Here is a 52154-nt window from a genome sequence, read left to right as displayed (position 1 = left end):
TTGTGGTCAGCTTACGGGAGGACTTACACCTCCAAGATTGCGCCCATGCTGGGCGCACAACAAAAAGGGCCACGAAGGCCCTTTTGTTTGGATGGGCACCGCAGTGCCCACGCGTAAGGTCTGCGACCTTGACGTCTTAGAAGTTGTAGTGCGCGCCCACGGTCCAGACGTTCGACTTGGCGCCGATGTCTTTCTCCTTGCCATAACGCTCGTACTCGGCGGTCAGGGCGACTTGCTGGTTCAGCTTGTACTGCACGCCCAGGGCACCGTAGGCACCGGTGTCGGTGTCTTTCACGTTCAGCAGGGCGCTGTTGAACTTGCGCTCGCTGTGCTCGACGCCGAGCTTGCCGTAAGCCGAGAACTGCTCGTTGATCGGCATGGTGGCCTTGGCAGCAACGTAGTAGCCATTGCTCTTGGTGGCGCCGTGGTCGCCCAGGTCGCTGTAACCGGCTTCTGCAGCCCAGGTACGGTTGAATTCATAACCACCGTAGACCTTGCCGCCCAGCTTGTAGTCATCCGACTGGATGTTCTTGGCGGTCGATGCACCCACGCCGACGTAGGCGTGCGGCTGGTCGTTCGAGAAATTCTGGGCTTGAGCAGCGGACATGGCGGCGGCGCCTGCGATCAGTGCAACGATGAGCTTTTTCATATTCGGCATCCTTTACTTTGATTTGACTGATTCGCAATTCAAAGTGAATCGCGATAAGTTCAAGATAACAGTGCCAAATGCTCAAGTCAGTGCGCATTTCGTAAGAACTGTAAGCAGACGTAACTTAAATGACCCATTATTCAGTAATAAAATGACCGATATTCGCGACCAATGTGTAGGACTTAGCCGATGTAACGGAAAGTGAGGTTGAGACGCGAACCAATTGGTTTTGCAGTCTTGTTGATCCCGTGCAGCCAGTTTTCCTGCAGGGAACCTGTCATCAGCAGCAGGTTGCCGTCCGCCAGATCGAGTTTGACGGTGCGTTTGCTGCGTTTGTGACGCAGGATGAAGGTGCGGGTGGCGCCGTAGCTGAGCGAGGCGATGACAGGGTGCGGGCCGAGTTCCGGTTCGTCGTCGCTGTGCATGCCCATGCTGTCCTGACCGTTGCGGTAATGGTTCAGCAGCACGCTATTGTAGCGGTGGCCGGTCGCCGCTTCGACGGCGCCGCGCAGTTGCGCCAGCAGCGGCGTCATCGGCAGCGGTTCGAGGCGCAGTCCCGAATAGGTGTAGCTGGCCTCGCCATACCAGGCTGTCAGGCGCGGCTGCAGGTGGCGCTTGCCGTACACGACCACACTGTCGTGGCGCCAGGCGGTTTCTTGCAGCAGGCGTTCGAACACCTCGGCATTGCTCAGCGGTAGAGGCAGCCGGTGCAGCAGCGCCAGTTCGCCATCCTCGATCGGGATCGCCTGCAGCTGGGCCTCGTCGGAAAACAGATCCATTCGAACAACACGTGAAGGTATGATGGCGGGATGCCATCGACAGGATATTTTCGCATGAACAAACGCCAGTTCCTGGGCGCGGCGGCCGCGGCCGGCGCCTTGCCGCTTGCCGGCCGGGCAGCCTCGCTGCCGGCACTGCCGGACGGCCCTGCCCTCTTGAGCGTCACCGGGAACATCGCCGGTACCAACCGCGGCCCCTTCGATCCGGTACTCGACCAGATGATGCACAAACACGGGGTCAGCTTCCGCAAGGCCTACGTGTTCGACGACGCCGCGTTGCGCGCGCTGCCGGCCCGGACCATCAACCCAACCCTCGAATACGACGGCAAGCCGCACACGCTGCGCGGCCCGCTGCTGGTGGATGTGCTGACGCGCGCCGGCGCCAGGCTCGATAACAAAACGGTGCTGGTGCTGCGTGCGGTGGATGGCTACAACGTCGAGCTGCCGCTGGCGCAGGCCCGTGCGCGGCGCTTTATCCTTGCCACGCATGTGGACGGCAAACCGATGCCTTTGGGAGGATTGGGGCCGCTATGGGCCGTCTACGATGCCGACCGGGTGCCGGAGGCGGCCGCGCAGCCGCTGGCGCAGCGCTTCGCGGCCTGCCCGTGGGCGCTGTATCACATCGAGGTCAAGGCTCAAGCGTAGGCTTCGGCCAGGCTCATCACGCGGGGTGTGACGATCACGCCAAAGTTACCAAACAGCGTATCGAGTGCCGCCAGGTTGCTGGCGCACTCCTCGGTCTTCCAGCCTTTGAAAATATCGGTGCCGTCTTTCTGGAAATGCAGATCCAGCACCTTGCCTTTGTCCTTGTGGACATAGTTCTGCTGGTAGGTGTTGTGGAAGCCGAGTTCCTGCAGGGCAGCCAGCATGGCGTGCGGAGGATGGTCCGGGTCGGTGGCCAGGAACACGCCGAAGGTCTTGCCCGGCGGTTTGGCAGCAATGTCGACTTCGTAAATCCCGGGCGCCTTGGTAGTGCTGGTACTCTTCAAAAACAGCATGCGATCCTCCGTAGTCTGGACTTCCCAGCTTATTGCACTACGGGAACTTTGTCGACGACAGCGCGCTGAAGATTTGCTCTATTGCAACACTTAACGGAACAGCAGACCGATGGCGCTGCCCGCCACCAGGGCGCCGCAAGCCAGCATGCCGATGATAAAACCGGCTTCGCGTTTGGCCGGGTCGCGATAATAGCCCAGCGCGTACAGGATGCGTCCCAGGCACCACAGCAGCCCGCCGCCCGCGGCCCAGGCATCGCCGAGGTAATAGGCGCACAGCCACAGCGGTGCCAGCACCAGCGGCAGCTGCTCCAGGGTATTCGCCTGCACCCGTTGCGCGCTCTGGAAGGGCAGCGGCCCGTCCATGGCGGGCGCCGGCACCTTGTATTTGACCCGCGCCCAGCCGGCCATCACGCCGGTCCAGAAATACACACCAAGGACGGCCAGCGTCGTCCACGCACTCCAGATCATCATGTCTTATTGCTCTCCATGTTTGCGCCGTGCCAGGTCCCAGGTAGCGGTGGCCAGGGCTTCGTACAGGGCGCCGGTGGCCGGGTTCCAGTCGGTGACGGCGGCCTGCTGGCGTGCCACGGTGGCGGTGTCGCCGCGCGCGATCGGGCCGGACAGGGCCGCCTCCGGCCCCAGCCGGAACACGTTCGCCAGGGTCTCGTTGGCCAGGGGCCGCGCCAGTTCGCGCGCGACATCGAACGGAATCCCGGCGGCCTGATAGGCGCGCAGGGCGGCGTCGAGCACCGTGGTCAGGTAGTTCGAGGCGAACACGGAGGCGGCGTGGTAGACCGTCTTGGCGGCGGCGTCGATGGCGACCATGCGCGCGCCGATCGCCTCGAAGGCCGGGTTCAACAGCGCCAGCGCGCCGGCATCGCCTTCGACGCCGCAGAAGGTGCCGGCAAACGCTGCGGCCACCTGTTGCGGATCGGCGAAGCTGCGCACCGGGTGGACGCTGGCAACGGAGGCGCCGGCGGCGCGCATCGGCGCCAGTTCGGCGGACGCCTTGGCGCCGCTGCAGTGGAACACCACCGCATCCCGCAGCGTGCAGCTTGCCGCCAGCTGATGCGCCAGCTCGCCGATGCGGTCGTCGGAGACGGCCAGCATCCACACCGCCGCCGGACGCATGGCCGCCATGTCGGCGAGCGCGCGGCCGGCGCCGATGAAGGCCGCCGCCGCCTGCGCGCTGGCTTCGGAACGGGTCAGCACATCCTGCACGGCGAACACGCCGTGCGCGTGAAACAGGCGGCCCAGCGCACGGCCGACGTGGCCGGCGCCGACGATGTTCAGGACCGGCGCCATCAGAAGCGCGAGCCGGGCTGGCGCAGGAATTCGATCTCTTCCTGGGTCGAGGCGCGGCCGAGAATCTCGTTACGGTGCGGGAAGCGGCCGAAGCGCGCGATCACGCCGCGGTGGCGGTGCGCATAGTCCAGCATCTCGTCGAAGCCGGGGTGCTCGGCGGCCAGCACCGTGAACAGCTCGACGGCGCGCTCCTGCATGAAGGCGTCTTCGGCGTGCTCGAAGGGCATGTAGACGAAGGCGCGCTGCAGCGGCGGCAGCGCGGCGTGGGCGCCGCTGTCGACCAGCTGGCGCGCGGCCGTCAAGGCCAGTGCGTCGCCGGCAAACGACTGCGGCGTGTTGCGCCAGGCGTTGCGGGTGAACTGGTCGAGCACGAGGATGCGCGCGAGCGTTCCCTGCGCTCCCTCGGCGTCCCATTCGCGCAAGCCGCCGGCGATGGCGATCGCGATCGTGGCGCCGAAGCGCTGCCGGATCTGCTCGTCGAAGGCGTCGTTCTTGACGAACCATTCGCGGTGCGGCTGGCCGGCGGATTCGCTGCCGGGCGCGCCGAACCAGAAGTCGCGTACTTCCTGGGGGTGCATGCTGTTGTTCCTCTCAGTTGCGGGCGTGCGAGAGCAGGAAGCCATCCACGCCTTCGAAATTCGAGAGCTCGGTCGCCAGCGAGGACAGCGGCGCACCCGCGTGATTCGCCAGCGCCAGCGCCACGAAGCGCCATTCCTGGCAGCCTTTGTCGCTGCCGATGGTGAGCGAGCCGCCGGCGATCTCGTAGCCACGCTCGAGTGCCTGCTTGCGCAGTATTTCTTCCTGCGGCCGCACGCCGGGTTTGAAACGCAGCGTCACCGCCACCGCCTGGCGCGAAGGCAGCAGGCTGACGGCGCGGTTCAGGTAGATCATGATCATCGCCGAGAAGAAGGCCAGGCCCATCGCCGCCATGTAGAAGCCGACGCCGACCATGATGCCGATCACCGACGAGGCCCAGATCGAGGCCGCCGTGGTGAGACCGCTGATGTTGAAACCCGAGCGCATGATGACGCCGGCGCCGAGGAAGCCGATGCCGGTCACCACGCCCTGGATCACGCGGGTCGGATCGACCAGCGCCACCGCCGCACCATGACCGCCGTACCAGGAGTTCGGGTAGCCGGCGATGATGGTCAACGCACAGGATGCCATGCAGACCAGGCCATAGGTGCGCATGCCGGCCGCGCGCCCGTGGTAGGAGCGCTCGTAGCCGACCATCAGCCCGAGCAGCAGCGCGCCGATCAGGTGCAGCAGCACCAGGGCGTTCGTCTGCAGCTCGGCTTGCGACCAGTAGAGGTGAAGCAGGTCTGGAACAGTCAGGATGCCGCTGTGCGGTGTCGCCGGATTCAAGGCTGCTTCTTCCGCACCAGTTGTTTTTCGAAAGCGGCATCGTTCTTGGTGATGCGCTTTTCCGGTTGCGGCCCGAGGCCGTCGACGAACTTCACGAAATCATCCAGCTCCATCGGTGGACACAGCGGCGGCGCGCCGGCCTTCTCGGACAGGAAGAAGTGGCCGGCGCCGGTGCGCGCCATTGAATAGGTGGTGATGCCGGTGCGGCGCTTGAGCCGGTCGACGGCGGCGCTGGCACGGGTGGAACGGATGCCGGTGGCCATTCAGATCTCCCGGGTACGCAGTTCGAGCCAGTCGCGGGCGGCGCCGTCGACCAGCGGCAGCAGGCGCGCGCGCACGCTGCGGTGGTAGTCGTTCAGCCAGGCCACCTCGTCGCCGCGCATCAGGCTCAGGTCGATGCAGCGGGTATCGATCGGGCACAGGGTCAGCGTCTCGAAGCCGAGGAATTCGCCGAATTCCGTGGTCTCGACCACCTGCGCCAGCACCAGGTTCTCGATGCGGATGCCCCAGTGGCCCGGACGGTAGATGCCCGGCTCGTTGGAGGTGATCATGCCCGGCTCGATCGCCGTGTGCGGCTCCGGCATGGCGGTCGGCGAGATCACCTGCGGGCCTTCGTGCACGTTCATGAAGTAGCCGACGCCGTGGCCGGTGCCGTGGCCATAGTCGATGCCGGCGGCCCAGATCGGGGCACGCGCCAGCGCGTCCAGCATCGGCCCTTTGGTACCGCGCGGGAAGCGCGCCACCGACAGATTGATCATCCCTTTCAGTACCAGCGTGAAGTCGCGCTTTTGCGCGGCCGTGGGCTCGCCGACCGGGACCACGCGGGTGATGTCGGTGGTGCCGCCCAGGTACTGGCCGCCGGAGTCGATCAGCAGCAGGCCGTCGCCTTCGATCAGGGCGTGGTTTTCCGGTGTGGCGCGGTAGTGCATGATCGCGCCGTTGGCATTGAAGCCGGCGATGGTACCGAAGCTGGGGCTGACGAAATGCGGACGGCGGGCACGGGCGGCGGTGATCTCTTCGTCGATCGTGACTTCGGTCAGCGGCTCGCGCTGCGGGAAGGCGAGCAAGGGCTCGAGCCAGGCGAAGAATTCGCACAGCGCGGCGCCGTCCTGTTCCATGGCGTCGCGCACGTGGTCCAGCTCGGCCGGCAGCTTGCGCGACTTGGCGAAGGTGGTCGGGTTGATCGCTTCGACCACGCGCACGCCGGCCGGCACGGCATTGCGCATGCCGGCGGTGACGCGGCGCGGATCGATCAGCAGGCTGCTGTCGGGCGGCAGCGCCTGCAGCGCCTGGGCCGCCTGCTCGTAAGGGGCGACCTTCACGCCGTCCTGTTCCAGGCGCTCGCGCAGTTCGGCCGATACTTTGCCTTCGGCCACGAAAATGGTGGCGCGCGAGGATTCGACCAGCGCGTGGGCCACGAACACCGGGTTGTAGCTGACGTCGGCGCCGCGCAGGTTGAACAGGTAGGCGATGTCGTCCAGGGTCGAGATGAAATGGCGCTCGGCGCCCAGCTTGGCCATCGCGTTGCGGGTGGCGTGCAGCTTGTCGGCACGCGTGATCGTCGCGAACGGTGCCGCGTGCTCGTACACCGCATCCGGCGGCAGGCCGGGACGGTCGTGCCAGATGTCGTCGAGGAGGTCGAGGTCGGTACGCAGCCGGATGCCGCGCGCCTTGAGGGCGTCTTCCAGCAAACGCGCCACGGCCAGGCCCAGCACGCGCGCATCGACGGCGACGGTCTGGCCCGGCTGCATGGTGTCGGCCAGCCAGTCGATGTGCAGCAGGCTGGCGCCCGACGGGATCTTCATCAGGCGGATCTCGGTGCCCGCCAGTTCCTGCTCGGCCTGGGTGTAGTAGCGGCCGTCGGTCCAGACCCCGGCAAAGTCGGCGGTGGCGATGAAGGTGCCGACCGAGCCCGTGAAGCCCGACAGCCATTCGCGGCCCTTCCAGCGTCCGGGCAGGTACTCGGACAGATGCGGATCGGCGGACGGGACGATGAAGGCGTCGACCCCTTGTCTCGCCATTGCGGCGCGCAGTTGGGCAAGGCGCTCGGCGCGCAGGCTGGTGGTCTCGGTGGCTGGCGCAGTGGCTGGCATGTTTGCTGGCATATCGGGCGTGCTGACGTGTTGTGGTTTCTCCAAGCCGCTTATCATACGCGCCTCTGTCCGGATGTGGCGCAGACACCCCCTTGCGCTGGAACATTGATGGGGCAATCTGACGGAACCGTCGCTGAGCCAAGAGGAACGCGGTCGCGCGGAATCTGACGGATAATCGGGCCTGGGTTCTTTTTCTCACAATAAATCATGCAAGAACAGGATTTCCACTACACCCGCGCGCGTGCGCTGCTGGCCCGCGCCGAAGAACTCGTCAGCGCCGACACCGTGCAAGCCGCGGTGCGCAACGTCGCCGAGGTGTTGAACAGCCGCTTCGACAGCGACGCCACCGGCGAATTCCCGCTGGTGCTGGGCGTGATGGGCGGCGCGGTGGTCTTCACCGGCCACCTGCTGCCGCAATTGAGCTTCCCGCTCGAATTCGACTACATCCACGTCACGCGCTACGGCGACCAGGACCGCGGCGGCGAAGTCGTGTGGAAGGTGATCCCGCGCCAGAACGTTGCCGGCCGCACCATCATCGTGGTCGACGACATCCTCGACGAAGGCGAGACCCTGGCCCATGTGAAGCAGCGCCTGCTCGACATGGGCGCGGCCGAGGTGATCCTGGCGGTGTTCGCAGACAAGGAACTCGGCAAGCGCAAGCCGGTGCAGGCCGATATCGTCGGTTTGACCATCCCGAACAAGTTCGTGGTCGGCTTCGGGATGGATGCGCACGGTTACTGGCGCAACCTGCCGGGGCTGTGGGTGATCAGGGACGACGACAAGCAGGTGGATGAGGCGCCGCCTGCTGCCTGAACCCCGTCGTATCCACACGCGATTTCGTCATTCCCGCACTCGATTTCGTCGTTCCCGCGAAGGCGGGAACCCATACTGAAGCACCGAAGTCGCAGCTTCGGATACCCAGCTGACTGCTGGATGTGACGACTCCCGATGCTCAGCATGGATCCCCGCCTGCGCGGGGATGACGTTTCCTACATTAGCGGGCCAGATTCAGCCGCTCTTTGGCCGCCTGGTACTGCTGCGCCAGGCGCGCCACCATCTCCGCCACGGTCGGCACATCGTCCATCAGTCCCACGCCCTGCCCCGCGCCCCAGATGTCGCGCCAGGCCTTGGCGCTGCCCGACCCGAAACTCATCTTGCTCTTGTCCGACACCGGCAGGTTGTCCGGATCCAGCCCGGCCGCCAAGATCGATTTCTTGAGGTAGTTGCCGTGCACGCCGGTGAACAGGTTGGTGTACACGATGTCCGACGCTGCCGACTCCACGATCGCATCGCGGTAGGCATCGCTGACGTTCGATTCCTTCGTCGCCAGCCAACGCGAGCCGATGTAGGCGAAGTCGGCGCCCATCGCCTGCGCGGCCAGGATCGCATCGCCGGTGGCGATCGAGCCGGACAGCGCAATCGGGCCGTCGAAGAATTTGCGGACCTCGCCCACCAGCGCGAACGGCGACAGGGCACCCGCATGGCCGCCGGCGCCGGCCGCGACCAGGATCAGGCCGTCGACGCCGGCTTCCAGCGCCTTTTCGGCGTGGCGGATCGAGACCACGTCGTGCAGCACGATGCCGCCATAGGCGTGCACCGCGTCCAGCATCGCCTGCGGCGGCGCGCGCAGCGAGGAGATGATGATCGGCACCTGGTGCTTCACGCAGACCTCGACGTCATGCGCCAGGCGGTCGTTCGACTGGTGCACGATCTGGTTGACGGCGATCGGGCCGACCTTCTTGTCCGGATGCGCGGCCTGGTAATCCGCCAGTTCCTGCTGCAGATCGGTCAGCCAGACGTCCAGCTGCTCGGCCGGCCGCGCGTTCAGGGCAGGGAAAGAGCCGACGATGCCGGCCTTGCACTGCGCGGCGACCAGCGCGGGGCCGCTGGCAATGAACATCGGCGATGCGATGACGGGTAAGGACAGGTTTTGCAGGACGGTGGGCAGCGCCATGGAGTCTCTCGCGTATAGGTTGATCGGACCAGCTTGCCGATTATAGGGGCAAAAAAGCACGGTCGTGCTAGATTTTTGGTTCTAATCCTGCGGCTCAGGCATCGACCAGCATCCCGTCCTGCACGCGCGCCGCGCCGGCTTTCTCCAGCGCCCGCACCGCCCACTGCGCCAGTTCGGCGGCAGAACCGGGCAGGAAGCGCTCGCGCGCCAGCACCAGCAGCGGCACGGTCTCGAACAGAATCGCCACCTCGGCCAGCGGGATCGCGCGGCGCTCGAGCAGCAGGAATTTCAGTAATACTTTCACGGCGTTCTCGGCGTTGCGGGCCGGGTCGGCGGACAGGTAGGCGAGCCGCGAAGTCGCGCGCTGCAGGGACGCCTCGACGTCAATGAAAGGCGCGCCATGGCCGGGAATCACCAGACGCGGCCGCAAGGAGGCGATCAGGTCCAGCGTGGCGCGCACCTCGTCGAAACCGGGCTCGCCGGCCAGTTCGGGAAAGACTACCCCAAAACCGTTCTGCCACAGGGCGTCGCCGGCGATCAGGATGCCCTCTGTCTCGCACCAGAACAGCAGCGCGTGCGGATCGTGGCCGGGCGCGCTCAAAGCCTGCCAGGCCAGGTCGCCCATCGTGAGCATGTCGCCGGGCGCGATGCTGTCGTCGAAGCGGAAACGCGCGCACTGCTGGCCGGTGGCGCGATAACTCAGCGCGTCCTCGTCCCAGGTCCGGACTTTATCGGCTTCGAAGGCGGGAATCGCGATGCGGCACCCGAACGCCTGCTGCAGGGCCGCGTTGCCGCCGCAGTGATCGGAATGCAGGTGGGTGTTGACGATGCGCTCCAGCGGCCGCTCGCCGAGCGCGTGTCGGACCAGCGCCAGCGTCTGCGGCGCGTGCGTCACGTAGCCGGTATCGACCAGCGTGGTGGTGCCGCTGCCGGTGAACAGGATGTTGTTGGCGGACAGCCAGCCGCGCTCGAACACCTGCATCCCCGGCGGCAGCGGCATCATGGGTTCACTCGAACAGCTGCGCTTCGCGGCGCCGGATCTCGGCCCACACGGCGCGTTTGTAGTCGTCGTCGGCGCGGCCCCAGGCGACGATCTCGTCGATGGTGCGCATGCAGCCTTCGCACAAGCCGGTCGCGGGGACCATCCGGCAGATATTGATGCAGGGCGATGGGACGGGGGTTTGCTGTTCCGGATTCATGGTGCCGCTTTCGCTATCTTGGCTGCCAGTTTGGCGTTGAAACGCGCGGGATCAATCACGTAGCGCTCGTGGATGCCCTCGCAGATGCGCTCGACGTCGTCCCAGACCTCGACCTTGAAGCGCACACGGCGGCCGTCGACTTCGATGACCTCGCCTTTCACGTGCAAGCTCATGCCGGGCGGCGTCGGCGCGATGTGTTGAAAGCTGACCATGGTGCCCAGGCTCTGTTCGTTCGGCCAGTCCATATAGGGCATCATCCCATGCACGCAGGCAAGCTCCATCATCCCGACCATGTAGCCGGTAGCGAGCACATCCGGCATGTCGAGACAAAAAGGCGTATCGTGGTAGAGCTGCGGCACGGTGGCACGCTCGGGTACCGTGTAATGCCACTCGAAGCAGATGCCGGGCTGAAATTCTGGACGCATGCCGCGCAGATTAACGCATCCGGACGAATCGCGCTTGTGTTGCATTGTCAGGTTGACGCAAGCTGGCAAGCCAAGACTGAAGCATGGTCTACGCAAAGGAGTGCTGATGTCCCTGAGTAATAAATTGCTGGCGCAAATGCGCGCCGCTACCCGTTCCCTGATGCGCCGCGGCCCCTCGGTCGCGCGCACGGTCATGCGGGAATCGATCAAGACCGCCTCGAGCATGCATCCGGCTGCGCAACAAAAAACAGCCTCGAACCAGGCGAACTTCGATCCGGTCTCCGACATGCTGGCCGACCTCAGCCGGATCGGGCAGTCGGTCAATCCCTTCAATGTACCGCCGCTGTCGACCGGCGCCGCGGCGATCGGCATGCCCGGCCATTTCATCGACGGCGCCTACACCAACGACGCCGGTACCCGCAGCTATAAACTGTACGTTCCGAGCAGCTACAGCGGCCAGCCCTCGCCGCTGCTGGTGATGCTGCACGGCTGCACCCAGAACCCGGACGACTTCGCGCTCGGCACCGGCATGAATGCGCTGGCCGAGGAGAACGCTTGCCTGGTCCTGTATCCGGCCCAGTCGCAGCAGGCCAACGCGCACCGCTGCTGGAACTGGTTCAACGCGGTCGACCAGAAGCGCGACCAGGGCGAACCGGCCATCATCGCCGGCATGACGCGCGACATCATGGCGCGCTATGTGATCGATCCGCAACAGGTGTACGTGGCGGGCCTGTCGGCCGGCGGCGCGATGTCGGCCATCCTCGGCACGCTCTACCCAGACCTGTACGCGGCGGTGGGCGTGCACTCCGGCCTGCCCTTTGCCGCCGCCCACGATCTGCCGACGGCGATGGCGGCGATGAAGGGCGACTTCCGCCGCCCCAAGGGCCACAAGGTGCGCGAACTGCCGATCATCGTGTTCCACGGCGACCAGGACACCACCGTGCACCCGGCCAATGGCGAAGAACTGATCCGGCGCCGGCGCCGCCACCCGGGCGAGCAGGTCGCGGTCGAACCGGGCCAGGTGCCCGGCGGCCACGCCTGGACGCGCACCGTGCACCGCCAGCCGGACGGGACCATTCACGCGGAACACTGGCTGGTGCACGGCTTCGGCCACGCCTGGTCGGGCGGCGATGCGCGCGGCACCTACACCGACGGCAAAGGGCCGAACGCGAGCCGCGAAATGATGCGTTTCTTCCGGACGCAGCGCTAGGCGCTCGGCGTGACGGACGACGCTTCAGCCTGAAGCGCGATATGCTGGCGCAGGCAGGCCGGGCACCAGCAGCCGGGCGCAGGCTGCTGCGCACCAGGTGGCGCCGGGATCGGTACCGGCACCACCGGCGGCAAGGTGGTACACCAGCAGGGGGCATCGCTGCCATCGATCATGGCGCAGCCGAAGCTGGCGCCGCAACGGGTACAAGTGCTCATGGCCCCACCTTAGCCGGGCGGACCGGAAATTACAACGGGCTGCCTTTATAATGCGCACTGCGACGGGCCATTGCCTGTAAAATCTCGCAAATTCTTTTTGGACCCCCAATGACCGCTACACTGACTCCGCTGACGGGCGACGACCAGAATAACGACCTGACTGCGGTCTCGCCGCAGATCAAGGCGCAGATCCTGGCCGAAGCACTTCCCTATATCCGTAATTTCCACGGAAAAACCATCGTCATCAAATACGGCGGCAACGCGATGACCGACGAACGCCTGAAGCACGGCTTCGCGCGCGACGTCATCCTGCTCAAGCTGGTCGGCATGAACCCGGTGGTCGTGCACGGCGGCGGTCCCCAGATCGACAACGCCCTGAAAAAGATCGGCAAGCAAGGCACCTTCGTGCAAGGCATGCGCATCACCGACGAAGAGACCATGGAAGTGGTCGAGTGGGTGCTGGGCGGCGAAGTCCAGCAGGACATCGTCATGCTGATCAACCACTACGGCGGCCAGGCAGTCGGCCTGACCGGCAAGGACGGCGGCCTGATCCGTGCACGCAAGATGGCGATGCCGGACAAGGACAAGCCGGGCGAATTCCTCGACATCGGCTTTGTCGGCGAAATCGAAGCGATCAATCCGGCGGTGGTGAAAGCCCTGCAGGACGACGCCTTCATCCCGATCATCTCGCCGATCGGCTTCGGCCAGGACGGCCAGGCCTACAACATCAACGCCGACGTTGTCGCCGGCAAGATCGCGGAAATCCTGAAAGCTGAGAAGCTGATCATGATGACCAACATCGCCGGCGTGCAGGACAAGCAGGGCAATCTGGTGACCGACCTGTCGGCGCGCGAGATCGACGAGATGTTCGCGGACGGCACGATTTCCGGCGGCATGCTGCCGAAAATCTCGTCGGCGCTGGACGCCGCCAAGTCGGGTGTCAATACGGTGCACATCATCGACGGCCGCATTGAGCACTCTTTATTGCTGGAAGTCTTGACCGAACAGGCCTTTGGCACTATGATCCGGTCTCACTGAAATTTTGCAGCGGTTCAATTCGCTGCAAAACGGAAGTTTGATGCCCTTGTAGCTCAGTGGTAGAGCACTCCCTTGGTAAGGGAGAGGCCACGTGTTCAATCCACGTCAAGGGCACCATCTGGAGCGGTAGTTCAGTTGGTTAGAATACCGGCCTGTCACGCCGGGGGTCGCGGGTTCGAGCCCCGTCCGCTCCGCCAGAATTAAATAAAAAAGGTCCGATTTATCGGGCCTTTTTTATTTTTAGGTACAAGAGGGTCTCCCCTGCGGGAGACCCGGTTTCGGGCTTGAAGGGAATCGCTTGCAAGCGATTCCGCGGCCCGCAGGATGTGGGCGAGCCCCGTCCGCTCCGCCAGAATCAAGGAAAAAAGGTCCGACTTGTTCGGGCCTTTTTTCTTTTCAGCTTTCAGTTTCATCGCTCAATAAATTCGTTCGACCTGCACGCCCTTCTCCTGCAACAGCGCCGGCACACTGCCGCTGCCCAGCAGATGCAGCACGCCGACCGCGGCAAAGGTCCGCGGTTCCCGGCGCAACAGATCCAGCAGGCTGCCGGCCAGGTCCGCATTCCTCTCCTTCAGCAACACCCTGGTCACGAAACTGCCGGACACGCTGGCGTCCAGCTCGCAACGCGCGGCGATCGCGTCGAGGGCCTCGCGGTCGGCACTGCCCCAGGCCTGCACCATGGCGCGCGCTTCCCTGCGCTGGGCACCGGAAGCGATGGTGCCCATCATCTCGTCGAGAAAGCGCCAGCGGTCCGGCTCTGCCAGGCGGTCGAGCAGGGACAGTTGCCGGTCCAGCGATTCGAGTTCGAGCACGCGCGCGCCCTGCGCACGCGCCTGCCTGGCCAGCCAGGCTTCGCTCGACAGCTCGCTTTTAAAACCCTGCCTGGTGTACTCGGCCATCGTCAGCAGGGTGGCCAGCAGCACCGGCTTGAAGCGCAGCGCGCGGCCGGCATCGATCCCGCCCTGCGCGATCAGGCTGTCCAGCAGGGACCGCTGCTGCGCCGCCATGCCCTCGTAGCCGGCACTGCCGGGTTCCAGCATGCCATGCTCGCGTACGGCGCGCTGCAGTTCGCGCTGCGGCTGCAGGGGATCGATCTCGAGCGCCAGCGTGGAGGCCTGACCGAGGGCTTCGGCCAGGCGCGGCTCGAGCGGATAGAACTCGGGCAGGCCTACGTGCAGCGTGCCGAACAGATGCATCTCGTGGCCATCCAGGCTGACCTTGAACAGGGCGCCGCGCTCGGTGGCGAAGGCGGTGGAGGCTGCCGGCACGGCCAGCCAGAACAGGCTGCAGAGGAAGGCAAGGAAGGGATGGCGCATGATATTCGATTATCAAACTGCCCGGCAGCGACCCTCTGCGCATGCGCAGACGCGGGGGTCGATATAATGCAAGGCTGCCTTCCTGACCAACGCAAAGCCTGCCGTGCCTACACCCTCTTCTCCTGTCTGGCTGTTCGACCTCGACAACACCCTGCACGACGCTTCCCACGCGATCTTCCCGGCCATTAGCGCCAACATGAACGTCTACATCGCGCGCGTGCTCGGCGACGGCGTCACCCCGGCCAGCATCGAGGCGGTGAACGCGGCCCGGCTCGGCTACTGGAAACGCTACGGCGCCACCCTGCTCGGCATGATCCGCCACCACCAGGTCGATGCCGCCGATTTCCTGCGCGAGACCCACGACCTGCACGCCCTGCACGAGATGGTGCGTTGGGAGCGCGGCCTCTCTCGCCTGTTGAAACGCCTGCCCGGCCGCAAGATCCTGCTGACGAATGCGCCGACCGCGTATTCGAAGGAAGTCATGCGCCACATCGGCCTGCAGCGCCATTTCTCCCACCACATCGCGATCGAGGACATGCACGTGCACCGCCAGCTGCGCCCGAAGCCCTCGACGCTGATGCTGCGGCGCCTGCTGCGCAAGCACCGCCTGAACCCGCGCCGCTGCGTGCTGGTCGAGGACACCCTGGTCAACCTGAAGCACGCCAAGCGGCTGAAGCTGCGCACGGCCTGGGTCACGCAATACCTGCGCTACAGCGATCCGAGCGGCAAAGCCCCTCTGCCGAAGATGCTAAAACGACCCGCCTACGTCGATGTCAAAGTAAAATCCGTGCTTCAGCTGCCCTCGCACCTGCGCCGGCTGCGCGCCGCGAGCTGAAACCGACTCGACCCATCGACCTGAACACGGAGCACCGCGACAACATGGCAAGCACCAAGCCGGGCCAACGAAAACTGCAGATCCTGCAAGCCCTGGCGGCGATGCTGGAACACCCGAAGGGCGAGAAGATCACCACCGCGGCGCTGGCCGCCAAACTGTCGGTCTCGGAAGCGGCGCTGTACCGCCATTTCGCCAGCAAGGCCCAGATGTTCGAGGGCCTGATCGACTTCATCGAATCGAGCGTGTTCGGCCTGTGCAACCAGATTGTCGAGCGCGAGGAAGACGGCGTGGCCCAGGCCCATGCGATGCTGCAGATGCTGCTGTCCTTCGCCGCCAATAACCCCGGCATGACCCGGGTCCTGATCGGCGATGCTCTGGTCGGCGAGGACGAGCGCCTGCAGCTGCGCATGAACCAGTTCTACGACAAGGTCGAACTGGCGTTCAAGGGCGCGCTGCGGGTGGCCGTCACCCAGGGCCATGGCCGCGAGGAAGACGTGGCCGCGCGCGCCAGCCTGCTGGTGTCCTACGTGACCGGACGCTGGCACCGGTTCGCCAAGAGCGGCTTCCGCCAGCACCCGGCCGACAGCAGCGGCCTGCAGTTGTCGCTGCTGCTGGCCGCCTGAGCCTGCAAACACCCGCCATGAACGACAGCGCCATCTTCGCCCTGCTCGACGACGCCAGTCCCGACGCGAATCCGTCGGCGCGCTCGCGCCTGTACCGCGACTACGCCGGCATGCTGGCCTGCCACACGGTCGCGGAATGGCCGGCGCTGCTGGCGCGGCTGCAGGAAGCGCTGGCGGCCGGCCTGTACGCGGTGCCGGTGCTGGGCTACGAACTGGGCGAGCAGCTGCTCGGCATCGTGCCGCCAAGGGTCAACGACACGCCGCTGGCCCAGGTGCTGCTGTTTCGCGGCTACGATTCGCTCTCCGGCGAGGAGGTGGCGGCCTGGCTGGCGCAGCGTGCTGCCGCCAGCGGTCCGGCCGGCGTCGCCGACGTGCGCAGCAATGTCGACGAAGCCGCTTTTACGCGCGCCATCGGGCGCATCCGCGACTACATCGCGGCCGGCGACACCTATCAGGTCAATTACACCTACCGGCTCCGCTTCGACGCCTTCGGCGATGCCGCCGCGCTGTACGCGCGCCTGCGCGCGCGCCAGCCGGTGCCCTATGGCGCGCTGATTCAGCTGCCGGACGGCCGCACGGTGCTGTCGCTGTCGCCGGAGCTGTTCGTGCGTCACGATGCCGGCCGGCTGCTGGCGCGCCCGATGAAGGGCACGGCGCCGGCCAGCGGCGACGAAAAGCAGGATGCGGTGCGCAGCACGGCGCTGGCAGCCGATCCGAAGAACCGCGCCGAAAACCTGATGATCGTCGACCTGCTGCGCAACGACCTCGGACGGATCGCGCGCACCGGCAGCGTCGGCGTGCCGGCCCTGTTCGAGGTGCGCCGCTACAGCAGCGTGCTGCAGATGACCTCCACCGTGCAGGCCCAGCTGGCGGACGGCAGCAGCCTGGACGACATCTTCGGCGCCTTGTACCCCTGCGGCTCGATCACCGGCGCGCCCAAGCGCCGCACGATGGAAATCATCCACGAACTGGAACCGGCACCGCGCGGCATCTATACCGGGGCGCTGGGCTGGATCGATCCGCCCGCGTCCATGGCCAGGGAGGGCAGCGGGTTCGGCGACTTTTGTTTATCGGTGCCGATCCGCACCCTGGTGCTGCAGCCGCCGCACAACGGTGTGCGCCACGGCGAACTCGGGGTCGGTGCCGGCATCGTGTACGACAGCGATCCTGCCGCCGAGTATGCCGAGTGCCAGCTGAAGGCCAGCTTCCTGACCGGGATGCCGAACGATTTCGAGATCTTCGAGACGATCCACGCGACCCGCGAGGATGGCTGCCGCCACCTCGAGCGCCATCTGGCGCGCCTGCAAGCGTCCGCCGCCTACTTCGGCTATCCGTTCACCGAAGAACTGGCGCGCGCAGGCGCGATCGCCGCCTGCGCGGTGCTGCCGGCGGCAACGCCGCACCGCCTGCGCCTGGCGCTACAGCCGGACGGCGACATCGTCGTGCACACCGCGCCGCTGGCGCCGCTGGACGGGCCGGTCGAGGTGCTGCTGTCGGAACAACCGGTGGACTCCAGCGCCCTGTTCGCGCGCCATAAAACCAGTATCCGCAGCCGCTACGACGCCGCCTGGAAGCAGGCGGAAAGCGTGGGCGCCTTCGACACCCTGTTCTTTAACGAATGCGGCGACCTGGCCGAGGGCGGCCGCAGCAGCGTGTTCGTGCGCGTCGGCGGCCGCTGGTACACGCCGCCGCTGTCCTCGGGCGTGCTGCCCGGCGTGATGCGCGCGCTCTTGCTGGAAGACCCGGCGTGGAACGCGATCGAATGCCCGATCTCGCGCGAAACCCTGGAGCGCGCCCAGGAGATCGTGGTCTGCAATGCGCTGCGCGGCCCCTTGCGCGCGACGATCCGCCGCACATAAGACAAGCGCAAAAAAGCCGGCGCGAGGCCGGCGTAAAACCGGCCAGAACCGGTACGCTTGGAGAAAGCGGTAACTTTTCGATGCGGCTTAGAAGCGGTAGCCGACGCCCAGGCCCAGCAGGACCGGGTCGACCTTCACGCGGCTGGCGCGCGCGCCGGCGATCTCGACGTCGCTGCGGATCTGCACCTTCTTGATGTCCAGGTTGACCGACCAGCGGCTGTCGATCCTGAAGTCGACGCCGGCCTGCAACGCCAGGCCGACACTGTCATGCTCGAGCCGTGCGGCGCCGTTCAGCAGTTCCACCTTGGACAGCAGCGTGTAGTTCAGGCCCGCGCCCACATACGGGTCGATGGCGGTGCCGGGCAGGAAGTGGTACTGCGCGGTGAGCGTCGGCGGCAGGTGCTTGAAGCTGCCGATGCTGGCGCCGTCCAGGGTCACGGTGTGCTTCTGCGGATAGGTCAGGATCAGTTCCGCAGCCCAGTGCGGCGTGAAGAAGTAGGAGATGTCGACTTCGGGAATCCATTTGTCGCTGACGTGCAGGCGGTCGCTGGCGCCGCTGCCGCCGACCGGATCGGACTTGTCGGCCGGATCGATGTGCACGGCACGCGCCCGGACCAGCCAGGGCGACTCCTGCGCCATCGCCGCCGTCGCGGTAAAGCTCAGGACGGCAATCATCATGCTCAGGATCGACTTTTTCATGGTGAAACCTTTCTTCGTGTTGTTGTTTGGCGAAGAAAAGTGTATTTGACGCACCGCAACAGAGTCGTTGATGTGCATCAAATAACCATGATCAGAACCGGGGTATTGCGCCCGGTTCCGGAGGCAGCTGCTCAGCCGCCCAGCGCCTGCTCGATCTTGGCGACCAGCGCCGGATCCTGCGGCGTAACCTTGCTCGGGAAGTAGTCGAGCACCTTGCCGTGACGGTCGATCAGGTATTTGTTGAAATTCCACTTGGGCTGGTTGCCGGTGGCCTTGATCAGGTCGACGTACAGCGGATTCGCCGCCGCGCCCGTGACCGGGGTGGTGGCGAACATCGGGAATTTCACGCCATAGGTGTTGTAGCAGAGGTCGGCGATCTTCTTGGCGTCCTCGGACTCCTGCTTGAAATCGTTCGAGGGGAAGCCCAGCACCACCAGGCCGCGCGCGGCATATTTCGCGTACAGCGCTTCCAGGCCCTCGTACTGCGGGGTGTAGCCGCAGTAGCTGGCCGTGTTCACCACCAGCACCACCTTGCCGCTGTACTGGCACAGGTCCTGCGGCGCCTCGTCCTGCAGGCGCTTGAAGGTGTGCTTCAGCACGGCCGGGCAGGAGGCCGCCGAGGTAGCCGATGCGGCGGTGCTCGATGCGCTCTGGGCCTGGGCCGGCACACTGGCGGCCAGGGTGGAAACGACAGCGGCGCCGAGGGAAAGCAGCAGGACGGAGGTCTTGGACATGGCGGCAGTGGGCAGATTAGGGGTTAATAAAATCCCATTCTATTCCACCTTGAGCTTGTCGAGGTCGGCCTTCGGTGCCGGCCACGACAGCTTCATGCCCCGCATGGTCTCCAGCACCAGGTTGGCGACGATCAGGTTGCGGTGGGTCTTGGAATCGGCGGGCACGATATACCAGGGCGCGTGATCGGCGTTGGTGACGGCGATCGCATCCTCGTAGGCGCGCTGGTAGGCATCCCATTGTGCGCGCACGGTCAAATCGGTGGGGTCGAACTTCCAGTGCTTTTCGGGGTCGTCCAGGCGCTCCTGCAGGCGCTTCTTCTGCTCGTCCTTCGAGATGTGCAAAAACACCTTCATGATCGTGGTGCCGGTCTCGGATAACATGCGCTCGAAGTCGCGGATCTGGGCGTGGCGGCGCTTGGTCTCCTTGCCGTCGATATCGCCCAGCACGCGCGGCACCAGCACGTCTTCGTAATGGCTGCGGTTGAACACGGCGATCATGCCATTGCCCGGTACGTGCGCGTGCACCCGCCACAGGTAATCGTGGGCCCGTTCGCGCTCGCTCGGGGCGGCAAAGCCGGTGGCCCGGATACCCATCGGACTGATCTGCGAGAACAGCACGCGCGTGGTGCCATCCTTGCCGGAGGTGTCCATGCCCTGCAGGATCAGCAGCAGTTTCTGCTTGCGGCTGGCGAACAGCATTTCCTGGAAATGCGCCACCTGGCCGATCAGCTCGGCAGTGAGTGCTCGCTCGCGCTGCTTGGTGCCGCCCTCGCCGTTCTTTTCGCGCAGCGGCGTGAGGCCCGCATCCTCGTCGCGCAATTTGGGGTTCTTCGGCGCCCGGAAGCGCTCGAGGGCATTCATGCCTGTGCGCCGAGCCTGCGGTGCTCGACCAGCATGCAATGGTTCATGACGACGTCCAGGCCGGCGGCGCGCGCCAGGTCGGCCGCGGCCTGGTTCTCGATCCCGAGCTGCATCCACAGCGCGCCGGCGCGCACGTCGATCGCATCCTTGGCCACCGGCGGCACGTCCTCGGCCTTGCGGAACACGTCGACCACGTCGATGCGGCGGCCATCCCTGGCCAGCGCGTCGGCGGCTTCCTGCAGGCTCGCGTAGACGCTGCGGCCGAGGATTTCCTGGCCGGCATAGGCCGGGTTCACCGGCAGGATCTCGTAGCCTTGCGACTGCAGGTATTCCGCCACCTCGTAGCTGGCACGCTCGGGTTTGTTCGACATGCCGACCACGGCCACGGTCTTGGCGGAGTGAAGGATTTGTTCGATGGTTCGCATGCTGGGCTCGCTATGTTATGGTCACGTCTAGCTTATCAGTTTTATACGGCGCTCCGGCGCATGACACCACACATGACTCTTCGCCCTGCTCTCGCCTTCTCCCTGCTGTTATTCAGTGCCTTCCCGGCTTCGGCCCAGACCCTCGCCCAAGTCGAACAGGAGATCGTTCCGGTCGGCGCCTGGGGCGGCACGCCGGCCGACGCCGCCCGGGCCCGCCGCCAGACGATCACCCACATCACCCTGCACCACCAGGGCGAACCGTATAAGGCGGGCACCGATCCGCGCCAATACCTGCGCAACCTGCAGACCTGGTCGCGCAATACCAAGCACTGGCTGGACATCCCCTACCACTACATCATCGACCTCGACGGCCATATCTACGAAGGCCGCAAGATCGAGTACGCCGGCGATACCAATACGGAGTACGACCCGCTCGGACACGCGCTGATCGAAGTGGTCGGGAACTTCGAGGAAGTCGAGCCGAACCAGCAGCAGCTGGATGCCGTGGTGCGGCTGATGGCGATGCTGGCGGATAAATATGGCGTGACGCTGGACCATATCGCCAGCCACCGCGATTTTTCGAACCAGACCGTGTGCCCCGGCGCCAACCTGTACCGCTACGTACAGGAAGGTTATTTCCGGCACAAGGTGGCCTTGCGGCTGGCGCAGGCGCAGGCGCAAGCTGCACCGTCCGCGTCCGCCATCACGGCAGCTTCGCGCCCTTGAGCTCGCGACCGCCCTGGGCCAGCACCAGTTGCCCGGGCTTGGCATCGTCGAAGCGCAGCTCCGCATCCACTGCGTTCGAAAAGAAGGTTTTTTCGTTCAGTGCGAACACCTCGACCTTGCCCTGGCCGCTGGCCTGGGTCCAATAGCGGTCACCGTCGCGGCTAAGCTCGATCACGAAGCCCGGCGTCAGCTGGTAGCGGCCGGCGTAGGCATCGAATCTGGCATGGTCGATCCTGACCGCCACGCGTTGCGGCGGGGCGTCGCCGATGCGCGGGTTGACCTGGTCGGCGGTCGGGTTGTGCACCACCAGCTGGCTCACCCTGCCCTGGGCATCGCGGCTGAACTCGAAGGATTGCAGCGAATCCGGGACGAAGAAGCTGGTCTCGGAATAAGCCTGCAGCGTGACCGGCGGCCGGCCGGCGCGCTGCAGCACCAGGCGCTCGCCGTCGCGGCGCACGGTGCGGGTGTCGCTCCCCTCGGCGCGGTACACGCCGGCATAGGCATCCAGCAGTTTCGGATCGAGCTTGCGCGCCTGGTAGTCCGGGAAGGGCTTGCCAATCGCGATCGCGGCCGCTTTATACGCTGCCTCGCTGGCCGGCGCCATGCCGGAATCGACGTTGCTCAGGACCGCCACATACAGCTTCTCGGCCGGCAGGCGCAGCGCGAAGCTGTTGAAACCGGGGATGCCGCCGCCGTGGCCGATCATCTGCGCGCCGCGCAGCGTGCCGGTCTCCCAGCCGTAGCCGTAACCGGTGCTGCTGCCCGTGCTCAGCGTATAGGGCGTGAAGGCGCGCTGCCAGCTCCCGGCTTGCAACAGCTTGCCGCTGCTGACGGCGGCGTCCCAGCGCGCCAGGTCGTCGACGGTCGACACCAGCGAACCGGCCGCATACGGCTGCGTCATGCTGATCGGCTTGGACGGCTGGAAGCCCTCGGGCGCACGGGTATATCCCTGGGCGCGCGGCGTTTTATCGCGCTCGTGCCCCTCGTAGGCGCTGCGCGTCATCCCCAGCGGCACGAAGATGCGCTCCTCGACGAACTTGTCGTAGGTTTTGCCGGACACCTTCTCGATGATGGCGCCCAGCAGGAAATAGCCGGAGTTGTTGTACTTGTAGCGCGAGCCCGGTGCGAAATCCAGCGGATCGTTCTTGAAGCTGTCGACCATCTGCTGCACCGTCAGGTCCTTCTGCATGGCGAGCGCATAGCCCGGCTTGCCGGTATAGCTGACGATGCCCGAGGTATGGGTCAGCAGGTGCTCGATCGTGATTTTTTTACCCTGGGTCGGATAGTCCGGCAGGTAGACCGTGATGTCGTCGTCCAGGCGGATCCTGCCTTCGTCGACCAGCATCAGGATCGCGGTCGAGGTGAACTGCTTGGTGATCGAGCCGAGACGCATCGGCGTGTCCGCCGCCAGGGGCAGCTTGCGCTCGACGTCGGCCAGGCCGTAAGCCTTGCGCAGCAGGGTCTTGCCGTCCTTGACCACGATGACGGTGGCGCCCGGCGCATCGGCTTTATAAGTCGCGGACAGCACCTGGTCGATGCGCGCCGCCACATCCTCGGCAAGTTCGGGCGCGGCATGGACCAGGGGCGCGGCCAGCAGGACGGCGATGGCGGCGCAGACGGGGGACGGCTTGAACATGACGGCTCCTTCTCTCTCGGTTGTTGTGGTCGAGACAAGATAGAAGCTGTCGGTATCCCCGGCAATGCGTTTACGACGACCGGGACATGGCGCCGATGAGCGGTCGCATCAAGAGGATGAGCGGTGCCGGAGCGCCAGGATTCAGGCGGCGCTTTCGTTGCGCTGAGGCAGGCGCCAATCCTTGCGGATGAAGTGACAGGTATAGCCGTTCGGATGCTTGACCAGGTAATCCTGGTGCTCCGGTTCCGCTTCCCAGAACGGGCCGGCGGGTTTCACTTCGGTCACGACCTTGCCGGGCCAGAGGCCGGAGGCGTCGACGTCCTGGATCGTGGCCAATGCGACTTCTTTCTGTGCCTCGTCCGTATAAAAGATCGCGGAGCGGTAGCTGGCGCCGATATCGTTGCCCTGGCGGTTGGCGGTGCTGGGGTCGTGGATCTGGAAGAAGAACTCGAGCAGGCGCCGGTAGCTGATTCGCTCCGGGTCGAACACGATCTCGATCGCCTCGGCGTGCGTGCCGTGGTTGCGGTAGGTGGCGTTCGGCACATCGCCGCCGGAATAGCCGACCCGGGTCGACAGCACGCCCGGCATCTTGCGGATCAGGTCCTGCATGCCCCAGAAGCAGCCGCCTGCGAGGATTGCGGTTTCTTGTTTCATGGTCCGTCCTTTCAAGCCATTCGTTGTAATCCACGCTAGATGAGGACGAGAGGCCGTATTTCCAGAACGGCAGATAATAAAAAAGGCAGCCCGCAGGCTGCCTTCTTTTTCATCACAAGATGAACGCTGAAATCAGCGGCCCTTGTGACGCAGCTTGGCGATGGCCGCCAGCTGGGCGATCGCCGCCGCCAGTTCGGCTTGCGCCTTGGCGTAGTCGATCTGCGAGTCCTTGTTCAGCATCAGCTCTTCCGCCTTGCGCTTGGCTTCCTGGGCTTTCGCCTCGTCCAGATCGGCGCCGCGGATCGCGGTGTCGGCCAGGACGGTCACGCCTTTCGGCTGGACTTCCAGGATGCCGCCGGCGACGAAGACGAATTCGTCTTCGGTCTGGCCCGGCACTTTGATGCGCACGGCGCCCGGACGGATACGCGTGATCAAGGGGGTGTGCATCGGGTAGATACCCAGCTCACCCGATTCACCCGGCAACGCGACGAACTCGGCTTCGCCCGAGAAGATCTGCTCTTCGGCCGAAACGACGTCTACGTGAAGTGTGTTTGCCATAAGTGTCCTCTGAAGTGGCTAATCAGGCAGCCAGCTTCTTGGCCTTCTCGATCGCTTCTTCGATGGTGCCGACCATGTAGAACGCCTGCTCCGGCAGGTGGTCCAGTTCGCCCGACGCGATCATCTTGAAGCCCTTGATCGTGTCTTTCAGCGAAACGTACTTGCCCGGTGCGCCGGTGAACACTTCAGCGACGTGGAACGGCTGCGACAGGAAACGCTGCATCTTACGTGCACGAGCGACGACCAGCTTGTCTTCCGGTGCCAGTTCGTCCATGCCCAGAATCGCGATGATGTCACGCAGTTCCTTGTAGCGCTGCAGGGTGCCCTGCACGGCGCGCGCGGTGGCGTAGTGCTCTTCACCGACGACCAGCGGGTCCAGCTGGCGCGAGGTCGAGTCCAGCGGATCGACTGCCGGGTAGATACCCAGCGAAGCGATGTCACGCGACAGAACGACGGTCGAGTCCAGGTGGGCGAAGGTGGTTGCCGGCGACGGGTCGGTCAAGTCGTCCGCAGGGACGTACACGGCCTGGATCGAGGTGATCGAACCGGTCTTGGTCGAGGTGATGCGCTCTTGCAGGCGGCCCATTTCTTCGGCCAGGGTCGGCTGGTAGCCCACCGCGGACGGCATACGGCCCAGCAGTGCCGACACTTCGGTACCGGCCAGGGTGTAGCGGTAGATGTTGTCGACGAAGAACAGAACGTCCTTGCCTTCGTCACGGAAGGCTTCCGCCATGGTCAGGCCGGTCAGCGCGACGCGCAGACGGTTGCCCGGCGGTTCGTTCATCTGGCCGTAGACCATCGCGACCTTCGAGTTGCCCAGGTTGTCCAGATCGACGACCTTGGCATCGGCCATTTCGTGGTAGAAGTCGTTACCTTCACGGGTACGCTCACCCACGCCGGCGAACACGGACAGACCCGAGTGTGCCTTGGCGATGTTGTTGATCAGTTCCATCATGTTGACGGTCTTGCCGACGCCGGCGCCGCCGAACAGGCCGACTTTACCGCCCTTGGCGAACGGGCACACCAGGTCGATCACCTTGATGCCGGTTTCCAGCAGGTCTTGCGACGGCGACAGTTCGTCGTACACCGGCGCAGCGCGGTGGATCGATGCGGTGCGCTCGGCGTTGACCGGGCCGCGCTCGTCGATCGGGTTGCCCAGCACGTCCATGATGCGGCCCAGGGTAGCCTGGCCAACCGGCACCATGATCGGGGCGTTGGTGTTTTGAATGGTCATGCCGCGACGCAGGCCTTCCGAGCTGCCCAGCGCGATGGTACGGACGATGCCGTCACCCAGCTGCTGCTGCACTTCCAGGGTCAGTTCGGAGCCTTCCATTTTCAGTGCGTCGTACACCTTCGGCATGGCGTTGCGCGGGAATTCCACGTCAACCACTGCGCCGATACACTGAACGATTTTGCCATCAGCCATGTTCGTTCCTTCAGATATAGTTTTAATGTCGTTACGTGAGTTCGCTTGCCTGGCTTAGCTGCTGATCGCAGCCGCGCCGGAGACGATCTCCGAGAGTTCTTTGGTAATCGCTGCCTGGCGGGTCTTGTTGTAGACCAGCTTCAGCTCGCCGATGACGTTGCCCGCGTTGTCGGTTGCGGCCTTCATTGCCACCATGCGTGCCGACTGCTCGGACGCCAGGTTCTCTGCCACCGACTGGTAGATCAGCGCTTCGACGTAGCGCATCAGGAGCTCGTCGATGACCACTTGCGCGTCCGGCTCGTAGATGTAGTCCCATGCGTGGGCACCGGCATCCGCCTCTAGGCGTCCGGCCGGCAGCGGGAGCAGTTGCTCGACCACCGGTTCCTGGCGCATGGTGTTGATGAACTTGGTGTAGCACAGGTACACCGCGTCCAGCTGACCATCCTGGTAAGCGTCGAGCATGACCTTGATCGGGCCGATCAGCTTGTCCAGGTGCGGGGTGTCGCCGATTTGCGTGACACTCGAGACCACCTTCACGCCGATACGGCCGAGGAAGCCCAGACCCTTGTTGCCGATTGCAACGACTTCAATGCGATTGCCCGCGGCTTCCAGCTCGCGGGTCTTCTGCGTCACCTGGCGCAGCACGTTGGTATTCATGCCGCCGCACAGACCCTTGTCGGTCGTGACGACGATGAAGCCGACGGCTTTCGCTTTCGTGTCCTTGGCATTGGCCATGAACGCGTGGGTGTACTCCGGGTTCGCAGTGGCGAGGTTGGCCGTGATGTTGCGGACCTTCTCGCTGTAGGGACGGGCGGCGCGCATCCGGTCCTGCGCCTTGCGCATCTTGGACGCGGCGACCATTTCCATCGCCTTGGTGATCTTCTTCGTATTTTCTACGCTTTTGATCTTGCCACGTATCTCTTTGCCTGCTGCCATGAGCCCTTACTCCTTATAGGGACCGGGTTGCCCCGGCCCCGCATTCCATCAGATAGCCGCGCTTAGAACGACTTCTTGAAGTCGGCGATGGCGGCGGCCAGCGCTGCTTCGCCGTCCTTGTCCAGGGCTTTGCTGTCGTCGATCTTCGACAGCAGCGCGCCATGGCTGGACTTCAGGAAGTTGTGCAGACCGGCTTCGAAATCCAGCACGCGCTTGACTTCGATATCGTCGAAATAACCCTTGTTGACGGCGAACAGCGATGCAGCCATCAGCGAGATCGGCAGCGGCGAGTACTGCTTCTGCTTCAGCAGTTCGGTCACGCGTGCACCGCGGTCCAGCTGCTTGCGGGTCGACTCGTCCAGGTCCGATGCGAACTGCGCGAACGCAGCCAGCTCACGGTACTGTGCCAGGTCGGTACGGATACCGCCGGACAGGCCCTTGATGACCTTCGTCTGTGCGGCACCACCAACGCGGGAGACCGAGATACCGGCGTTGATCGCAGGACGGATACCGGCGTTGAACAGCGAGGTCTCCAGGAAGATCTGGCCGTCGGTAATCGAGATCACGTTGGTCGGCACGAATGCCGAGACGTCGCCAGCCTGGGTTTCGATGATCGGCAGTGCGGTCAGCGAACCGGTCTTGCCGGTCACGGCGCCGTTGGTGAAGGCGGACACGTAGTCGGCGTTCACGCGAGCGGCACGCTCCAGCAGGCGGCTGTGCAGGTAGAACACGTCGCCCGGGTAAGCTTCGCGGCCCGGCGGACGGCGCAGCAGCAGCGAGATCTGACGGTATGCGACAGCCTGCTTCGACAGGTCGTCGTACACGATCAGCGCGTCTTCGCCGCGGTCGCGGAAGTATTCGCCCATCGCGCAGCCCGAGTAGGCCGAGATGTACTGCATCGCTGCCGATTCCGAAGCGGAAGCGGCAACAACGATGGTGTACTCCATCGCGCCATGCTCTTCCAGCGAGCGCACGATGTTCTTGATGGTCGAGGCCTTCTGGCCGATCGCCACGTACACGCAGGTCATGTTCTGACCCTTCTGGTTGATGATCGCATCGACCGCGACAGCCGACTTACCGGTCTGGCGGTCGCCGATGATCAGCTCACGCTGGCCACGGCCGATCGGCACCATCGCGTCGATCGACTTGATGCCGGTCTGCATCGGCTGCGAGACGGATTCACGCGCGATCACGCCCGGGGCGATCTTTTCGATCGGGGCGGTCAGGGCGGTCACGACCGGACCTTTGCCGTCGATCGGCTGGCCCAGGGCGTTGACGACGCGGCCACGCAGTTCCGGACCGACCGGGACTTCCAGGATGCGGCCGGTGGTCTTGACGGTGTCGCCTTCGGAGATGTGCTCGTAAGCACCCAGGATCACGGCGCCGACCGAGTCGCGCTCGAGGTTCATCGCCAGACCGAAGGTGTTACCCGGGAATTCCAGCATCTCGCCCTGCATCACGTCCGACAGACCATGGATGCGGCAGATACCGTCGGCGACGGAGATCACCGTGCCTTGGTTACGAACATCAGCCGAACCTTCGAGGCCCTGGATGCGGCTCTTGATCAGTTCGCTGATTTCAGACGAATTAAGTTGCATGAGTGCTAACTCCTAATAGTTTCTTGATGCGTAGGGCAAGGGCTTGGACGCGGTAGACGGTGCAAAGATCCTCAGGCCACCAGCGCGTTGTGCATCTGCTGCAGCTTCGCGCGGACCGAGGTATCGAGCACTTCGTCACCGACGACCACGCGCACACCACCGATCAGCGACGGGTCGACTTCGACCGTGGGGTTCAGCTTGCGGCCAAATTTCTTTTCCAGCGTGGCGACCAGCGCATTGACCTGGTCTGCCGACATCTCGTACGCGCTGTAGACGGTGGCGTCGGCAGCGCCGGCCGAGGCGTTCTTCAGTGCGGTGAACTGCGCGGCGATTTCCGGCAGCAGCGCCACGCGGCCGTTTTCGGCCAGCATGGCGATGAAGTTCTGGGCCTCGGCGTTCAGCGGCGACTTGACCAGCGACGCAATCGTCTCGGCCAGCTGAGCCGCCGTGACGTTCGGGTTGCTGGCGAAAGCCTGCACGTCCGGATTGGCGCCGATTTGCGCCAGTTCCGCGACGATGCCGGACCAGGCTGCCATGTCGCCGTTCTGGGCGACACGGAACAGCGCTTCGGCGTAGGGGCGGGCGACGGTTGCGAGCTCAGCCATGATCAGAGCTCGGTCGACAGGCGGTTCAGCAGGTCGGCGTGGGCCGCTGCGTTCACTTCGCGCTTGAGGATCTGCTCGGCGCCGGCGACAGCCAGTGCGGCCACCTGGCCACGCAGTTCTTCGCGCGCGCGGGTGACTTGCTGCTCGGCCTCGGCCTTGGCGGCCTCGACGATACGGGCGGCTTCGACGGCGGCGTTCTGCTTGGCTTCTTCGATGATCGCTGCGGCACGCTTTTCGGCGTCGGCGATGCGCTTGGCGCTTTCTTCACGGGTCGATGCCAGTTCGGCGGCGATACGTTTTTCGGCAGCAGCCATTTCTGCCTTGCCACGGTCAGCAGCGGCCAGGCCGTTCGCGATCCTCTGGGCGCGCTCGTCGAGCGCTTTCATCACCGGCGGCCACACGAATTTCATCGTGACGCCAACGAAGATGAAGAAGACCACGAACTGAACAAACAAGGTTGCGTTCAGATTCACGGTAAATTCCTTCTCACAAAAACGGATGCCGAACCGCAGAGGTTCGGCTCTTCAGATCACTTGTCGTGAAAAGCGTGATTAGCTGGTGAACGGCTTGGCGAACACGAACAGCATGGCGATACCAACACCAATCAGGAATGCCGCGTCGATCAGACCAGCCAGCAGGAACATCTTGGTTTGCAGGGTGTTCATCAGCTCAGGCTGACGTGCCGAAGCTTCCAGGTATTTACCGCCCATGATCGCGATACCGATACATGCGCCAATAGCACCCAGGCCGATGATCAGACCGCAAGCCAGTGCAACGAAAGAAACGTCAGTCATGAGATTTACTCCAAAAGATTGAAAATTAAAAAAACTAGGAAATTTACTACTTCTTTACTACCACTATCTTGGTCGTTCTTGCGATCGCGTCGGTCAGTGGCTCTCGTGGGCCTGACCGATGTACACCAGCGTCAGCATCATGAAGATGAATGCCTGGAGGAGCACGATCAGGATGTGGAAGATTGCCCAGATCGAACCCGCCACGATATGGCCGAAGATGCCGAACACCGTGAACGTGGAACCAAGCAGTGCAATCAACAGGAACAGCAGCTCGCCGGCGTACATGTTGCCGAACAGTCGCATACCGAGCGACACGGTGCGGGCTGCGTATTCGATCATGTTCAACAGGAAGTTGAACGGAGCCATCCAAATGCCGAACGGTGCGGCAAACAGTTCATGAATCCAGCCGCCCACGCCCTTGATCTTGACGTTGTAATACAGGACCACGGCCAGCACGCCCAGGGCGATACCCATGGTGCCGTTCAGGTCGGCGGTCGGGACCACGCGGAAGTGCGGCTCGCCCATGCCGAGCAGGCGGAACAGGCCGGCGAACAGGTCGACCGGCAGGAAGTCCAGGCAGTTCATCAGGAAGACCCAGATGAAAACGGTCAGTGCCAGCGGCGCGATGAATTTACGGTCGCCGTGGATGATCGACTTCGACTGGTCTTCGACCATCTCGACCACGGTTTCGAGCAGGCCCTGGAAGCGGCCCGGCACACCGGAAGTGGCTTTACGCGCGCCCAGCCACATGACGAACACGCCGATCACGCCCATCAGCACCGACCAGAACACGGTGTCGTAGTTGATGACGCTGAAGTCGACAATGAAACCCTGATGGATATTGGTCAGGTGACCCAGGTGGTGCTGGATGTATTCGCCGGCGTTTGGCGCGTGCGCCGCGGCGTTTTCTACCGTTGGACTCGTCATTGTGAATGCCTAAATAATAAGATGATGTAACTTTTCAGCGCCACGATGAAGCCGCCCAACAGGGCCGGCCAATTCAGATCGTGGTACGCCCGCGCCACCAATACGAGCAGCGCCAGCGTCAAAGCAATCTTTACAAATTCCCAGATGAAAAACGTGGCGGGGTTCGCACCGCCCGGCTTTTGCGCGCTGGCGAATAGTCGAAGCGCCATGACACCGTTGGGAACGACACAACACAGCCCGCCAAGTACCGCCGAAAACATCGCAGACCACCCCCCAATCAGTCCGGCGATGATGCCGGCCACGATTGTTGCCAGGATTTGCAGGGAGACCAAGCGCAGCATTGTTATTGTTCTTTCGCGCTAGCCGTGTGGAACCGAGTTACGGTATGGTAATTACATGAATCAGCGGGATTATAAGGGCTTATGAAGGTCGTAGTCAAACTCTTCCGTCCTTATATCGCGGGCTTGGCGATGTAAAAACGACAAAGAAATTTGTGAGGAAACTGTGAAGTTTGGGCTGAATTTCGTAGTATTTCCGACATCTTGTCGTTATCTACCAAACGTCCAAGGTATGCATATACCGACGCTCAGCAGACGGGTGCGCAAGATGCGCTGTGGACAAGCCCGCACTTGCCCACAGCCGAATTGTGTCGTGGCCGCTCAGCCGCGCAGGCGCGCCAGTACACTTTCGAGGACGTCGAGGTCGGCAAAGTCGATGATCATCTGGCCTTTGCCCTTCTGGCCCATCTTGAACACGACCGGCGTCGCCAAGCGGTCGGACAGCTCTTCCTCGAGGCGCACGATGTCGCCCGACTTTTCCTTCTGACGCGCATTGACGGCCGGGGCATCCTGCTCTTCCAGCGTGCGCGCGACCAGCTTCTCGGTCTCGCGCACCGACAGGCGTTTGGCGATGACCTGGTTGGCCAGCGCGATCTGGCTGGCGGCATCGACCGCCAGCAGCGCGCGCGCGTGGCCCATGTCGATATCCCCTGCCATCAGCATGGTCTGCACCGGCTGGGCCAGGTTCACCAGGCGCAGCAGGTTCGACACCGCGCTGCGCGAACGGCCGACGGCATTCGCCGCCTGTTCGTGGGTGAAGTCGAATTCCGAGATCAGGCGTGCGATGCCCTGCGCTTCTTCGAGCGGGTTCAGGTCTTCGCGCTGGATGTTCTCGATCAGGGCCATCGCCGCCGCGTTCTGGTCGTCGACCTCGCGCACCAGCACCGGGATCTCTTCCAGGCCGGCCAGCTGCGCCGCGCGGAAGCGCCGTTCGCCGGCGATGATCTCGTAGCCGATGGCGCCCGCCCCTTCGATCGGGCGCACCAGCACCGGCTGCATGATGCCCTGACTCTTGATCGATGCCGCCAGTTCGGCCAGCGAACCGTCGTCCATGCGCGTGCGCGGCTGGTACTTGCCGGCCTGGATGCGGGTGACGGGCAAGGTCGACGGGCTGCCGGCCGGCGTCTGCGGGGTGTCGTGGGCGTCGCCGCCGAGCAGGGCGTCGAGGCCGCGGCCGAGTCCCTTCAGTTTTTTGGTTGCCATGATGTTGGACCGTGTCTGTTCTAGTGTTTTGGTGTGAATTACATGGTCTTGATGCGCTCGACCATCTCGGCGCCGAAGGCGATGTACGCCTGGGCGCCCTTGGCGGACGGATCGAACACCACGCCCGGGATGCCGTACGAGGGCGCTTCGGCCAGGCGCACGTTGCGCGGGATGATGGTTTTGAAGACCTTGTCGCCGAAGTGCTGCTCGAGCTGGCTCGACACCTGCTGCGACAACGTCATGCGCGGATCGAACATCACGCGCAGCAGACCGATGATGCGCAGGTCGTGGTTCAGGTTGGCATGCACCTTCTTGATCGTGTTGACCAGGTCCGACAAACCTTCCAGCGCGTAGTACTCGCATTGCATCGGGATGATGACGCCGTGCGCGCACACCAGGCCGTTCAGGGTCAGCATCGACAGCGCCGGCGGGCAGTCGATCAGGATGAAGTCGTAATCGGCATCGACCTTGGCCAGGGCTTCCTTCAGGCGGCGTTCGCGGTTGTCCAGCTCGACCATCTCGACTTCGGCGCCGGCCAGCTCGCGGTTGGCCGGCAGCACGTCGAAGCGCCCTGCTTCGCTGCGCAAGCGCGCAGTCGCGACGTCGGCCTGGCCGAGCAGCACTTCATAGATCGAGGAGCTCAGCCCAGCCTTGTTGATGCCGGCGCCCATGGTGGCGTTGCCCTGCGGGTCGAGGTCGACCAGCAGCACGCGCTGGTTCAGCTTGGCCAGTCCGGCGGACAGGTTGACGCTGGTGGTGGTCTTGCCAACCCCGCCCTTCTGATTTGCTACGCAAAAAATTTTCGCCATGTATGCCTTTATAAAGCCATACCGTTAATACCATTAAAACGATTTATACTGTTTACACGGTAATACGGTATGAACTGTTTATACTGTTTAGACGGTTACGCCCTTATGCCGATTTCGCGATCAGCACCAGGTGGCGTTCCGCGCCCAGCCTGGGCACCTGCAGGGGCTGCACCCCGGTCACCTTCCATTCGGCCGGCAGCCTTTGCTGCTCGTCCTGCGGCGCCACCCCTTTCAGGGCGATGTACCTGCCCTGCTCCGCCAGCAGGTGCGAAGACCAGTTCACGAAATCGGACAGGTCGGCAAATGCGCGCGAGGTGATGACGTCGAATTTATCGCTCACCTGCAGTTCTTCCACGCGCATGGTGTAGATGGTGACGTTGGCCAGGCCCAGCTGCGCTTTGACCTGGGTGAGGAAGGCCGTCTTTTTGTGCACGGTGTCGATCATCGACACTTTCATGTCCGGACGTGCGATTGCCAGCACGATGCCGGGCAAGCCGCCGCCGGCGCCGACGTCCAGCACGTTTTTCGCGCCGGCGAAGGCGGGGACTGCAGCCAGCGAATCGAGCAGGTGGTGGGTCACCATCTGCATCGGGTCGCGCAGCGAGGTCAGGTTGTACACCGAGTTCCACTTGAACATCAGGGCCAGGTAATCCAGCAGCTGTTCCTGCTGGGCCGGCGTCACCGCGAGCTGCATCTCGGCGATGCCTTCACTCAGCACCTGGCCCAGGGTAGTACGGTCGAAGTTCTTCATTCAGCCAGCTCCTGTTTCGGCTCTTCGCCCGCATTTTCCGGTGGCACACTGGTAAAGCCCTTGGCGCCGCGCTTTTTCAGGTGCACCAGCAGCAGCGAGATCGCGGCCGGGGTCACACCGGAAATGCGCGAGGCCTGGCCCAGGGTTTCCGGACGCTGCTTGTCGAGCTTCTGGCGCACTTCGATCGACAGTGCCTGGATCTCCAGGTAGTTCAGGTTTTCCGGCAGTTTCAGGTTCTCGTAGTAGTCATGGCGTTCCACCTCGCGCGCCTGGCGGTCGATGTAGCCCGAATATTTCAGCTGGATTTCGACCTGTTCCTTCACCGCCGGATCGGCCACGCCGGGACCAGCCAGCGCCTGGCCTTCACTACCCTGCAGGCTCATCAGTTTGTCGTAGTCGACGCCTGGACGGCGCAGCAGGTCGGCCAGGTTGTACTCGCGTTCGATGGCTTGGCCGATCACGCGCTCGGATTCGGCCGCGGCCAGGATGCGCGGGTTGACCCAGGTTCCACGCAGGCGTTCCAGCTCCAGCGCCACGGCTTCGCGCTTGCGTTCGAAGGCTTCCCACTGCGCATCGCCGACCACACCCAGCTTGCGGCCGATTTCGGTCAGGCGCATGTCGGCATTGTCTTCGCGCAGCGACAGGCGGTACTCGGCGCGGCTGGTGAACATGCGGTAGGGCTCGGCCACACCCTGGGTCGTGAGGTCGTCGACCAGCACGCCGAGGTAGGCTTCCGAGCGGCCCGGGGTCCAGGCGTCACGGCCCTGGGTCTGCAGCGCGGCATTGATACCGGCGAGCATGCCCTGCGCCGCCGCTTCTTCGTAGCCTGTGGTGCCGTTGATCTGGCCGGCGAAGAACAGACCATTGATCGCCCTGGTCTCCAGCGAAGATTTGAGACCGCGCGGGTCGAAATAATCGTATTCGATCGCATAGCCGGGACGCAGAATAAAAGCGTTTTCCAGGCCGCGCATCGAGCGCACCAGGGCCAGCTGCACGTCGAAAGGCAGGCTGGTCGAGATCCCGTTCGGGTAGAACTCGTTGGTGGTCAAGCCTTCCGGCTCGAGGAAGATCTGGTGCGATTCCTTCGAGGCGAAGCGGTGGATCTTGTCTTCGATCGACGGGCAGTAACGCGGACCGACGCCTTCGATCACGCCAGTGTACATCGGGCTGCGATCGAGACCGTTGCGGATGATCTCGTGGGTCTGCGCATTCGTGTGCGTGACCCAGCACGGCACCTGCTTCGGGTGCATCGCCACATTGCCCATGTACGAAAAGACCGGGACCGGATCGAGATCGCCCGGCTGCTCGGTCATCTGGCTGAAGTCGATGCTGCGGCCGTCGATGCGCGGCGGCGTGCCGGTTTTCAGGCGGCCTTGCGGCAGCTTCAGTTCTTTCAGGCGCGCGGACAGCGACACCGCTGCCGGATCGCCGGCGCGGCCGGCCGTGTAATTCTGCAGGCCGACGTGGATCTTCCCGTCGAGGAAAGTACCGGCCGTCAGCACCACCGCCCGGGCGCGGAACTGCAGACCGATCTGGGTCACGGCGCCGACCACACGGTCGCCTTCGACCATCAGGTCGTCGACCGACTGCTGGAACAGCCACAGATTCGGCTGGTTTTCCAGGCGCGAGCGGATCGCCGCCTTGTACAGCACGCGGTCGGCCTGGGCACGGGTGGCACGCACGGCCGGGCCCTTGGACGAGTTCAGGATGCGGAACTGGATGCCGGCTTCGTCGGTGGCGATCGCCATCGCACCGCCCATGGCGTCGACTTCCTTGACCAGGTGGCCCTTGCCGATGCCGCCGATCGAGGGGTTGCAAGACATCGCCCCGAGGGTTTCGATGTTGTGAGTAAGCAATAGGGTCTTCTGCCCCATGCGTGCAGACGCGAGCGCCGCTTCGGTGCCGGCATGGCCGCCGCCAACGACGATCACGTCGAATTCTGTCGGAAATAGCATGATGGAGTGTGCTGCGAGGAGAGTTAAGCAGGGATTATAGATTCTTTTTTCCGTACGGCTTCGCTTAGGGTTCGAAAACGACAGAAATTGTTTCACGTGGAACCAAAACGGAAGCCCCGCTCAGCATTGCGTTACCATCGCATCACCGATGATGAGGACCAACGCAATGATGAATAAACTGCCGATTGCCTTATGTTCCGTACTGGCCGCGAGCATGGTCCATGCGGCCGAACCCAGACACGTCGTGTTCAGCCACTTCGACTGGGAACTCGTCTGTGACAACACCGGTACCTGCCGCGCCGCCGGACCGAACACGCCGGTCGAGGCCGAGCTGCAAGTGGCGTCCGCCGACGAAGCGCCGGCCCGTGTCGCCATGCGGATCGATGGCAAGCCGCTCGGTGACGTCAGTCTGAACAAGGCCGGCGGCAAGCTCAACATTGCCCAGACGTCTGCCCTGCTCGCTGCCGTCCGCAAGGATTCGGATATCCAATGGACTTCGGGTAAACAGCGCTGGGTGTTGTCGAGCACCGGCGCCAGCGCCGTGCTGTTGAAGATGGATGAATATCAGGGACGCATCGGTACACCCGGCGCACTCGTCCGCAAGGGAACCAAGGCCGAAGCAGCGGTCCCCATGCCGACCCCTGTGCCTGTTTTAAAGGCAGCGCGCGTCACCGGCGATGATGTCGACCAAGGCCTGCTGAGCAAGAAACAGCGCCGCGATCTGCTCGCCGAGTTGCGCCGCACCCTCGTCGACAAGGATGGCTTGCTGTGTCCCGACTTCGACGAGAACGCGCAAGACCCGAATAAGCCAGACTTGCGCCGGCTGTCCCGGCAGCAGCTGCTGGTCTCACTGACCTGTTGGACGGCGGCCTACAACAGCGCCGACGCGTACTGGGTCGTCAACGCCACTCCGCCCTACTCCCCCGTTCTGGTCACGACCAACGGCAACGAGTACGCCGGCGGCGTTATCACCGCTTACCAACGCGGACGTGGGCTGGGCGATTGTACGAACACCGATAGCTGGACTTGGGACGGCAGCAAGTTCCAGCACACCGAGTCCGCGATCAGCGAACTCTGCAAAGGCTTTCCCGGTGGCGCCTGGCGCATGCCCAGTTTGACTGTCAAAGTCATTCGCTAAAAAGGGCTGCGCTGTTTCACGTGAAACATTACCAGCCCAGCTTCATAAACGAATCGTAGGCTGTCTTTACAATCAGCAGCGACACCACCACCAGGAACAGCTTGCGAACAAAACCGCTGCCGTGCTTCAGCGCCAGCCTGGTGCCGATCAGCGAACCGCCGATCTGGCACACCGCCATCAATGCGGCCAGCTTCCAGATCAGGTGGCCGCTGTAGCCGAACCAGATCAACGCCGAGACATTGCAGGCGACGTTGACGATCTTCGCCGCCGCCGATGCGCCGAGGAAGTCGAAGCCGAAGAAACGCACGAACATGAAGATCAGGAAGCTGCCGGTGCCCGGACCGAAGAAGCCGTCATAAAAACCGATGGCGGCGCCGACGCCGGTGGCGAGCAGCCGCTCGGTCATGCCGCTGTGCACCGGCGCATGCACCGAACCGAAATCCTTCTTCTTGAAGGTATAGATGGCCACCGCCAGCAGGATCAACGGCAGCAGGCTGCGCACGAAATCACCCGGCACCCGCGTCACGGTCCAGGCGCCGACGAAGGCCAGGGCGAAAGCAGCCACCGCCGCCGGGGCGGCCGTGCTCCACGCCACCCGCACCCGTCGCGCATATTTGACGGCCGCCACCGAGGTGCCGCACATCGAGGCCAGCTTATTGGTCCCCAGCAGCGTCGCCGGCACTTCCTTCGGGAACACGGCAAAGATCGCCGGGATCTGGATCAGTCCTCCTCCTCCTACGACAGCATCGACGAGACCGGCAAGAAAGGCCGCGCTGGCCAGGAGGACGACATCAAACATGGGAACAAATGCAAGCGGGATGAAACCGCCATTGTACGGTAACGAATTGCGGGACCTGGTGTAAGCTTGAGGAAACACAAGAAGCACAACACCAACAGGAGACGACGATCATGCCGACCGCTACCCCCGCCTTCAGCTTCCACACCGTGCCCGGCATCGTGTCCGAACCCGGCGTCTCGCTGCGCCTGGGACAACTCGTGGCCGAGCGTTTTCCCGGCCTGCGCCGGGTGCTGGTCGTAACCGATCCCGGTTTCCAGCGCACCGGCCTGGTCGAACCGGCGCGCGCCAGCCTGGAACGGCATGGCATGCAAGTGACGGTGTATTCGGAGGTGATGGCCGATCCGCCCGAGGCCGTGGTCCAGGCGGCAGCCCAGTTCGCCCGCCAGCACGGCACCGAACTGGTGATCGGTCTGGGCGGCGGCAGCTCGATGGACGTCGCCAAACTGGTGGCCGTACTGGCCGGCAGCGAGCAGCCCCTTGCCGAGATGTACGGCATCGGCAAAGTGAGCGGTCAGCGCCTGCCGCTGGTGCAGGTGCCGACCACTGCCGGTACCGGCTCCGAAGTCACCAACATCGCCATCGTCACCACCGGCGAAACCACCAAGATGGGCGTGGTCGCATCCCAGCTCTACGCCGATCTGGCGGTACTCGATGCGAACCTGACCGTGGGCCTGCCCCCGGCCGTCACCGCCGCCACCGGTATCGATGCCATGGTGCATGCGATCGAAGCGTATACCAGCCGGCACAAGAAGAATCCGCTGTCGGACATGCTGGCGCGCCAGGCTTTGTCTCTACTCTCGAGCAACATCGTGAAGGCCTGCGAGAACGGTCATGATTTGCAGGCGCGGCAGGCGATGCTGCTGGGCGCCTGCCTGGCTGGCCAGGCGTTTTCGAATGCGCCGGTCGCGGCCGTGCATGCGCTGGCTTACCCGATCGGCGGCATTTTCCACGTTGCCCACGGCCTGTCGAACTCCCTGGTATTGCCGCATGTGCTGCGTTTTAATTTACCGGCAGCAGCGGGTCACTATGCGGAACTGGCCGGCATCGTCGTGCCGCACGCCAGCGGCAGCGAGGAAGCGCGCGCCCAGGCGCTCATTGTTGCGATGCAGCAGATCGCCAAGATCACGGGCGTGGAGACCACCCTGCAGCAGGTCGGCATCGCCGAACGCGACCTCGACCGGCTGGCTGACGATGCGATGCTGCAGACCCGGCTGCTGGGCAACAACCCGCGCGAGCTGACGCGCGAGGATGCGCGCGCGATTTACGCGGCGGCTTTGTAAGGTTTAGAACGTGCTCTGCGGCTTCTTGGCCGCAAAAAAATCCAGCAGCAGCGTGTTCACCCGCTCGTGCGCGGTCAGCTGCAGCCAGTGGTCGGCGTCGCGGATGCGTTCGAAGCGGAATTCGCCGTCGACGTAATGCGCCGAGTCGCGCATCTGCTTTTCGCCGAGGGCCGGGTCGCGGTCGCTCCAGATCCCCATCACCGGCACTTTGACGCGCGGCAGAGATTGCGGCAGCGCCAGCTTCATGTTGGCGCGGTAGTAGTTCAGCGCGGCCGTCAGGCGCCCCGGCGGATCGAGATCGCGCTTCCAGAACTCGGCCTGGCCCGGCTCGCTGGTGAACTGGCGCAGCGCGAACCAGTCGGCCGCCCGCAGCGTGTGCTCGGCAATGCCGGGCATGCAAAAGAACGGGATATACGACATCCGCAGGTGCTGCAGGACGCCGGCGTGGGCGATCGCCGATGGGTGGCCGGTCGACATCGCCACGAAGCGCTCGATGCGCTCTGGCGCCAGCGCCGCCAATTGCCAGCCGATGATGCCGCCCCAGTCGTGGCCGACCAGGTGCACCTTGTCGATGTGCAGCGCATCGAGCAGGCCGAGCACGTCGGCGCGCAGTTTATCCAGCGTGTAGTCGAGCACCTGCGGCGGCGCATCGGTGCGGCCATAGCCGCGCAGGTCTGGCGCCAGCACGCGGAAACCGGCGCTGGCCAGCACCGGCACCTGCTTGCGCCAGACCAGATGGGTGTCGGGAAAACCGTGCAGCAGCAGGATCACGGGGCCCTGCCCGGTCGTGGTGGCGTGGATGTGGATGCCGTTCGCGTGTACCATCAGGGATTCGTCGACCACATTCGCCTCCTATGCTCAAGCCGGTTCGCACCAACCCGGTCGCCCAGTGATGCGAACCATTCTACCCAGCTTGTCTATTTCCACGCCGCGCACTTGGTTTCCGCTTTCGCGGTATACGCCTGGGCGCCCGGAATCGTCGACACGACCTTGTAGTAATCCCACGGTCCCTTCGATTCCTTCGGCGTCTTCACCTGCATCAAATACATATCGTAGACCATGCGGCCGTCCGGGCGGATCTCGCCGTTCTTCGTGAACATGTCGTTGATTTTGGTCTTCCTGAGCTGGGCCATGACCTTGTCGGCATCGTCGCTGCCGACCGCTTTGACGGCGTTCAGGTAGTTGGTGGTGGCCGAATAATCGGCCGCCTGCAGCATCGACGGCTGCTTTTTCATCTTCGCAAAATAGCGCTTGGCCCAGGCGCGGGTCTGGTCGTTCTGGTCCCAGTACCAGCCGTCGGCCAGGTACAGGCCCTGGGTGGTGTTCAGGCCGAGGGTGTGGATATCGTTGATGAACACCAGCAGGCCGGCCATCTTCATGCTCTTGGTCAGGCCGAATTCGTTGGCGGCTTTCATCGCATTGATGAAGTCGCCGCCAGCGTTCGCCAGGCCCAGCACCTGGGCTTTCGACGACTGCGCCTGCAGCAGGAAGGACGAGAAGTCGGAAGCCGACAGCGGATGCTTGACGCTGCCGACCACGCTGCCGCCGTTGGCCTTGATGATGGCGCTGGCATCCTTTTCCAGCGACTGGCCGAAGGCATAGTCGGCGGTTAGAAAATACCAGGACTTGCCGCCCTGCCTGATCATGGCCGGCGCCGCCACCCGCGCCAGCGCCACCGTGTCGTAGGCGTAGTGCACGGTGTAGGGCGAGCATTCCTCGTTGGTCAGGCGGGCCGAACCGGCACCGATGGCCATGAAAACCTTTTTCTTTTCCTGCGCGACCTTGGCCATCGCCAGGCTGGCGCCGGAATTGGTGCCGCCGATCAGCATGTCGACGCCCTGCTGGTCGAACCATTCGCGCGCCTTGCTGGCGGCAATATCCGCCTTGTTCTGGTGGTCGGCGACCATGAACTGGATTTTCTTGCCGTTCACGGCACCGCCCAGGTCGGCGATCGCCATGCGCACGGCCTCGGCGCCGCCATTGCCGTCGATGTCGGAATAGACGCCGGACAGGTCGGTGATCATGCCGATCTTGATGGTGTCGCCCGACATCTGGGCCTGGGCGGTAAAAGACAGGGCCGCGGCAGTGGCGGCGATGGCGATGGCGCTGCGTTTCATGGGCGAGTCTCCGTTAAAGAAATTGTTATGTAAAAGCCACGATACAACACATCGTTTGCGCCGGCGCCGGTGTCTCGTCTGCGCCAGCGCAAACCCCTTGTGCGTTTTCGCTCAGCGTGTGTCCTGCTGGGCCAGCAGTTGTGCCGTCTTCTCGGCAATCATCAGCGTCGGCGAATTGGTATTCCCTGACGTAATAAAAGGCATGATCGAGGCATCGACCACGCGCAAGCCGCGCACGCCTTTGACGCGCAGTTCGCTGTCGACCACCGCCAGCGGATCGTCAAGTTTGCCCATGCGGCAGGTCCCGACCGGGTGAAAAATCGTGGTGCCGATCAGGCCGGCGGCTTCGGCCAGTTCTTCTTCGGTGCGGTAATGCGGGCCCGGCTTGAATTCCTCGGGCCGGTATTTCGCCAGCGCGGGCGAGGCGACGATGCGGCGCGTCAGCGCCAGCGCGCGCGCCGCCACTTGCCTGTCCTCCGGCGTGCTGAGGTAGTTCGGCGTGATTTTCGGCGGCGCGTAACTGTCGTTCGCGGCGATGCGCACATGCCCGCGCGAGGTCGGGCGCAGGTTGCAGACGCTGGCCGTGAATGCCGGAAAACCGTGCAGCGGGTCGCCGAATTTTTCCAGAGACAGTGGCTGCACGTGGTATTGCAGATTCGGCGTGGCCTGGCTGTCGTCGGAACGGGCAAAGGCGCCCAGCTGGGACGGCGCCATCGACATCGGTCCGCTCTGGAACAGCATGTACTGCAGTCCGATCTTCGCCTTGCCGAACCAGTTCGCGGCGGTCGTGTTGAGCGAGGGCGCGCCGGTGATCCGGTAGACCATGCGCAGCTGCAGGTGGTCCTGCAGGTTCTCGCCCACCCCCGGCGCATCGACCAGCGGGGTAATGCCGTGCCGGGCCAGACTGGCGGCCGGTCCGATGCCGGACAGCTGCAGGATGGTCGGCGAACCGATCGCGCCGGCGGCCAACAAGGTTTCGCGGCGCGCGCTGGCCGTAAAGGCGCGTCCGCCGCCGGTGAACTGCACGCCGCGGCACAGCGGGCCCTGGGGCGTGGCCTCGATCAGCAACTTTTCGACATGGCTGCCGGTCATGATGGTCAGATTCGGCCGCTGCGAAGCCGGTCTGAGGAAGGCTTTCGCCGTATTCAGGCGGATGCCGCGGCGCTGGTTGACTTCGAAATAGGCACAGCCGGCGTTATCGCCGCCGTTGAAATCCTCGACTTTGGGAATCCCGACGTCGGCCGCCGCTTCCCGAAAAGCGTCCAGGATTTCCCAGGACAGGCGCTGGCGCTCTACCCGCCACTCGCCGCCGCTGCCGTGAATCGGAGTTTCGCCCTGGTGATGGTCTTCGCTGCGGCGAAACAGCGGTAATACCTGGTCCCAGCGCCAGGACGGATCGCCGGTGAGCTCGGCCCAGCGCTCGTAATCGCCGGCCTGGCCGCGCATGTAGATCATGCCGTTGATCGAGGATGAGCCGCCCAGCACTTTTCCGCGCGGGTAAATCAGAGCGCGGCCACCCAGGCCGGGCTCGAGCTCGGTGCGGAACAGCCAGTCGGTGCGGGGATTGCCGATGCAATAAAGGTAGCCGACCGGGATGTGGATCCACAAGTAATCGTCCTTGCCGCCGGCTTCGATCAGCAGCACCTGGACATCGGGTTTTCGCGTCAGGCGATTGGCAAGCACGCAACCGGCAGTGCCGGCGCCCACGATGATGTAGTCGTATTCCCCTGCCGATTCCACGCTGCCCCCTCTATCCCTGGATATGGTGATGCTTCGTTCAAGCAAGCTTACCAGATCGTCAAGGCCGAGGCACTGTGGATAAGCTTTTGCATATCCACAGGTATCGATTGTGCGAAACGCGTGTTTTTCGCACAGCGCGATTTTTTATCCATTTTTTCCCTCAGGCAAACGCAAGGCAAGCCCACCGGCTTATGCGGCACGTAAACGCCTGATCTTGTGGAAAAAAGGAGGCTTATCCACAGATGAGCACCCCCGTTAACTACTACCACTATTCTGTATACAAGCTTTTGGTTGTAAACCTGGCGACGCGTTTCGTTTTCGCGGCCTCGCCGAAAAAAAAATGTCGACTTCGGATGGGCTGACGCCCGGACCGCTTGGCGACGTCGACGACAGCGCCTGGACGGTTTTGCTGCTTTCCTGCCCACGCAAAAAAAAATTTCGACTTCGGCAAGGACTTCATGCCGGCCAAGAACCAGGTGCCTACCCTGCCGGCGGCCACCAACCAGGGTGAAGCTTGCAAAACGGCTCCGAAAACAGCCGGGAAGCCGGTCAACTTGCCGCCACTGTGGACAAGCCCATGCATATCCACAGGATCGAATGTGCGAAACCGTGCAACTTGCCCACTGCCGTTTTTTTGTTCAGTTAACGTCCTCTTCAAAAGCAAGCCTTGTTCAGGCGTTTGGAAGCCACGTAAACCCTTGAGCTTGTGGAGAAAATTCGTCTTATCCACAGAACGGCAGGCGTTTACTATCACTACCAATTTATATATCTCTACAAGTTAACTAATACAAAGAAGCGGCTGCGCGTGGAAAACCTCGAGCTGGGCATTGAAAACCGAACGCAGCCGAAGCGAAAGCCAACACGGCGCACGCGTTTTTTTGTCTTCAGGAAGAAAGTGGAAGCGCCAAGGTTGGCGCAAGGAAGAAAGTTGGCTGTCTGCCAGCCTTGTTGGTGACCACTGAATCGCCAGCGACTGATCGCTGCAAGGTATGCAAATCGACAAGTTCAGCGCCATCAATGCCTGCAAAACTGCAGCGTCTGTGGAAAAACGCCTGCATATCCACAGCAGCAAATGTGTAGAAGCCACTTTTTTGCTGCTTGAGCTGCTTTTGTCCAAGATCGGTTCAGCTTGGATACAATGCTTTTCCAGCGCATCCAGACGCACGTAAACCGTTGATGCTGTAGACAAAACGCTTCTTATCCACAGCAGAGTCCGCGTTTACTATCTACTACCAGTTTTTATATACATCTTGTTTTATTAAAACACTGGGCTGTAAAACCGCGCCGTGCGAACAGCCGAACGGCCTTCAAGACCATCCAGGACGAGAAAAACATGCGATTAGGGATCATCAGCGCTTTGCACGAAGAACAGCAGGGGCTCGTGGAGGCCATGCAGAAGCCCTACAAGCTCATCCACGGTATGCGTGAGTACTGGACAGGACAACTCTGGGAAATCGACGCTGTGTGCGTTTTATCGCGTATTGGCAAGGTTGCCGCTGCCATGACAGCCACCACGCTTGTGGAGAAGTTCGGTGTTACCCACATCCTGTTTACGGGTGTCGCTGGTTCTGGCGACCCATCGGTGCGGGTTGGCGACATCGTGGTGGCGGAAAACCTGGTCCAGCACGACATGGATGCGAGTCCGCTGTTTCCGCGTTACGAAGTGCCGCTGACGGGACTCAGCCATTTCGCGAGCGATCGCCAGTTGGCGCTGGCGCTGAGTCACGCGGCCCAGCGGTTTATCGAACTCGAGCTGGAAAAAGCCATCGATCCCCAGGAAAGGGCCGCATTCGCGCTCCACGCGCCGCGTGTGCACCGTGGTCTCATCGCCAGCGGCGACCAGTTCGTCAACCACAGAGAGCGTATCCAGGCCCTTGGCGGGGCTCTGCCGGGTTTGCTGGCGGTGGAAATGGAAGGCGCCGCGGTGGCACAGGTGTGTTTCGAGCTCGGCATCCCGTTCGGCGTGATCCGCACGATTTCCGACAACGCCAACGAAAACGCGGCCACTGACTTCATGCGTTTCGTGAAGTCGGTGGCCGCGCAATATGCCTTTTATGTGGTCAGGCAGTTCTGTTCAGGCCGCTCAGGCCAGTAAGGTATCGGCCGGCACGTAGTCGTAGCCCAAGTCTTTCGCCACGGCCGCGTAGGTGACCTTGCCCTGGCAGACGTTCAAACCGTTCTTCAGGTGCGGATCCTCGCGCAGCGCCTGGCGCCAGCCCTTGTTCGCCAGCGCCACCGCATGCGCGATGGTGGCGTTGTTCAGGGCGAAGGTCGAGGTTCGCGCCACTGCGCCTGGCATGTTCGCCACGCAATAGTGCACCACGCCGTCGACCATGAAGGTTGGATCGGCGTGCGTGGTCGCATGCGAAGTCTCGAAGCAGCCGCCCTGGTCGATCGCGACGTCGACCACCACCGCCCCCTTCTTCATGCGCGAGACCATGTCGCGCGTCACCAGCTTCGGTGCCGCCGCGCCCGGCACCAGCACGCCACCGATCACCAGGTCGCTCGAGACCACCGCTTCCTCGAGCGCATGGGCGTTCGAATACAGGGTCGTGATCCGGTTGCCGTAGACCAGGTCGAGCTGGCGCAGGCGGTCGATGTTTTTATCGAGCACCGTCACCCGGGCGCCAGTGCCGACCGCCATCTGCAGCGCATTCGTGCCGACCACCCCGGCGCCGATGATCACCACGTGACCCGGCGCCACACCCGGTACGCCACCCAGCAGCAAGCCCATGCCGCCTTTCGATTTTTCCAGGTGGCTGGCGCCGGCCTGGATGGCCATGCGCCCCGCCACTTCGCTCATCGGCGCCAGCAGCGGCAAGCCGCCGCCCGGCCCGGTGATGGTTTCGTAGGCGATGCAGATGGCGCCCGACTTGACCAGCGCCGCGGTTTGCTCCGGATCCGGCGCCAGGTGCAAATAGGTGTACAGGATCTGGCCCTCGCGCAGCATCGCGCATTCCTGCGGCTGCGGTTCCTTGACCTTCACGATCATGTCGGCGCGTTCGAAGATCTCCTTCGCGCCGGCAACGATGCCGGCGCCCGCCGCGACATACTGCTCATCCAACAGCCCGATTTCGAGACCGGCACCGGCCTGCACCAGCACCTGGTGCCCACGCGCCACCAGTTCACGCACGCTGGCTGGGGTCAGGCCGACCCGGTATTCATGGTTTTTGATTTCCTTCGGAACGCCAACTAACATGTTTGTCTACCTCCAAGTTGAACAACTCAAAACGACTGCACATGTGAAAACCGGGGCAAGCGCCCCGGTCGTTTCTTCTTATGATTACAAGCCCAGCGTCATCAGGCTTGCGTTACCGCCAGCGGCGGTCGTGTTGACGCACAAGGCCCGTTCCGCCACCAGCCGCCACAGGGCGACCGCCTCGCCCGGCCGGGTATCGACGATGCCGACGATGGCGCCCTGACGCGCCGCCAGTTTCACCTGCAGCTGGCCTTTGACGCCGCTTTCCACCAGCGCCATCTGGATCTCGGCATTGCCCAGTTCCGCTTCGCCGATGAAGCGCACGCGCTCCTTGACCTCTGCCGGCAGGCTGCCCAGCACCTGGTCGCGCGCATCGGCCAACACCAGTGCGCGGTTGCCGGTGACCAGTACCGCCGCCAGCTGGTTCAACACACCCTTCACGTCGCCCGCTGCGCACAGGATCGTGCCGCGCGGCGTGAAGCCGAGCTCGTTGCGCTCGCCGGTCGGGCCTGGCAAGTCGATGCGCACGCCGTCCAGCGTGGTGGTGGTGTAGCCCTCGGCCAGCACGGCGATGTCGCCGTGACCGTGCGCCTGCATCCAGCCCAGCAGGGCGTCGAGTGCGGCATTGCTGTGGCGTGCACGCTGCAGCAGCGGCAGCGCATTCTTTTGCAGGCGCTTCAGGTAGAGCGGGCCGCCGGCTTTCGGACCGGTGCCGGATTTACCCTCGCCGCCGAAAGGCTGCACGCCAACCACGGCGCCGACGATATTCCGGTTCACGTAGATGTTGCCGACATGGGCGCGCGCCGTGATGAAATCGATGGTCTCGTCGATGCGCGAGTGGATGCCCAGGGTGAGGCCATAGCCGGTCGCGTTGATGGTGTCGACCACCTTGCCCAGGTCCGCACGGCGGTAACGCACGATGTGCAGCACCGGACCGAAGACTTCGCGCTGCAGTTCAGCCATCGAACCGATTTCGAGCACGGTCGGCGGCACGAAGGTGCCCTGCGCCTGCAGGTCGGCCGGCAGCTCGAGCGCGAAATACTGCCTGGCGCTGGCTTTCGTACGCTCGATGTGGCCCAGCAGGTTCTGCTGCGCTTCGCGGTCGATCACCGGGCCGATATCGGTGGCCAGGCGGTCCGGCACGCCGACGCGCAATTCCTGCATCGCGCCCTTGAGCATTTTGATGGTTTTATCGGCAATGTCTTCCTGCAGGAACAGCACGCGCAGCGCCGAGCAGCGCTGGCCGGCGCTGTCGAAAGCGGACGACAGCACGTCCTGCACCACCTGCTCCGGCAGCGCCGAGGAATCGACGATCAGTGCGTTCTGGCCGCCGGTCTCCGCAATCAGGGGGATATCGCAGCCCTCGTCGACCGCGCGCTTGGCCAGCGTGCGGTTGATCAGCTGGGCGACTTCGGTCGAGCCGGTAAAGATTACGGCCTTTACGCGCGGATCGGCAGTCAGCGCGGCGCCGACGGTCTCGCCGCGGCCCGGCAGCAGTTGCAGCGCACCCGCCGGCACCCCGGCTTCATGGAACAGTTGCACGGCGCGGTGCGCGATCAAGGGGGTCTGCTCGGCCGGCTTGGCCAGCACCACGTTGCCGGCGGCCAGTGCCGCGGCGACCTGGCCCGTGAAAATCGCCAGCGGGAAGTTCCACGGGCTGATGCAGGTCACCGCGCCCAGCGCCCTGGCGCCGCCCTCTTCGCGGATTTCGGCCGCGTAGTAGCGCAGGAAGTCGACCGCCTCGCGGATCTCGGCGATCGCATTCGGCAGCGACTTGCCGGCTTCACGCACGGCCAGCGCCATCAGCTCGGCCATGTTTTGCTCGAACAGGTCGCCGACTTTGGCAACGATGTCGGCGCGGGCATCGGCGCCGAGTCCCTCCCAGGCCGGGAACGCGGTTTGCGCCGCCTGCAGCGCGGTGTCGACATCGCCGATCGTCGCTTCGGTCACCTGGCCGACGATATCGGCCGACTGCGCCGGATTGAGCACGTTGATCGCGCCGACGGCTTCGAGCGGACCGTCGACCAGTGGCGCTGCCAGGTAGTGGCGCGGGGCGCCGAGGGCATCGGCCAGGTCGCGCAGCACGTTTTCGTTGGCCAGGTCGAGGCCGGCGGAATTCTGGCGGCCGGCGCCGAACATGTTCACAGGCAGTGGAATGCGCGGGTGCGGCAGGCCGCGGGCGGCGCGCGCCTGCTCGAACGGATCGGCCAGCAGGGTGTCGATCGGCACGCTCTCGTCGACGATCTGGTTCACGAAGGACGAGTTGGCGCCGTTTTCCAGCAGGCGGCGCACCAGGTAGGCCAGCAGCGTTTCGTGCGAACCGACCGGCGCGTAGATGCGGCAGGCTTTGCCCAGGTTGCCGGCGCCGACGACCTGGTCGTACAAGGTTTCGCCCATGCCGTGCAGGCACTGGAACTCGTAGTTCGAGACGCCGTCCGCCTTGGCCCAGGTGTAGATCACGGACAGGGTGTGGGCATTGTGGGTGGCGAACTGCGCGTAGATGACGTCGGTCGCCGCCAGCAGTTTTTTGGCGCAGGTGAGGTAGGACACGTCGGTGTAGACCTTGCGCGTGTACACCGGGTAGCCGGACAAGCCGTCGACCTGGGCGCGCTTGATCTCGGCATCCCAATACGCGCCCTTGACCAGGCGTACCATGAATTTCCGGCCGCTGCGGCGCGCCAGGTCGACCACGAAGTCGATCACGAAGGGGCAGCGTTTTTGATAAGCCTGCACCACCAGGCCGATACCTTCGAAGCCGGCCAGTTCGGCGTCGAACGCGAGCGCTTCCAGCATGTCGAGCGAAATCTCGAGGCGGTCGGCTTCCTCGGCGTCGATGTTGATGCCGATGTTGTACTGCTTGGCCAGCAGCACCAGCTTGCGCACGCGCGGCAGCAACTCGCCCATCACGCGCGCGTACTGCGCGCGGCTGTATCTCGGGTGCAGCGCCGACAATTTGATCGAGATGCCCGGGCCGTCCTTGATGCCGCGGCCGTTCGAAGCACGGCCGATCGCGTGGATCGCCGCTTCGTAGGATGCGTAGTAATTTTCGGCATCGACTTCGGTCAGCGCCGCTTCGCCCAGCATGTCGTAGGAGTAGCGATAGCCGCGGGTTTCGTTCTCGCGGCTGTTCTTGAGCGCTTCATCGATGGTCTGGCCGGTCACGAACTGGTTGCCCAGCATGCGCATCGCCATGTCGACGCCCTTGCGGATCAGTGGCTCGCCGCCCTTCGCGATCAGGCGCGTCAGCGCCGCGCCCAGACCCTTTTCGCTGCTGCTCGAGACCAGCTTGCCGGTGATGAGCAAGCCCCAGGTGGCGGCGTTCACGAACAGCGAAGGCGATTCACCCAGGTGCTTTTTCCAGTCGCCACGGCTGATCTTGTCGGCGATCAGGCGGTCGGCGGTCTCCGCATCGGGGATGCGCAGCAGCGCTTCGGCCAGGCACATCAGCGCCACGCCCTCTTCCGAGGACAGCGAGAATTCGTGCATCAGCGCGTCCACGCCCGACGAGCGGGTGCGCTTTTCGCGCACGCTCGACACCAGGCGGTGCGCCAGCGTCCTGGCGTCGGCGGAGGCGCTGGCACCCTGCGCGAGCAGCCATTCGACGGCGGCGGTTTCATCGCGGCGGTAGGCGCTGGTGATCGCGGCGCGCAGCGGCGTCTGTTCGCGTTTGGTCTCGGCCTGCAGGGCGTCGAAGGGAACGAAGGTGATGGCCGGGGTGGCGGCAATGTTCATGAAAACTCTGGCTAAAAAGTAATAAACAGGGGGCGCACATGCACAAAGCGCCGGTCCATCGGGGATGGCCGGCGCAGCTGCAAATACGGATACATGAATTCGATTGTAGAGGGAAATCTTCTGGATTAATTCTGTTTTTACAGAAGACTAGCAATAGATAGTTTTTGGTGAGAGAATTTGACCAAATAATATTTATAGTGGAGAGCGAAGAACATGCTGGACAAGATCAGCAAGAAAATCCTTGCCGAGTTGCAGAGCGACGGCCGCATCAGCAACGTCGAGTTGGCTGCGCGTGTCAACCTGTCCCCCGCCGCCTGCCTGGAGCGGGTTCGCAAGCTGCACGAGTCCGGTTACATCATGGGTTACACGGCCCAGCTGAATCCGCAACTGCTGGACGTGTCGCTGCTGGTCTTCATCGAAGTGGTGCTGGATCGCACCACCCCGGAAGTGTTCGACGCCTTCAAGCAGAGTGTGCAATTGATCCCGGAAGTCCTGGAATGCCACATGGTGGCCGGCGGCTTCGATTACCTGGTCAAGGCGCGGGTGAAAGACATGGCGGCCTACCGCGAATTCCTCGGTAAAACCCTGCTGCAGAAAGGCGTGCGCGAGACGCACACCTATGCGGTGATGGAAGAGGTCAAGAACACCACCAAACTGCCGATCAAGTGATCGACCTGGACCCCCGCCAAGGCGGCCGGCGAGGTCGGGGGCGAGGTCAGGCAATCTTCTCCATTTTTTCCGACATCTCGGACTTTTGCGGCAGCGTTTTCTGCGCCGTCACCGACAATTGTTCGAGGTTCTTGCGCAGCCAGCGGTGCGCCGGGCTGCGGCCATCGCGTTCGTGCCACAGCATGTCCAGGTGCACGGCCGGCAACTGGAACGGCAGTTCGCGCCACACCAGGGTGTCGGCGGCGCCGGTCGAGGCGATCAGGTGGCGCGGCAGCACCGTCACCAGGTCGGAATTGGCGACCACCCGGCCGGCGGTGAAGAACTGGTTCACGGTCAGCAGGATGCGGCGTTCGCGACCGATCTGGGCCAGCGCCTCGTCGACCAGGCCGTGGGCTCGGCCCGAAAAACTCACCAATAAATGGTCCGCCTTGCAATAGGCGTCCAGCTCCAGCTTGTCCTTGGCCAGCGGGTGGTTCTTGCGCATTACCGCCACATACTCACCCGAATACAGGCGCTCGTGGCGGATCGGCGAGCCGGTTTCATACGACAGCTGGGCCGCCACGCCGGGGAAGAAGCCGACCGCGAGATCGATGTCGCCGCGCAGCAGCATCGGCCGCGGTTCGCGCGTGGTCAGCGGCACCATGCGGATGTTCACCCCCGGCGCTTCCTTTTCAATCGAACGTACCAGCGAGGGCAGCCACAGCGCCGCCGTGGCATCCGCCATCGCCAGGCGGAACGTGGCCTGGGCCTTCGACACATCGAAGGTTTCCGGCATCACCGCCGCTTCCAGCGCGGCCAGCGCCTGGCGCACGGCCGGCCACAGCGCTTCGGCGCGCGGCGTCGGTTTCACGCCGTAGGCGGTACGGATCAGGAGCTCGTCGCCGAGGCTTTCGCGCAGGCGCTTGATGGCGTTCGACACCGCGGGCTGGGTCATCGCCAGATGGCCGGCGGCGCGGGTCAGGTTTTGCTCGGTCATGACGGCGTCGAAGACGCGGAGCAGGTTCAGGTCAAGCGTGAGAAAGCTCATGGGATCCGTTGGGGCGACGTTTTTCAGTGGCAGTTAGTGTACCCGATTTCCATTCACGATCAGTATAAGGATCATCAGGAAAGGTAATTAGAATTATATGTTGCGTTGCACTATAGTTACATCGAACCTTAACATCCAAACCCATCCGTACGCTTAACCGAGCCTTAGCACCATGTCTTTCGCCGACACCCTGTTCCAGCTACCCCTGAGCGCCGTGCCCTTCACGCAGCTCGCCATCGGCCTGGCCGAACTGCTCGTGCTCGGCGCCGTGCTGATGTTCTTCCGCCCTCTCCTGATCGGCATCGCCCGTGCGCTGGTGCTGGTGGTGCGCCCCCGTCCGGCCAAGGACGCGTCGGCCGCACGCCGCAAGCTGGGCCTGGCGCCCGCTACCGAGGGCGCGCTGCGTTCCTGATCCTTCATTACCGTCTTTCTCCTTGAACGGCGCCGGGCAACCGGCGCCGTTTTTTTTCGTCCGTCGCACCCGCCAGCGACCGCTTGCCCTTCCCGCACCGAGCAGGAATGACGAATCGCCGTCGACTTCCGGTCGATCCGGTTTTCTGGGATTTTTTACTTGTTTGATTTAACAATTAGTCGTCATCGTATGCGATGTGCATGAAATCGAATATCGACAACGCATGAAGATAAGCATCAATTGATGCGTATTGGATGGAGGATGAAAGGCGTTGTCCGATTGTCGGGTACATGCCGCTGGTTCTGCGGAACTACATGTTGTTGCCTCTAGAAGCTGTATGAAGAGCGCATAATGATTAATGATATAGCTGAGATGGCGCCATAAAAAGCGAAGTTCAACAAAGGTCGATAAATATGTATGAGTCACAGTTACATCGATTCTTTCGAACGCATGCGCCGCCAGCGCCTTCATGACTTCACATGGGGCCCCACCCCCACCAAAAAAACGGCAGTCGCGCAGTCAAAAAATCGGGGCGAAAAAAAA

The 52154-nt window shown here is 63.7% G+C and carries 56 protein-coding genes and 2 tRNA genes; 15 read left to right on the top strand and 43 right to left on the bottom strand.

The genetic code is table 11. The features are described 5' to 3' along the window. Window positions 1–136 precede the first annotated feature (136 nt). Both NX782_RS24375 and NX782_RS24370 read right to left on the bottom strand, forming a co-directional pair. The gene (locus NX782_RS24375) at window positions 137–649 is read right to left on the bottom strand and encodes a porin family protein (protein WP_258848091.1); all 513 of its coding nucleotides are present in this window, start codon (window positions 647–649) and stop codon (window positions 137–139) included. 182 nt (window positions 650–831) lie between these two features. Next, window positions 832–1428: an alpha-ketoglutarate-dependent dioxygenase AlkB family protein gene (locus NX782_RS24370; protein ID WP_258848090.1), complete on the bottom strand. Its 597-nt coding sequence runs from the start codon at window positions 1426–1428 to the stop codon at window positions 832–834. Window positions 1429–1482: 54 nt separating this feature from the next. Between NX782_RS24370 and NX782_RS24365 the strand changes: the two genes are divergently transcribed. After that, window positions 1483–2073 carry a putative pterin-binding protein gene (locus tag NX782_RS24365; RefSeq protein WP_258848089.1) on the top strand — a complete coding sequence of 197 codons (591 nt, stop codon included), beginning with the start codon at window positions 1483–1485 and terminating at the stop codon, window positions 2071–2073. Here NX782_RS24365 and NX782_RS24360 read toward each other — a convergent pair. The 7 genes from NX782_RS24360 to NX782_RS24330 all read right to left on the bottom strand — a co-directional run bounded on the left by NX782_RS24360 (window position 2064) and on the right by NX782_RS24330 (window position 7201). Beyond that, window positions 2064–2426: a hypothetical protein gene (locus tag NX782_RS24360; protein ID WP_258848088.1), complete on the bottom strand. Its 363-nt coding sequence runs from the start codon at window positions 2424–2426 to the stop codon at window positions 2064–2066. The genes NX782_RS24365 and NX782_RS24360 overlap by 10 nt on opposite strands. A 90-nt stretch (window positions 2427–2516) precedes the next feature. Continuing rightward, window positions 2517–2897, bottom strand: coding sequence for an MAPEG family protein (locus NX782_RS24355; protein WP_258848087.1), 381 nt, complete (start codon window positions 2895–2897; stop codon window positions 2517–2519). A 3-nt stretch (window positions 2898–2900) separates the two neighbouring features. Continuing rightward, on the bottom strand, window positions 2901–3731 hold the full coding sequence (locus NX782_RS24350) for a Rossmann-like and DUF2520 domain-containing protein (protein WP_258848086.1): 831 nt from the start codon (window positions 3729–3731) through the stop codon (window positions 2901–2903). Beyond that, window positions 3731–4309 (bottom strand): DUF924 family protein, encoded by a 579-nt coding sequence (locus tag NX782_RS24345; RefSeq protein ID WP_258848085.1) that lies wholly within the window; start codon window positions 4307–4309, stop codon window positions 3731–3733. Before NX782_RS24345 ends, NX782_RS24350 begins: the two co-directional genes overlap by 1 nt. Window positions 4310–4322: 13 nt before the next feature. After that, entirely contained in the window at window positions 4323–5096 is a 774-nt protein-coding gene (locus tag NX782_RS24340; protein ID WP_258848084.1) for an MgtC/SapB family protein, read from the bottom strand. Next, a complete protein-coding gene (locus tag NX782_RS24335; RefSeq protein WP_258848083.1) occupies window positions 5093–5359 on the bottom strand; it encodes a hypothetical protein in 267 nt (88 codons plus the stop codon). The genes NX782_RS24340 and NX782_RS24335 overlap by 4 nt, the downstream gene beginning before the upstream one ends. Beyond that, complete coding sequence (locus NX782_RS24330) at window positions 5360–7201, bottom strand: aminopeptidase P family protein (protein ID WP_370661835.1); 1842 nt, start codon at window positions 7199–7201, stop codon at window positions 5360–5362. A 195-nt stretch (window positions 7202–7396) separates the two neighbouring features. On the opposite strand from NX782_RS24330, the gene NX782_RS24325 reads away from it, so the two are divergent. Then, window positions 7397–8002 carry a hypoxanthine-guanine phosphoribosyltransferase gene (locus NX782_RS24325; RefSeq protein ID WP_258848081.1) on the top strand — a complete coding sequence of 202 codons (606 nt, stop codon included), beginning with the start codon at window positions 7397–7399 and terminating at the stop codon, window positions 8000–8002. 181 nt (window positions 8003–8183) lie between these two features. Here the strand turns inward: NX782_RS24325 and NX782_RS24320 are convergent, their stop codons facing one another. From NX782_RS24320 to NX782_RS24305, 4 genes are all read right to left on the bottom strand, one after another. Then, on the bottom strand, window positions 8184–9143 hold the full coding sequence (locus NX782_RS24320) for an NAD(P)H-dependent flavin oxidoreductase (RefSeq protein WP_258848080.1): 960 nt from the start codon (window positions 9141–9143) through the stop codon (window positions 8184–8186). 94 nt (window positions 9144–9237) lie between these two features. Further along, a complete protein-coding gene (locus NX782_RS24315; protein ID WP_258848079.1) occupies window positions 9238–10146 on the bottom strand; it encodes an MBL fold metallo-hydrolase in 909 nt (302 codons plus the stop codon). Between the two features lie 4 nt (window positions 10147–10150). Beyond that, on the bottom strand, window positions 10151–10255 hold the full coding sequence (locus NX782_RS26445) for a DUF1289 domain-containing protein (RefSeq protein WP_308633108.1): 105 nt from the start codon (window positions 10253–10255) through the stop codon (window positions 10151–10153). A gap of 83 nt (window positions 10256–10338) precedes the next feature. Next, entirely contained in the window at window positions 10339–10767 is a 429-nt protein-coding gene (locus NX782_RS24305) for a thioesterase family protein (protein ID WP_258848077.1), read from the bottom strand. A gap of 106 nt (window positions 10768–10873) precedes the next feature. Between NX782_RS24305 and NX782_RS24300 the strand changes: the two genes are divergently transcribed. Then, the gene (locus NX782_RS24300) at window positions 10874–11977 is read left to right on the top strand and encodes an extracellular catalytic domain type 1 short-chain-length polyhydroxyalkanoate depolymerase (RefSeq protein ID WP_258848076.1); all 1104 of its coding nucleotides are present in this window, start codon (window positions 10874–10876) and stop codon (window positions 11975–11977) included. On the opposite strand, the gene NX782_RS24295 is transcribed toward NX782_RS24300, so the two are convergent. After that, window positions 11974–12192, bottom strand: coding sequence for a cysteine-rich CWC family protein (locus tag NX782_RS24295; RefSeq protein ID WP_258848075.1), 219 nt, complete (start codon window positions 12190–12192; stop codon window positions 11974–11976). The genes NX782_RS24300 and NX782_RS24295 overlap by 4 nt on opposite strands. Before the next feature lie 108 nt (window positions 12193–12300). Here NX782_RS24295 and argB point away from each other — a divergent pair, with 108 nt between their 5' ends. The 3 genes from argB to NX782_RS24280 all read left to right on the top strand — a co-directional run bounded on the left by argB (window position 12301) and on the right by NX782_RS24280 (window position 13427). After that, entirely contained in the window at window positions 12301–13230 is a 930-nt protein-coding gene (gene argB, locus NX782_RS24290; protein ID WP_258848074.1) for an acetylglutamate kinase, read from the top strand. A gap of 42 nt (window positions 13231–13272) precedes the next feature. After that, window positions 13273–13347 (top strand) — tRNA-Thr (locus NX782_RS24285). Between the two features lie 3 nt (window positions 13348–13350). Continuing rightward, window positions 13351–13427, top strand: a tRNA-Asp gene (locus tag NX782_RS24280). Between the two features lie 219 nt (window positions 13428–13646). Here NX782_RS24280 and NX782_RS24275 read toward each other — a convergent pair. Further along, window positions 13647–14546, bottom strand: coding sequence for a TraB/GumN family protein (locus NX782_RS24275; RefSeq protein ID WP_258848073.1), 900 nt, complete (start codon window positions 14544–14546; stop codon window positions 13647–13649). Between the two features lie 103 nt (window positions 14547–14649). On the opposite strand from NX782_RS24275, the gene NX782_RS24270 reads away from it, so the two are divergent. From NX782_RS24270 to pabB, 3 genes are read left to right on the top strand one after another with little or no spacing between them, the layout of a single operon-like run. Continuing rightward, window positions 14650–15381, top strand: a complete 732-nt coding sequence (locus NX782_RS24270) for an HAD-IA family hydrolase (RefSeq protein WP_258848072.1) — start codon at window positions 14650–14652, stop codon at window positions 15379–15381. A gap of 44 nt (window positions 15382–15425) precedes the next feature. Further along, window positions 15426–16004 carry a nucleoid occlusion factor SlmA gene (slmA, locus tag NX782_RS24265; protein ID WP_258848071.1) on the top strand — a complete coding sequence of 193 codons (579 nt, stop codon included), beginning with the start codon at window positions 15426–15428 and terminating at the stop codon, window positions 16002–16004. A 17-nt stretch (window positions 16005–16021) separates the two neighbouring features. Next, window positions 16022–17863: an aminodeoxychorismate synthase component I gene (gene pabB, locus NX782_RS24260; protein WP_258848070.1), complete on the top strand. Its 1842-nt coding sequence runs from the start codon at window positions 16022–16024 to the stop codon at window positions 17861–17863. Window positions 17864–17950: 87 nt separating this feature from the next. Here the strand turns inward: pabB and NX782_RS24255 are convergent, their stop codons facing one another. The 4 genes from NX782_RS24255 to NX782_RS24240 form a co-directional block, all read right to left on the bottom strand. Continuing rightward, a complete protein-coding gene (locus NX782_RS24255) occupies window positions 17951–18562 on the bottom strand; it encodes an OmpW/AlkL family protein (RefSeq protein WP_258848069.1) in 612 nt (203 codons plus the stop codon). 131 nt (window positions 18563–18693) lie between these two features. Next, complete coding sequence (locus tag NX782_RS24250; RefSeq protein WP_258848068.1) at window positions 18694–19296, bottom strand: glutathione peroxidase; 603 nt, start codon at window positions 19294–19296, stop codon at window positions 18694–18696. A gap of 39 nt (window positions 19297–19335) precedes the next feature. Further along, window positions 19336–20157: a PPK2 family polyphosphate kinase gene (locus tag NX782_RS24245; protein ID WP_258848067.1), complete on the bottom strand. Its 822-nt coding sequence runs from the start codon at window positions 20155–20157 to the stop codon at window positions 19336–19338. Then, entirely contained in the window at window positions 20154–20582 is a 429-nt protein-coding gene (locus NX782_RS24240; RefSeq protein ID WP_258848066.1) for a CoA-binding protein, read from the bottom strand. Before NX782_RS24240 ends, NX782_RS24245 begins: the two co-directional genes overlap by 4 nt. 72 nt (window positions 20583–20654) lie before the next feature. Between NX782_RS24240 and NX782_RS24235 the strand changes: the two genes are divergently transcribed. After that, on the top strand, window positions 20655–21308 hold the full coding sequence (locus NX782_RS24235) for a peptidoglycan recognition protein family protein (protein ID WP_258848065.1): 654 nt from the start codon (window positions 20655–20657) through the stop codon (window positions 21306–21308). Here the strand turns inward: NX782_RS24235 and NX782_RS24230 are convergent. The 15 genes from NX782_RS24230 to mnmG all read right to left on the bottom strand — a co-directional run bounded on the left by NX782_RS24230 (window position 21286) and on the right by mnmG (window position 35498). Then, a complete protein-coding gene (locus tag NX782_RS24230; RefSeq protein WP_258848064.1) occupies window positions 21286–22944 on the bottom strand; it encodes a serine hydrolase in 1659 nt (552 codons plus the stop codon). The two genes, NX782_RS24235 and NX782_RS24230, sit on opposite strands and share 23 nt — an antisense overlap. Before the next feature lie 141 nt (window positions 22945–23085). Beyond that, window positions 23086–23598: a peptide-methionine (S)-S-oxide reductase MsrA gene (gene msrA / locus NX782_RS24225; RefSeq protein ID WP_258848063.1), complete on the bottom strand. Its 513-nt coding sequence runs from the start codon at window positions 23596–23598 to the stop codon at window positions 23086–23088. 132 nt (window positions 23599–23730) lie between these two features. Next, a complete protein-coding gene (locus tag NX782_RS24220) occupies window positions 23731–24156 on the bottom strand; it encodes a F0F1 ATP synthase subunit epsilon (RefSeq protein ID WP_258848062.1) in 426 nt (141 codons plus the stop codon). Between the two features lie 22 nt (window positions 24157–24178). Next, window positions 24179–25582 (bottom strand): F0F1 ATP synthase subunit beta, encoded by a 1404-nt coding sequence (gene atpD, locus NX782_RS24215; protein ID WP_258848061.1) that lies wholly within the window; start codon window positions 25580–25582, stop codon window positions 24179–24181. Between the two features lie 54 nt (window positions 25583–25636). After that, window positions 25637–26518, bottom strand: a complete 882-nt coding sequence (gene atpG / locus NX782_RS24210; protein ID WP_258848060.1) for a F0F1 ATP synthase subunit gamma — start codon at window positions 26516–26518, stop codon at window positions 25637–25639. Window positions 26519–26580: 62 nt separating this feature from the next. After that, complete coding sequence (gene atpA, locus NX782_RS24205; RefSeq protein WP_258848059.1) at window positions 26581–28116, bottom strand: F0F1 ATP synthase subunit alpha; 1536 nt, start codon at window positions 28114–28116, stop codon at window positions 26581–26583. Window positions 28117–28187: 71 nt separating this feature from the next. Beyond that, window positions 28188–28721 carry a F0F1 ATP synthase subunit delta gene (locus NX782_RS24200; protein WP_258848058.1) on the bottom strand — a complete coding sequence of 178 codons (534 nt, stop codon included), beginning with the start codon at window positions 28719–28721 and terminating at the stop codon, window positions 28188–28190. Between the two features lie 2 nt (window positions 28722–28723). After that, window positions 28724–29194 (bottom strand): F0F1 ATP synthase subunit B, encoded by a 471-nt coding sequence (locus tag NX782_RS24195; RefSeq protein ID WP_258848057.1) that lies wholly within the window; start codon window positions 29192–29194, stop codon window positions 28724–28726. 78 nt (window positions 29195–29272) lie between these two features. Then, complete coding sequence (atpE, locus tag NX782_RS24190) at window positions 29273–29515, bottom strand: F0F1 ATP synthase subunit C (RefSeq protein ID WP_091665119.1); 243 nt, start codon at window positions 29513–29515, stop codon at window positions 29273–29275. A gap of 93 nt (window positions 29516–29608) precedes the next feature. After that, on the bottom strand, window positions 29609–30442 hold the full coding sequence (atpB, locus tag NX782_RS24185; RefSeq protein WP_258848056.1) for a F0F1 ATP synthase subunit A: 834 nt from the start codon (window positions 30440–30442) through the stop codon (window positions 29609–29611). Further along, window positions 30439–30783 (bottom strand): ATP synthase subunit I, encoded by a 345-nt coding sequence (locus tag NX782_RS24180; RefSeq protein WP_258848055.1) that lies wholly within the window; start codon window positions 30781–30783, stop codon window positions 30439–30441. The genes atpB and NX782_RS24180 overlap by 4 nt, the downstream gene beginning before the upstream one ends. A gap of 318 nt (window positions 30784–31101) precedes the next feature. Then, window positions 31102–31983 (bottom strand): ParB/RepB/Spo0J family partition protein, encoded by an 882-nt coding sequence (locus NX782_RS24175; protein WP_258848054.1) that lies wholly within the window; start codon window positions 31981–31983, stop codon window positions 31102–31104. 38 nt (window positions 31984–32021) lie between these two features. After that, entirely contained in the window at window positions 32022–32792 is a 771-nt protein-coding gene (locus NX782_RS24170; RefSeq protein ID WP_258848053.1) for a ParA family protein, read from the bottom strand. Window positions 32793–32895: 103 nt separating this feature from the next. Next, entirely contained in the window at window positions 32896–33543 is a 648-nt protein-coding gene (gene rsmG, locus NX782_RS24165; protein ID WP_258848052.1) for a 16S rRNA (guanine(527)-N(7))-methyltransferase RsmG, read from the bottom strand. Beyond that, the gene (gene mnmG, locus NX782_RS24160; RefSeq protein ID WP_258848051.1) at window positions 33540–35498 is read right to left on the bottom strand and encodes a tRNA uridine-5-carboxymethylaminomethyl(34) synthesis enzyme MnmG; all 1959 of its coding nucleotides are present in this window, start codon (window positions 35496–35498) and stop codon (window positions 33540–33542) included. Before mnmG ends, rsmG begins: the two co-directional genes overlap by 4 nt. 166 nt (window positions 35499–35664) lie before the next feature. Between mnmG and NX782_RS24155 the strand changes: the two genes are divergently transcribed. Continuing rightward, window positions 35665–36636 (top strand): DUF1176 domain-containing protein, encoded by a 972-nt coding sequence (locus NX782_RS24155; protein WP_258848050.1) that lies wholly within the window; start codon window positions 35665–35667, stop codon window positions 36634–36636. A 28-nt stretch (window positions 36637–36664) separates the two neighbouring features. On the opposite strand, the gene NX782_RS24150 is transcribed toward NX782_RS24155, so the two are convergent. Beyond that, window positions 36665–37435: a sulfite exporter TauE/SafE family protein gene (locus tag NX782_RS24150; protein WP_258848049.1), complete on the bottom strand. Its 771-nt coding sequence runs from the start codon at window positions 37433–37435 to the stop codon at window positions 36665–36667. Between the two features lie 110 nt (window positions 37436–37545). Here NX782_RS24150 and NX782_RS24145 point away from each other — a divergent pair, with 110 nt between their 5' ends. Next, window positions 37546–38715, top strand: coding sequence for an iron-containing alcohol dehydrogenase (locus NX782_RS24145; protein WP_258848048.1), 1170 nt, complete (start codon window positions 37546–37548; stop codon window positions 38713–38715). A gap of 3 nt (window positions 38716–38718) precedes the next feature. On the opposite strand, the gene NX782_RS24140 is transcribed toward NX782_RS24145, so the two are convergent. From NX782_RS24140 to NX782_RS24120, 5 genes are all read right to left on the bottom strand, one after another. Further along, entirely contained in the window at window positions 38719–39558 is an 840-nt protein-coding gene (locus NX782_RS24140) for an alpha/beta fold hydrolase (RefSeq protein WP_258848047.1), read from the bottom strand. A gap of 74 nt (window positions 39559–39632) precedes the next feature. Beyond that, entirely contained in the window at window positions 39633–40832 is a 1200-nt protein-coding gene (locus tag NX782_RS24135; RefSeq protein ID WP_258848046.1) for an ABC transporter substrate-binding protein, read from the bottom strand. A gap of 111 nt (window positions 40833–40943) precedes the next feature. After that, the gene (locus tag NX782_RS24130) at window positions 40944–42572 is read right to left on the bottom strand and encodes a GMC family oxidoreductase (RefSeq protein ID WP_258848045.1); all 1629 of its coding nucleotides are present in this window, start codon (window positions 42570–42572) and stop codon (window positions 40944–40946) included. 268 nt (window positions 42573–42840) lie between these two features. Further along, on the bottom strand, window positions 42841–43302 hold the full coding sequence (locus NX782_RS24125; RefSeq protein WP_258848044.1) for a hypothetical protein: 462 nt from the start codon (window positions 43300–43302) through the stop codon (window positions 42841–42843). 48 nt (window positions 43303–43350) lie between these two features. Beyond that, complete coding sequence (locus NX782_RS24120; protein WP_258848043.1) at window positions 43351–43737, bottom strand: hypothetical protein; 387 nt, start codon at window positions 43735–43737, stop codon at window positions 43351–43353. A gap of 168 nt (window positions 43738–43905) precedes the next feature. Between NX782_RS24120 and NX782_RS24115 the strand changes: the two genes are divergently transcribed. Then, window positions 43906–44667, top strand: coding sequence for a 5'-methylthioadenosine/adenosylhomocysteine nucleosidase (locus NX782_RS24115; RefSeq protein WP_258848042.1), 762 nt, complete (start codon window positions 43906–43908; stop codon window positions 44665–44667). Here NX782_RS24115 and ald read toward each other — a convergent pair. Together ald and putA are read right to left on the bottom strand one after the other, a co-directional pair. Then, the gene (ald, locus tag NX782_RS24110) at window positions 44656–45771 is read right to left on the bottom strand and encodes an alanine dehydrogenase (RefSeq protein ID WP_258848041.1); all 1116 of its coding nucleotides are present in this window, start codon (window positions 45769–45771) and stop codon (window positions 44656–44658) included. The genes NX782_RS24115 and ald overlap by 12 nt on opposite strands. A gap of 84 nt (window positions 45772–45855) precedes the next feature. Beyond that, the gene (gene putA / locus NX782_RS24105; RefSeq protein WP_258848040.1) at window positions 45856–49503 is read right to left on the bottom strand and encodes a trifunctional transcriptional regulator/proline dehydrogenase/L-glutamate gamma-semialdehyde dehydrogenase; all 3648 of its coding nucleotides are present in this window, start codon (window positions 49501–49503) and stop codon (window positions 45856–45858) included. A gap of 213 nt (window positions 49504–49716) precedes the next feature. Between putA and NX782_RS24100 the strand changes: the two genes are divergently transcribed. After that, window positions 49717–50172 carry an Lrp/AsnC ligand binding domain-containing protein gene (locus NX782_RS24100; RefSeq protein ID WP_036171419.1) on the top strand — a complete coding sequence of 152 codons (456 nt, stop codon included), beginning with the start codon at window positions 49717–49719 and terminating at the stop codon, window positions 50170–50172. Window positions 50173–50218: 46 nt separating this feature from the next. Here the strand turns inward: NX782_RS24100 and NX782_RS24095 are convergent, their stop codons facing one another. Continuing rightward, window positions 50219–51199, bottom strand: a complete 981-nt coding sequence (locus NX782_RS24095; protein ID WP_258848039.1) for a LysR family transcriptional regulator — start codon at window positions 51197–51199, stop codon at window positions 50219–50221. A 172-nt stretch (window positions 51200–51371) separates the two neighbouring features. Between NX782_RS24095 and NX782_RS24090 the strand changes: the two genes are divergently transcribed. Continuing rightward, window positions 51372–51611, top strand: a complete 240-nt coding sequence (locus NX782_RS24090; protein WP_258848038.1) for a hypothetical protein — start codon at window positions 51372–51374, stop codon at window positions 51609–51611. Window positions 51612–52154 lie beyond the last annotated feature (543 nt).

Origin of the sequence: Massilia norwichensis, from assembly GCF_024753245.1 — a bacterium.
In the GTDB taxonomy this organism is placed as follows: domain Bacteria; phylum Pseudomonadota; class Gammaproteobacteria; order Burkholderiales; family Burkholderiaceae_D; genus Telluria; species Telluria norwichensis.
This window is presented reverse-complemented; position numbering and strand designations above follow the sequence as displayed.

Excerpts from the sequence above, each read along its gene's own strand:
- NX782_RS24375 (WP_258848091.1), bottom strand. The coding sequence starts at position 649 with ATGAAAAAGCTCATCGTTGCACTGATCGCAGGCGCCGCCGCCATGTCC.
- NX782_RS24370 (WP_258848090.1), bottom strand. The coding sequence starts at position 1,428 with ATGGATCTGTTTTCCGACGAGGCCCAGCTGCAGGCGATCCCGATCGAG.
- NX782_RS24365 (WP_258848089.1), top strand. The coding sequence starts at position 1,483 with ATGAACAAACGCCAGTTCCTGGGCGCGGCGGCCGCGGCCGGCGCCTTG.
- NX782_RS24360 (WP_258848088.1), bottom strand. The coding sequence starts at position 2,426 with ATGCTGTTTTTGAAGAGTACCAGCACTACCAAGGCGCCCGGGATTTAC.
- NX782_RS24355 (WP_258848087.1), bottom strand. The coding sequence starts at position 2,897 with ATGATGATCTGGAGTGCGTGGACGACGCTGGCCGTCCTTGGTGTGTAT.
- NX782_RS24350 (WP_258848086.1), bottom strand. The coding sequence starts at position 3,731 with ATGGCGCCGGTCCTGAACATCGTCGGCGCCGGCCACGTCGGCCGTGCG.
- NX782_RS24345 (WP_258848085.1), bottom strand. The coding sequence starts at position 4,309 with ATGCACCCCCAGGAAGTACGCGACTTCTGGTTCGGCGCGCCCGGCAGC.
- NX782_RS24335 (WP_258848083.1), bottom strand. The coding sequence starts at position 5,359 with ATGGCCACCGGCATCCGTTCCACCCGTGCCAGCGCCGCCGTCGACCGG.
- NX782_RS24330 (WP_370661835.1), bottom strand. The coding sequence starts at position 7,201 with ATGCCAGCAAACATGCCAGCCACTGCGCCAGCCACCGAGACCACCAGC.
- NX782_RS24325 (WP_258848081.1), top strand. The coding sequence starts at position 7,397 with ATGCAAGAACAGGATTTCCACTACACCCGCGCGCGTGCGCTGCTGGCC.
- NX782_RS24320 (WP_258848080.1), bottom strand. The coding sequence starts at position 9,143 with ATGGCGCTGCCCACCGTCCTGCAAAACCTGTCCTTACCCGTCATCGCA.
- NX782_RS24315 (WP_258848079.1), bottom strand. The coding sequence starts at position 10,146 with ATGATGCCGCTGCCGCCGGGGATGCAGGTGTTCGAGCGCGGCTGGCTG.
- NX782_RS26445 (WP_308633108.1), bottom strand. The coding sequence starts at position 10,255 with ATGCGCACCATCGACGAGATCGTCGCCTGGGGCCGCGCCGACGACGAC.
- NX782_RS24305 (WP_258848077.1), bottom strand. The coding sequence starts at position 10,767 with ATGCGTCCAGAATTTCAGCCCGGCATCTGCTTCGAGTGGCATTACACG.
- NX782_RS24300 (WP_258848076.1), top strand. The coding sequence starts at position 10,874 with ATGTCCCTGAGTAATAAATTGCTGGCGCAAATGCGCGCCGCTACCCGT.
- NX782_RS24295 (WP_258848075.1), bottom strand. The coding sequence starts at position 12,192 with ATGAGCACTTGTACCCGTTGCGGCGCCAGCTTCGGCTGCGCCATGATC.
- argB (WP_258848074.1), top strand. The coding sequence starts at position 12,301 with ATGACCGCTACACTGACTCCGCTGACGGGCGACGACCAGAATAACGAC.
- NX782_RS24275 (WP_258848073.1), bottom strand. The coding sequence starts at position 14,546 with ATGCGCCATCCCTTCCTTGCCTTCCTCTGCAGCCTGTTCTGGCTGGCC.
- slmA (WP_258848071.1), top strand. The coding sequence starts at position 15,426 with ATGGCAAGCACCAAGCCGGGCCAACGAAAACTGCAGATCCTGCAAGCC.
- pabB (WP_258848070.1), top strand. The coding sequence starts at position 16,022 with ATGAACGACAGCGCCATCTTCGCCCTGCTCGACGACGCCAGTCCCGAC.
- NX782_RS24255 (WP_258848069.1), bottom strand. The coding sequence starts at position 18,562 with ATGAAAAAGTCGATCCTGAGCATGATGATTGCCGTCCTGAGCTTTACC.
- NX782_RS24250 (WP_258848068.1), bottom strand. The coding sequence starts at position 19,296 with ATGTCCAAGACCTCCGTCCTGCTGCTTTCCCTCGGCGCCGCTGTCGTT.
- NX782_RS24245 (WP_258848067.1), bottom strand. The coding sequence starts at position 20,157 with ATGAATGCCCTCGAGCGCTTCCGGGCGCCGAAGAACCCCAAATTGCGC.
- NX782_RS24240 (WP_258848066.1), bottom strand. The coding sequence starts at position 20,582 with ATGCGAACCATCGAACAAATCCTTCACTCCGCCAAGACCGTGGCCGTG.
- NX782_RS24235 (WP_258848065.1), top strand. The coding sequence starts at position 20,655 with ATGACTCTTCGCCCTGCTCTCGCCTTCTCCCTGCTGTTATTCAGTGCC.
- NX782_RS24230 (WP_258848064.1), bottom strand. The coding sequence starts at position 22,944 with ATGTTCAAGCCGTCCCCCGTCTGCGCCGCCATCGCCGTCCTGCTGGCC.
- msrA (WP_258848063.1), bottom strand. The coding sequence starts at position 23,598 with ATGAAACAAGAAACCGCAATCCTCGCAGGCGGCTGCTTCTGGGGCATG.
- NX782_RS24220 (WP_258848062.1), bottom strand. The coding sequence starts at position 24,156 with ATGGCAAACACACTTCACGTAGACGTCGTTTCGGCCGAAGAGCAGATC.
- atpD (WP_258848061.1), bottom strand. The coding sequence starts at position 25,582 with ATGGCTGATGGCAAAATCGTTCAGTGTATCGGCGCAGTGGTTGACGTG.
- atpG (WP_258848060.1), bottom strand. The coding sequence starts at position 26,518 with ATGGCAGCAGGCAAAGAGATACGTGGCAAGATCAAAAGCGTAGAAAAT.
- atpA (WP_258848059.1), bottom strand. The coding sequence starts at position 28,116 with ATGCAACTTAATTCGTCTGAAATCAGCGAACTGATCAAGAGCCGCATC.
- NX782_RS24200 (WP_258848058.1), bottom strand. The coding sequence starts at position 28,721 with ATGGCTGAGCTCGCAACCGTCGCCCGCCCCTACGCCGAAGCGCTGTTC.
- atpE (WP_091665119.1), bottom strand. The coding sequence starts at position 29,515 with ATGACTGACGTTTCTTTCGTTGCACTGGCTTGCGGTCTGATCATCGGC.
- atpB (WP_258848056.1), bottom strand. The coding sequence starts at position 30,442 with ATGACGAGTCCAACGGTAGAAAACGCCGCGGCGCACGCGCCAAACGCC.
- NX782_RS24180 (WP_258848055.1), bottom strand. The coding sequence starts at position 30,783 with ATGCTGCGCTTGGTCTCCCTGCAAATCCTGGCAACAATCGTGGCCGGC.
- NX782_RS24175 (WP_258848054.1), bottom strand. The coding sequence starts at position 31,983 with ATGGCAACCAAAAAACTGAAGGGACTCGGCCGCGGCCTCGACGCCCTG.
- NX782_RS24170 (WP_258848053.1), bottom strand. The coding sequence starts at position 32,792 with ATGGCGAAAATTTTTTGCGTAGCAAATCAGAAGGGCGGGGTTGGCAAG.
- rsmG (WP_258848052.1), bottom strand. The coding sequence starts at position 33,543 with ATGAAGAACTTCGACCGTACTACCCTGGGCCAGGTGCTGAGTGAAGGC.
- mnmG (WP_258848051.1), bottom strand. The coding sequence starts at position 35,498 with ATGCTATTTCCGACAGAATTCGACGTGATCGTCGTTGGCGGCGGCCAT.
- NX782_RS24155 (WP_258848050.1), top strand. The coding sequence starts at position 35,665 with ATGATGAATAAACTGCCGATTGCCTTATGTTCCGTACTGGCCGCGAGC.
- NX782_RS24150 (WP_258848049.1), bottom strand. The coding sequence starts at position 37,435 with ATGTTTGATGTCGTCCTCCTGGCCAGCGCGGCCTTTCTTGCCGGTCTC.
- NX782_RS24145 (WP_258848048.1), top strand. The coding sequence starts at position 37,546 with ATGCCGACCGCTACCCCCGCCTTCAGCTTCCACACCGTGCCCGGCATC.
- NX782_RS24135 (WP_258848046.1), bottom strand. The coding sequence starts at position 40,832 with ATGAAACGCAGCGCCATCGCCATCGCCGCCACTGCCGCGGCCCTGTCT.
- NX782_RS24115 (WP_258848042.1), top strand. The coding sequence starts at position 43,906 with ATGCGATTAGGGATCATCAGCGCTTTGCACGAAGAACAGCAGGGGCTC.
- ald (WP_258848041.1), bottom strand. The coding sequence starts at position 45,771 with ATGTTAGTTGGCGTTCCGAAGGAAATCAAAAACCATGAATACCGGGTC.
- putA (WP_258848040.1), bottom strand. The coding sequence starts at position 49,503 with ATGAACATTGCCGCCACCCCGGCCATCACCTTCGTTCCCTTCGACGCC.
- NX782_RS24100 (WP_036171419.1), top strand. The coding sequence starts at position 49,717 with ATGCTGGACAAGATCAGCAAGAAAATCCTTGCCGAGTTGCAGAGCGAC.
- NX782_RS24095 (WP_258848039.1), bottom strand. The coding sequence starts at position 51,199 with ATGAGCTTTCTCACGCTTGACCTGAACCTGCTCCGCGTCTTCGACGCC.
- NX782_RS24090 (WP_258848038.1), top strand. The coding sequence starts at position 51,372 with ATGTCTTTCGCCGACACCCTGTTCCAGCTACCCCTGAGCGCCGTGCCC.